Source organism: Photorhabdus aegyptia (genome assembly GCF_000612035.1).
Classification (GTDB): Bacteria; Pseudomonadota; Gammaproteobacteria; order Enterobacterales; family Enterobacteriaceae; genus Photorhabdus; species Photorhabdus akhurstii.
In genome coordinates this window covers 1-57671 of record NZ_JFGV01000020.1, presented here as the reverse complement: position 1 = coordinate 57671, position 57671 = coordinate 1, and the positions used below count along the sequence as shown (strand labels likewise).

The window sequence follows — 57671 nt, the reverse complement described above, 5'->3', positions numbered from 1 at the left end:
ATAATGCCGATATTGTGATCACCAACCTGAGCACGTAATTCACGATAAAGTGTATTAGCGATGAGACTTTTACCTGAGGCAGATGCACCAGAAATTCCTACAATTGTGCACTGATATGCTTCGTCAGCCATAATAGAGATAACCTGATTCTAGAAAAAAATGGGAACAAAGCACTTATGAGTGCTAAGTTTGGCGAGATTATAGGGAGTTAATGGTATCTGTTCCAGTGTAAACAAGATAAGTCTCATTTTTTTCGAAGCGTTTCGCATAAAAACGATGTAACAAGGGAAATCGTAACGAGGGAAATCGGACAAGCATACTTATTCCCCATACAAAATCTCCCCATGCAAAAAGCGGGCAATGAAAACATCCATCGCCCGCTATCATCAATCAAATACCCGCATTAAACGGCACGGAATGAGATTTCTGTTGGTATCTTCTCACCTTGCCAATACATCTGCGCTGAAATATTCGCGGCAATTTCGCGATAAATATCCGTGAATTCACTATCAGGATCACTGATAACCGTTGGCTGACCACGATCCAGATCTTCACGCAGTGAAATATGCAGAGGGATTTGTCCCAATAATTTACAGTGATATTTAACCGCCAATTTTTCTGCCCCACCCGTACCAAAGATAGGCTCCGAATGACCACAGTTGTTGCAAATATGCACACTCATGTTTTCGACAATCCCCAATACAGGCACCTTCACTTTCTGGAACATGACGATACCTTTCATTGCGTCAATTAAGGCAATATCCTGAGGCGTTGTTACCACCAGCGCCCCCGTTACTGGAATGTTTTGCGACAAAGTGAGCTGAATATCACCGGTCCCTGGCGGCATATCGATAACCAGATAATCAAGATCCGGCCATAATGTATCCTGTAACATCTGCATCAATGCTTTACTAGCCATTGGGCCACGCCATACCATTGCATTATCGTCTGTTACTAAATAACCAATAGAGTTAGTAGCAAGGCCATGCGTCATGATCGGCGCCATATGCTGCCCATCCGGAGAAGTCGGGCGCTCTTTGGAAGTTCCCAACATACTCGGAACAGAAGGGCCGTAGATATCTGCATCCAGAATACCGACCTTTGCCCCCTCCTGAGCCAATGCCAGCGCCAAGTTTACGGCGGTGCTGGATTTACCCACCCCGCCTTTACCTGAGCTGACAGCCAAAATATTACGGACGCCATTAATTCCCGGCAGATCATTAGCACGACGTAATGTGCTGATATCATGGATCAATTTCCATGCCACCGATTTTGCGCCAGTTACCGCCTGTAATTTTTCCGTTGTCGCTGTTTTTAATGCTTTAAAGCCGCGTTGCCAGACAAACGGCATCAGTAATTCAATGTGCAAAACACCATCAAGCATCGTACAGTGATGTAAAGCTTTCAGTGTTATCAAATCACGTTCTAGTGTCAGGTGTGTAAAAGTAGCAAGTATTTTTGTTACCTGAGATTTCAGCAGGTCAGGATTGGTCTGCTCGGGGGATTGTGAGTTCATCCCGGCTCCTTTAATGATTATCATTAGCTAAAAACCATCTCTCCATCATAACAGAACCCAATGCGTTCAGATAAGATTGGCGACAAAAACCCGCTTCCCGTTCACTGATTCGATTTTTATCCAACAAAACGCACTAAGATTGAGCCTTACCCTAGCGACAATTTTTTTAATCGGTTAACATCAAACTTCCTTTTTCACTTATTGGAAGTCAGATCCTTACTATGTCTCAAGTCGCAAAAAAATTATTGGTGACGTGCGCGTTGCCATATGCTAACGGTCCAATCCATCTCGGTCACATGCTGGAACATATCCAAGCAGATATTTGGGTCCGTTTTCAGCGAATGCGCGGCAAAGAGGTTCACTTTATCTGTGCCGATGACGCTCATGGAACGCCAATCATGCTGAAAGCTCAGCAAATGGGTACTGCTCCTGAAGAGATGATCGCCACGGTGAACCAAGAGCATCATCAGGATTTTACTGGCTTTTCGGTGAGCTACGATAACTATCACTCTACGCATAGTGAAGAGAACCAAGCGTTCTCAACGAAAATCTATCTCGAACTGAAAAAAAACGGCCATATTAAGAATCGTACTATTTCTCAGTTATACGATCCTGAGAAGAATATGTTTCTGCCGGATCGCTTTGTCAAAGGTAGCTGCCCGAAATGTAAGGCAGAAGATCAGTATGGCGATAATTGTGAAGTTTGCGGTTCGACTTACAGTCCGACTGAACTAATCAGCCCCCGTTCTGCCGTCTCCGGCGCGACGCCAGAAATGCGTGAAACAGAACACTTCTTCTTCGATCTGCCCGCATTCAGTGACATGCTGCAAGCCTGGACCCGTTCCGGCGCATTACAGGAACAAGTTGCCAACAAAATGCAGGAATGGTTTGAATCCGGTTTACAACAGTGGGATATCACCCGTGACGCCCCCTATTTCGGTTTTGAAATTCCTGATGCGCCGGGCAAATATTTCTATGTTTGGCTGGATGCCCCTATTGGGTATATGGGTTCTTTCCAAAACCTGTGTGACAAACGCGGCAATCTAAGCTTTGATGAGTTCTGGGCAAAAGATTCCACTACCGATCTATATCACTTTATCGGTAAAGACATTGTTTATTTCCATAGCCTGTTCTGGCCGGCCATGTTGGAAGGCAGCGGTTACCGTAAGCCAACCAACGTGTTCGTTCACGGCTATGTCACCGTCAACGGTGCGAAGATGTCCAAATCCCGTGGTACTTTTATTAAAGCCAGCACTTACTTGGATCATCTGGATGCAGACTGTTTGCGTTATTACTATGCAGCCAAACTCTCTGCTCGCATTGATGATATCGATCTGAATCTGGAAGATTTTGTTCAACGTGTTAACAGCGATATCGTTAATAAAGTTGTTAACCTGGCCTCCCGTAATGCAGGCTTCATTAATAAACGCTTTAACGGCAAGCTGGCGGATAAACTGGCTGATCCGGCGCTTTACCAACAGTTTATTGATGGGGCAAAGGTGATTGCAGAAGAGTTTAATAACCGCGAATTCAGCAAAGCAATCCGCGGAATCATGGCACTGGCTGATTTGGCAAACCGTTATGTAGATGAGCAAGCGCCGTGGGTGGTGGCAAAAGAAGAAGGCCGTGATGCCGAGCTTCAAGCTATCTGTTCAATGGGCATCAACCTGTTCCGCGTTTTGATGACGTTCCTGAAACCCGTTTTGCCAAATCTGGCAGAACGCGCAGAAGCTTTCTTAAATACAGAACTTACCTGGCATGGTATTGAAGAACCGCTACTGGATCACCAAGTTTCTGCCTTTAAGGCCCTGTTCAATCGCATTGATATGGATAAAGTGGACGCTATGGTCGCGGCATCTAAAGAGAGCATCAACACACCACAAAAAGTCAGCGGTCCACTGGCGGAAGATCCGATTCAGGACACGATCACCTTCGATGATTTTGCCAAAGTTGATATGCGCGTCGCCCTTATTAAACAAGCTGATTTTGTCGAAGGCTCGGATAAGTTGTTGAAACTGATGCTGGATCTAGGTGGCGAAACCCGCCAGGTATTCTCTGGTATCCGCTCCAGTTATCCTGACCCAAAAGCGCTGGAAGGCCGTTTAACCATTATGGTAGCCAATCTGGCGCCACGCAAAATGCGCTTTGGTATTTCGGAAGGGATGGTTATGGCGGCCGGACCTGGTGGAAAAGATATCTTCTTACTCAGCCCTGACAGCGGCGCCCAACCCGGTATGCAAGTGAAATAATAGTCAATTTATTTCATTAATATTTTTACCCACGGGGATCAGTAATGGTCCCCGCTTTTATTTTAATGTGAGCTAATGTGAGCTTTGACACATTCCCAAGGTTAATTGTATGATGAATACCTCACCAGAATTAGGAATTGTGTTATGTCGTTTCGTGAAGTACTGATTATTGGTTGGCAGTACCTGCGAGCATTTATTCTAATTTATTTGTGTTTGCTGGCAGGTAACGCCATTTCTTCCCTATTACCTATCATTATTCCCGGCAGTATTATCGGCATGTTGATACTGTTCGTTTTATTATCTTTCCAACTCATTCCTGTTCATTGGGCAAAACCAAGTTGTAGTCTGTTACTAAAAAATATGACCTTACTGTTTCTGCCTATTGGCGTGGGCGTGATGAATTATTACGACCAACTCAGCCAACAAATAGTTCCAATTGTTTTTTCATGCCTGATCAGTACCGCAATTGTTATGATTATCGTTGCTTACAGTTCCCATTATGTTCATCGTGAACGGCCAATTATGGGTTCCGAGTCAGAAATTAAAAGTGAACAACAGAAACAAGAGAAATAAAAATGTTAAGTCACATTTGGTGGTCGCTGCCATTAACATTAGTTGTATTCTACACCGCAAGAAAACTGTCGCTACGATTCAAAATTCCTATTCTGAACCCCTTATTGGTTTCTATCGCCATCATTATTCCGATATTGCTAATAACCCACACGTCCTATGAACACTATTTTGCCGGCAGCCGAATTTTAAATGATCTACTCCAGCCCGCCGTGGTTGCACTGGCATTTCCTTTATATGAGCAGCTACATCAGATCCGTGCCCAATGGAAGTCCATTATTAGCATCTGTTTTATCGGCACTATTGTCGCTATGGTGACAGGCACTGCTATTGCCTTGTGGATGGGCGCAACTCCTGAAATGGCCGCTTCGATATTACCTAAATCCGTCACAACACCAATAGCAATGGCAGTAGCTGATGCCATTGGCGGTATTCCGGCAATCAGCGCTGCTTGTGTTATTTTCGTCGGCGTTTTCGGTGCAATATTTGGTCATAACCTGTTCGATCTGTTACAGGTAAAAACCAAAGCATCCCGCGGCTTAGCAATGGGAACAGCATCACATGCTTTGGGTACTGCCCGCTGTACAGAAGTTAATTTCGTTGAAGGCGCGTACAGCTCATTGGCATTGATGACCTGCGGTATCATTACTTCACTAACAGCTCCCTTTATATTCCCAGTGTTGTTATACCTATTTAGCTAGTTTAGCTGTTAGGAAATTTGATATTAATCGCTTGATTACTCACTTCAATTACATAAGTCTCATTCATCTATATGACATTAATCACATTACAAATATAACCAGACAACTTAGAATGATCTTAAGTTAATTTGGAGATCACGCTATGCAAGCTCGTTTTCACCCCATCTGGGTACAGTTACCCTCTAAACTACAGGATGCTCTTTTACCTTACGCAGGAAACAATGACTTTCCTGCTATGCTTACTGCTGAGCAAGCTGAATCTATTAAGAAAGCCTGCGGTTTTGACGACAACACCTTGGCTGTCGCCCTATTGCCACTTGCAGCGGCATGCTCCCTGACACCAATCTCACATTTTAATGTTGGCGCCATTGCCCGCGGAAAAAGTGGAAATCTCTATTTTGGCGCGAATATGGAATTTGCTGGCGTACCACTACAACAAACGATTCATGCTGAACAATGTGCGATTACCCACGCTTGGTTATTAGGTGAGAAAAAACTGGCGTCTGTTACTGTGAATTACTCTCCGTGCGGCCATTGCCGCCAATTTATGAATGAACTTAATAGTGGCGCCCAATTAGAGATTCACCTGCCAAAGCAAGTACCTTCAACATTAGGTCATTATCTGCCAGATTCTTTTGGCCCAAACGATCTGGGCATCAAGACGTTGTTGATGGACCCGGTTAATCATGGTTATAAACTAGAAACCACGGATACATTAGTCCTGACTGCATTAGATGCAGCAAACCAGAGCTATGCCCCATACAGTAATTCCTACAGTGGTGCTGCTCTTTTAGGAAAAGATGGAAAAATTTATCCTGGGCGTTATGCAGAAAATGCCGCGTTTAACCCAAGCTTACCCCCATTACAAGCAGCGCTAATTCTGATGAACATTTCTGGTGGTGATTGCCTGGCTATCGACAGAGCTGTGTTGGTTGAGGAAAAAAACTGTGATTTATCCCAACGGAGTGCAACTCAATCCATACTTGCTACGCTCGGTTGCAGCAAATTTGATTACTACACTTTCTGAATCCAGTGGAAAATTCATTTTTCCCTCTATGCAGATAGAGGGTTTTCCGCTATAAAAAACAATTACCGTAACATTTTATTAGCTAACTCTGGATGTTATCTCTCATTTTTACTCATAATACCTCTAATTAAGTAACATTTACTGTACATATTTTTCCTATCTCTTAGGATCTATAGCTAACCTTGTTATCCATTTAGTTCAAAGAGTAAGATTCATGGAACTGGAACACGAAAGTAAACGTCCACTATATATTCCCTATTCTGGCCCAATGCTGTTGGAATTTCCCCTGCTGAATAAAGGCAGCGCTTTTACTGAAGAAGAACGCAGCAACTTTAATCTTTACGGTTTATTACCGGAAGCAGTCGAAACCATCGAAGAACAAGCTGAACGTGCTTATCGACAGTATCTTGATTTCAAAAATGACGCAGATAAACACATTTATCTGCGAAATATTCAGGACACTAACGAAACCCTGTTCTACCGCCTGCTGGATGCACATTTGAACGAAATGATGCCAATCATCTACACGCCAACCGTTGGCGAAGCTTGTGAGCACTTTTCCGATATTTACCGCCGTGCCCGTGGCCTGTTCATCTCATATCCAAACAAAGCACATATTGATGACATGCTGCAAAATGCGACCAAACAAAATGTAAAAGTCATTGTTGTTACCGATGGTGAACGTATCCTTGGTTTGGGCGACCAAGGCATTGGCGGCATGGGTATTCCTATCGGCAAACTCTCCTTGTATACCGCCTGCGGTGGTATCAGCCCAGCTTATACACTGCCAGTCGTGCTGGATGTCGGCACCAACAACCCGCAACGCCTGAATGACCCGTTATACATGGGCTGGCGTCACCCGCGCATCACCGGTGAAGAGTATGATGAATTTGTAGACGAATTTATTCAGGCTGTTAAACGCCGTTGGCCAAACGTGCTGCTGCAATTTGAAGATTTCGCACAAAAAAATGCCATGCCTCTTCTTAATCGTTATCGCCACGAGATTTGTTGCTTTAATGATGATATTCAGGGAACTGCTGCCGTTACGTTAGGTAGCTTAATTGCAGCCAGTCGCGCGGCGGGCCGTCAATTGAAGGATCAAACTGTTACTTTCCTCGGAGCGGGTTCCGCCGGTTGCGGCATTGCAGAACAGATCATCGCCCAGATGAAATCAGAAGGGTTAAGCGAAGAACAGGCTCGTGCCCGTATTTTCATGGTTGACCGCTTCGGTTTATTGACAGACAAACTGCCAAATCTATTGGATTTCCAGAATAAGCTGGTACAGAAAAGCGACTCATTGACTCAATGGGATGTAAACAGCGATGCCATCTCTCTGCTCGATGTTGTCCGTAATGCTAAACCGACGGTATTGATTGGTGTTTCAGGTCAGTCAGGTTTGTTTACAGAAGAGATCATCCGTGAAATGCATAAACACTGTGAACGTCCAATCGTCATGCCATTATCGAACCCAACTTCCCGCGTTGAAGCCCGTCCTGAAGATATCATCAACTGGACGGATGGCGTGGCTCTGGTTGCGACAGGTAGTCCATTCAATCCGGTAAAATACAAAGATCAGGAGTATCCAATCGCCCAATGTAACAATGCCTATATCTTCCCTGGAATTGGTCTGGGCGTCATTGCGTCAGGGGCCAAACTGGTTACTGACGGTATGTTGATGGCAGCAAGCCGGACGCTGGCGGATTGTTCACCTCTAGCCCAACAAGGTCAAGGCCCGTTACTGCCACTTATTGATGATATTCAGGAAGTATCACGCAAAATTGCTAAACAAGTCGCCAAAGAAGCACAAATACAGGGCGTTGCCACTGTTACCTCAGATGGCGCACTGGATGAAGCAATTGAGCGCAACTTCTGGAAACCTGAATATCGCGTGTACAAACGTACTTCATTCTGATTCTTATCGCTAGAAATATGCAAAAAGCCTGTTAGTAAAAGTAAATTAACAGGCTTTTTTCCTAAAGAGAAAACTTGCTTAGAAATTTCAGGTAAAGTAGCCTTTAACAAATTCAGTCATTAATGTGTATAAAAAGGCAAAAGCATGTGGAAGCGCCTGATAACTGGTCTGTTATTCATCACAGGGATGCTGATACTGACAGCTATTGCACTTGACCGCTGGATTAGCTGGAAAACAGCCCCCTATATCTTTGATGATCTTAAACGACTTCCTGAACGCGAAGTGGGTATAGTGCTTGGTACGTCTAAATATTACCTTTCTGGTGCCCCAAATCAGTACTATATGTACCGTATCCAAGGAGCCGTTAACGCTTATAACAGCGACAAAATTAAATATTTATTACTTAGTGGCGATAACGCTCAACAGAGCTACAACGAACCAGTCACCATGCGCAGAGATTTGGTAAAAGCGGGTATTCCTGCTGCAAATATCGTCTTGGATTTTGCGGGTTTCAGAACACTTGATTCGATAGTCAGAACCCGAAAGGTTTTTAACACTAATGATTTTACGATTATCACTCAACGATTTCATTGCGAACGAGCACTGTTTATCGCTATGCATATGGGAATTACCGCCCAATGTTATGCAGTTTCTACACCTAAAAATATGGTTACTGTTCGATTACGTGAAATCATTGCTCGCCTAGGCGCCCTGACTGATCTTTATATTCTGAAACGTGAACCTCGTTTCCTCGGCCCTCTGATCCCCATTCCAGCTCCGCATAAGGTACCAAAAGGCATGACTGATTACCCCGCCGTAACCCCGGAAGAATTACGGGCAACGGACAAAACCCAACTTAAGCAGACCGGGCCAACACCGCCGTCATCTCACGCCACCGCCGTTCTACCGGCCCTTGCGGGTAACGGCGTAACCACCAGCATGAAAACAGAATATTCACCGCCCAAATAGGAAGAATAAATGCAAGTAATTCCAAACGGCTAAATTGACCAAAAAACCCAAGATGATAAAACAACAGAGTGCAAATTAAGGTTTGTAGCAAGTAATTACTCATCGCCATTCGTCCAACCTGACTGAGCCAGTAATTAATTCGCCAGCATGAAATAACCGGCCAGAAACCATATATCAAAGCCATATAACCCAGTGCCTGAAATGGCGTTACCAACTCAGCAAGGATATAACCGACAATACCTGACCAAAAGTAATCCCAATTATGGATATATTGGAACACGACAGAGAATATCTGAACAGCAACGCTGAGTGGTATCAGCAATAGCGCCACATTTCGATAATGGCTTACTAAAAATTCACCTTTTAACCAACCATTACGCACTAATCCCGCACCACATAACATCATACCGATAAGCTGCCAGCCATACTGAACAAACAGCATAACCATCATCAACATGACCTGATTGAAACGCTCTTTTACTGCCAACCATCCACCAGATGTTTTCCAATATGTTTCGTATAACATATGGAATTCAGTCGGCTGCCAAGAAACACCGTCAGATTCGCCGCTGGAAAGAAAGCCGAGAAAAAACAATAACGCTAATCCGATCAGATAAAAAATAGCGCCTTTCATAAATAACCTGCTGCTGGCGCTATTTTGGCTAATCAATTGAAAACTGAAAAAACCAGCCAAACTATAAGAGAGCAAAATATCGCCATCCCAGAATAGGATGCCATGTCCCACTCCAATTAGAGCAAGTATAGTTAATCGAGGGTAATTCCAGATTTTGCCCCTTGGTAATAGTAACTCCAAAGTTGCACCAAATAAGAAGGCCAAAATACACAGGAACTTTCCCTGAACAAAGACACTAAGTACAGACCAGACAATCAAATCAGTTAAAGAAGCAGAACCATTATATGCCGGATTCAAATAAGCGGCGGATGGCAAAGCAAAACCGGAGATATTGAGCAACAATATCCCCAGTATTGCCAGACCACGAATACTATCCAGTGAGTCAATTCTCTGGCAGGCCATTCTTATATCCCGATGTAAAAATTACACATGGCGAGTCGTGCGTAAAAACTCTTGGCGGGTATTTTGACTAGATTTAAACAATCCACCCAGGGAGGTTGTTGTCGTGGTACTGGTTGCATCACGGATACCTCTCGCTTTCACGCAGTAATGGACCGCATCAATCGATACAGCAACATTATTGGTGCCAAGCAGTGTCTGTAATGCAATCAAGATCTGTTGGGTTAGACGCTCCTGTACCTGTGGCCGCTGCGAAAAAAATTGCACAATACGGTTAATCTTAGACAGCCCAATGACTTTATCTTTTGGAATATAGGCAACCGTCGCCTTGCCATCAATGGTGACAAAATGGTGTTCGCAGGTACTGGTTAGTGTGATATCACGCACTGTCACCATTTCATCCACTTTCATCTTATTTTCTATCAATGTGATTTTCGGGAAATTACTGTAGTCCAACCCGGAAAAAATCTCATCGACGTACATTTTCGCAATACGACCGGGGGTTTCTGCCAAACTGTCATCACGCAAATCGAGATTCAACAGTTTCATAATTTCCGTCATATGCTCCTCAATACGCGCTTTACGCACTTCCGGCACCAACGCCTGACCACGCAAAGGCGTTTCAAGACCACGAGCTTCCAGCGCCGAATGCACAAGTTCAGCTTCTTTACTTAAGGATGACATTATTTTCTCCAAAGACATTACTTTTCATCATCTGGCGGGTAGTAAAATGGATGTTCGAGTCATGAAGACCATAACTGAAACAATTCACTACTAACAGGTAACTATTGCACACACTGTAAATGAGCACGTGGTGATTATCCAGTGATTGCTTTTCATAATTATATGAATTTTTTACACACGCCCTTCACTGGTCGGTTTATTTTTGTTACAAACCAATAACCCAGCAATGACCAAAGTAATCAATGCGACATATAACGCAGGCTCCAATCTCCCGGTTATCGCGGTAGAAACCGCTGACAGCATCGGCCCAATAAGCTGCCCGACCGCATATCCGGTGGTTAATAACCCGGCCATATAACGGCTATGTTCTGGTGCTAATTCACGCCCATACTGAAACGCCATTTGTACCACACACATAAAACCACCGCCAACCAACAAAGAGCTTAATGCCAGACCACCGATTCCCGGAATGCTCTCAGCGATGAGAATGCCCACAGCTTGAATCCATAAAGTGATCGCAAGCCGGATTTGCGTTGTCAACATATGACGGGTCAAAATAGCGAAACCGATGCCGATAACTGCGGCGGCGCCAAATATTGGCCAGACAAACTGTGCAAATAAGCTGCCGGGGAAACGATCACTTGCCATTTGCGAAAGAAAAGTCGCAGGTAAAATATAGCCAAACCCCGCCAGGCTGTAACTCCATACCAGCCGCTTAATTGCAGGAGTCAAAGTCAGTTTTTTCACCTCGACTTGTGAACGGTGTAACTCGCCACGACGGGGCAAATGCCGACTAATATAGATACTACAAACCAGCGCCAAAATGCCATATAACAGCCACGCTTCGGAGACGCTCACTTGCCATGCTTGAATACCGATAGCAAGGATACCAGTAACTAATATCCCGACTCCCGGTCCCGCAAATATGGCAGCACCCAACGCAGGACGATTCAATTTAACCAACTGTTCATTGGCCCATGATGTCACCAATACCAATGTCCAGCCGCTCGCCCAACCAATAAAAAAACGGGCGATACTGTGCAATATCGCCCCATACAGTAGCGCAGAGAGCAGAGTAATAATCACCGCTCCCCACAATCCGGTCCAAAGCCGATATTCAATCAAACGGCGCGCCCGCATCGCATCATAGGAGCCGGCCAGATATCCCAGATAGTTAAAAGCCGCAACGATGCCTGCCCCAGTCAGACTAAACTGGCATTCTGCGATCATTAAAGGCACTTGAGGAGTGAAGGCAGTACGCCCAATTCCCATCGCGACGACCAGCGCCAAAAATCCACTCATTGCGATATGAAAAGCGAGGTAGCGGTGACTTTGTTGAGGAGAAATTGAATTGTTCATAGCCATAAAATATTATTTTTTTAATTCATTTTTCATAAGCCGTAACATAAATCAAATACAACATACACTTTTAATTAACAAAGTTCCCAGAAAAACGTAAATTATTTCTGCCCATAAATAAAAAATCAGTAAGAAATTAATTACAGTATCTGGAACGTCAGCGTATATAAATTTTCGTACTCGGCTCCACTTATTTACTTTACCTCTAATAAGTTACCTCTATTAAGATTAAATCGAGTCTTACAACACAACATTAGCTGAATTAGTCAGGCTTCCACACAATATTGTCCACACAATAATGCCAAAATGGTACTAACAAACCTGTCTATAAGAGATATGATTTATCATGTTATGTCCAAATATTAATTAAGGAGCATTTTTATGTATAAAGCATTTCAAGGTAAGACAGCCATTGTAACCGGTGGTGGAACCGGTATAGGACGGGCTATCAGTATTATGCTGGCAAAACAAGGCGCTGCTGTCGCAGTGATCTATTCACAAAGTGAACTTGAAGCGCAGGAAACAACAGAAACCATTATCAAGGATGGGGGGCAAGCTATCGCGATAAAAGCGGATGTTGCCGACGAATCGGCTGTGCAGGCAATGATAAACACCGTCGTGGAAAAATTTAGCGGGATCGACTATCTGGTAAATAACGCGGCGACAACCAGACAACTTCAATTTGAAGATCTTGATGCCATATCTAGCGATATTTGGGATACCATTATTGATGTTAATGTGAAAGGCACATTTTATTGTTGCCGATATGCGGCACCTTATCTTAAAGCAAGAACGGGGAGTGCTATTGTGAATGTCGGTAGTATCGCCGGCGAAACGGGCTTAGGTTCTTGTATCCCCTATGCCGCTTCCAAATCAGCGGTTCACGGACTGACAAAATCCTTAGCTCGGGCACTGGCTCCATCGGTCAGGGTTAACTGCGTAGCGCCAGGCGCCGTTGAAACAAGATGGTGGAAAGGGAGAGAAGAGAAAATGCATACGCTTTGCACTTATTTGCCCTTAGAAAGAATTTCAACACCAGAAGATGTTGCAGAAATAACCTTAATGTTGTTAAAAGCAGAATCGATGACAGGACAAATCATAACAGTTGACAGTGGTCAAACCTTATAATCTCTTGCCCGCTTTCTAACCTGGCTATGACAACAGCATATCCTCTGACGCCAGGTTAATCGTCATGTTCTACGTACTTATCACATGTTGCGGCATTTTGGATAACCGACACCAATATCGCCGCGTTTATGGAACATACGATCAAAATCAAATATCACTCACACCTATGATGATCTCTGCCATAATGCCATTAATAAAAAACGTTATCTGGGAGCATCACTTATGGATCACTGTCATACCTCTGGATTGATCTCTTTACAGCAGGCGTTGGAAAAACTTCTGACACAAGTTACACCACTGACTGACACAGAAACCGTCAACCTCCCGCAAGCATCAGGACGCATCACTGCAACAAATATTATTTCTCCTATCAATGTGCCCCCTTTTGCTAACTCAGCAATGGATGGTTATGCCTTACGCCATGCGGATTTAAATGGTCATAAACCACTGCCTCTGGCAGGAAAAGCACTGGCAGGCGCCCCCTTTCAAGGAGAATGGCCGATTGCAACTTGCATCCGCATTATGACTGGCGCACCGATTCCCACAAGTGCTGATGCGGTCATTATGCAGGAACACGCAGAAGTTACTGATAATGGCATCGTTTTCACTCAGCCCGCCAAACAAGGTCAGAATATCCGTCTGGCCGGCGAAGATATTACTAAAGGTGCGGTGGTACTACCGGCTGGCAGTAAATTATCCACCGCTCAGTTACCCCTGATTGCATCTTTAGGCATCACCGACGTTGAAGTGGTTCGCAAATTGAAAGTCGCCATTTTCTCGACGGGTGATGAACTACAAGCTATCGGTCAACCGCTTAAAGAAGGACAAATTTATGATACCAACCGTTTTGCCATTCGCCTGATGCTGGAGAAGCTGGATTGCGACGTTATTGATTTAGGGGTTATTGCAGACAATCCCCAAGCCTTACGCCATATTTTCGCACAAGCAGATCAAAAAGCTGATTTAGTCATCAGCAGTGGCGGCGTTTCTGTGGGTGAAGCAGACTACACCAAGCAGATACTGGATGAATTAGGCGAAATCAGTTTCTGGAAACTGGCCATTAAACCGGGTAAACCTTTCGCTTTTGGCAAACTAAAAAACTCTTGGTTCTGTGGTCTGCCCGGTAATCCAGTTTCAGCCGTTCTCACTTTCTATCAATTAGTTCAACCTCTAATCGCGCGTCTATCCGGTTTTACGGCATGGCAACCCCCTATGCGTATGCGTGCCAAGGTCACTACGCCATTGAAAAAGACACCGGGAAGAATGGATTTTCAACGGGGTATTGCTTCAGTGAATGAACAAGGTGAACTAGAAGTTCGTACGACAGGGCATCAAGGCTCTCATATATTTAGTTCATTCAGTCAGGGGAACTGTTTCATTGTTCTGGAACGTGAGCGTGGGCGGGTAGAAGTTGGTGAAAATGTTGAAATCGAATTGTTCAATCACTTACTGAAAAATGAATAATGACCATTGAACTCACAGACACAGAAATCCTACGTTATAACCGTCAGATTGTTCTACGTGGGTTTGATTTTGACGGTCAGGAAAAATTGAAATCTTCGACGATCCTGATAGTCGGTGCGGGTGGTTTAGGTTGCGCGGCATCTCAGTACCTGACCGCAGCAGGTGTCGGAACAATAACATTACTGGATTTTGATACCGTTTCTCTCTCGAACCTGCAACGGCAGATCCTACATCGGGATGAACATATCGGCATGGCTAAGGTGCATTCAGCCCAATTAACGCTCCGGGCAATAAACCCACATGTCACGATTAAAACCGTTAATGGATTACTGGAAGATCAAGCGCTAGATGAACTTATCAGCCAGAATGATGTTGTCTTGGATTGTACTGATAATGTGGCAATCCGCGAACAACTGAACCGCTTGTGCCTGGCAAGGAAAACACCTCTGGTTTCCGGCGCAGCTATTCGCATGGAAGGGCAACTAACTACATTTACTTATCAGCCAAATGCCCCCTGCTACCGTTGCCTGAGCAGACTGTTTGGCGAAAACAATTTAACATGTGTAGAAACGGGAGTGATGGCGCCATTAGTCGGTACCATCGGTACATTGCAAGCAATGGAAACCATCAAACTCCTTACTGGATACGGCAAAGTCAATAGCGGCAAGGTTTTATTGTTTGATGCAATGACGATGCAATTTCGTGATATTAAATTATCCAAAGATCCCAATTGCGAAGTGTGCAACAGTTAATCTATCTACCGATAGAAATAACAAACAATAGAAATAACAAACAATAGAAATAACACGCCCCGGTTATCTCAACCCGGGCGATTTATCTCATTAAGATTATTACTCAACAATTCCCTGACTTCTCAGATACTCATCATAAGTACCTTTGAAATCAATGACCTTATTAGATTTAATTTCCATAACTCGGCTTGCCAATGAGCTAACAAATTCCCGATCATGAGAAACAAATATCAAAGTACCTTTATACAATTCAAGCGCAAGGTTCAGGGATTCAATGGATTCCATATCCAAGTGGTTTGTTGGTTCATCCATTACCAGAATATTTGGCTGTTGCATCATCAACTTACCAAATAACATCCGTCCTTTTTCACCACCCGATAACACTTTGACTTTTTTCTTAATGTCATCCTGGCTGAACAACAAACGTCCTAATACGCTACGAACAGCCTGTTCATCGTCCCCTTCTCTCTTCCATTGGCTCATCCAGTCAAAAACCGTCAGATCGCAGTCAAAATCACTGGCATGATCCTGAGCATAGTAACCAATGCTACTATTTTCAGACCATTTAACCATGCCGCTATTTGGCTCTGTTTCACCAACCAATGTTTTCAGGAAGGTCGTTTTACCGATACCGTTAGCACCGATAACCGCTATTTTCTCGCCAACTTCCAGCAAAAGATTGAGATTCTTAAACAGAGGACCATTGTCATAGCCTTTAGTCAAACCTTCCAATTCCAAAGCATTTCGGAACAATTTCTTATCTTGCTCAAAACGGATATAGGGATTCTGACGGCTGGATGCTTTGACTTCTTCCAACTGGATTTTATCAATCTGACGAGCGCGGGAAGTCGCCTGTTTTGATTTAGAAGCATTAGCGCTAAAACGGCTGACAAAAGACTGTAATTCCGCAATCTGCGCTTTCTTCTTCGCATTATCCGCTACCAGACGCTCACGGGCCTGAGTGGCGGCAACCATATATTCATCATAATTACCGGGGAACAGACGTAATTCACCATAATCAAGATCGGCCATATGAGTACAAACTGTATTCAGGAAGTGACGATCATGGGAAATAATGATCATGGTGCTATTCCGTTCATTCAGTATTTGCTCTAACCAACGAATCGTATCGATATCCAGGTTGTTCGTCGGTTCATCCAATAACAGAACATCAGGATTAGAAAACAGTGCCTGAGCCAGCAATACACGCAATTTCCAGCCTGGCGCCACTTCGCTCATCAAACCGTAATGCTGTTCTACTGGAATACCAACGCCTAGCAACAACTCTCCGGCACGTGCTTCGGCGCTATAACCATCCATCTCGCCATACGCGACTTCCAGATCCGCAACGCGATAGCCATCCTCTTCGCTCATTTCCGCCATCGCATAGATGCGGTCACGCTCCTGCTTTACCTGCCACAGTTCCGTGTGCCCCATAATCACGGTATCCAACACCGTGTACTCTTCAAAAGCAAACTGATCCTGACGCAGTTTACCAATACGTTCATTGGGATCGGTGCTGACATTACCGGCAGTGGGTGTCAGATCACCACCCAGGATTTTCATAAAAGTGGATTTACCAGAACCATTAGCGCCAATCAGACCATAACGGTTACCGTTGCCAAACTTGACAGAAATGTTTTCAAACAGGGGCTTACTGCCAAATTGCATGGTGATGTTGTTTGTACTTAACACTGCATTCGCTCTTACATTTAGAAACAAAAAGGGAAATCGGAAAAATCAATAGCGGCGCATTATGCCACAACAAGGTTAAGAGATCGCGGGAAGTTTTGAGCGTTATTCGAGCTAATTAAAGATACATACATGGGGCTACGTTGTCATGTCAGAGAGACATAATATATGTAGCACAATGTAATTCGCATCAGCATTCAGTTATAAGAGATGAATGATGATAGAAATAATCCAAGTCCCATTTCACCATCCAATTCATCCCTATTTGATTAACTTCCTGAAAAAAACTACCCGTTCTGTTTCTATAAACCCAAGAGACAAATGAAGAGCCAGTGATTCTTCATTATTTATTTCAGCGTCTGATGCCATTTCAGTACATCCATGATCCTTAGACCAATTTTTAATATGAGTGATAAGACGAGTCGCTAAACCCTTTCTTCTTAATTCCGGGGAAATATAGATCCCTTCAAGGTAAGCAACGGGTGAGGAATTGCATCCATTGACATATTCAAAACGCAGTGAAGCCTCTGCAAAACCGCAAAAATCGCCTAAACCCGATTGGATCATAAAAGCAATCTGGTTATCAGAATTCAAAATCGAGTTCATTTCTTCACGGTGACTTTCTTCTGATGCCGTAGGCCATAATCTATTCCGCAAATACAACCATTCATTAAAATTATGGCTGTTACTCACTACAATTCGATAGAGATTATTTTCCAACTGAATATGCGACGATTGCTGATGTTTATTATCCATTTTTGACTCAAACATTTTTTTCCTATTTAACTTACATCGTACTGCAAATTCGTTCCCTAAAATAGACTCCAGAGAGAAGCCCTGGAATTTTCCCCAGGGCGCTCCTCCAACTTAAAGGCTTGCTTGCAAGATTTGGCGACTAATATCTAACGTAATATCTCTGTTTTCACCCAATTGAGTCAGACCGTGAGCTTCCAATTGTTTCACCACCCGATCAATGTCATCAACACCAAGGTTGTAATCTGACAAATGGGTCTGAATTCCTAAATCCTCGAAGAAACTGCGAGTATATGCAATAGCTTGATCAATTCGTTGTTCTTCATCTCCACTGGTAATACCCCAAACACGCTCACCATACTGCAACAATTTGACACGCTTGCTTTCCCGGCAGATTTTCAGAGTAGCAGGCAGGAGAATCGCCAATGTTCGAGCATGATCAATACCGTAAAGCGCAGTTAATTCATGACCGATGTAATGTGTGGACCAATCCTGCGGCACACCAGCACCAATCAAACCATTGAGAGCCAAAGTCGCGACCCACATTAGATTGGAGCGGATCTCGTAATTATCCGAGGTGTTCATAGCCTGGGGGCCTATTTCAATCAATATCTGCAATAGCCCCTCAGCAAACCGATCTTGCACCATGCCATTAGCAGGATAAGTCAAATATTGTTCCATAACGTGTGTGAAAGCATCAGCCACCCCATTAGCCACCTGACGTAACGGCAGAGTATAGGTTTTCGTTGGGTCCATAATGGAGAATTGAGGAAAAACAAACGGACTCATAAAATCCCGCTTAGCTTGTTTCGCTTTATTGGTAATTACCGAACTACTGTTCATCTCTGAACCTGTCGCGGGTAGCGTCAAAACGGTACCAAACGGGAGAGCACTCTGAACAAGCGATCCCCCCTCTTCCAAAATACGCCAAGGCTCTCCTGCAAAATTCACAGCCGCCGCCACAAATTTAGTGCCATCAATCACAGAACCACCGCCGACAGCGAGCAAGAAATTCACTTCACTATTGCGTATCAATTCAACCGCTTTCATCAAAGTTTCGTAAGTCGGATTAGCTTCAATACCACCAAACTCCTGGATAGTTCTATTAACCAACGCACTTCTGACTTCATCCAACGTTCCGGTTTTTTCAGCACTGTTACCGCCGTAGAGAATCAGTACCCGCGCATCCCGTGGCACCAAGCTATCAAGACGGCTAATAGTTTCTTCACCAAAAACGATTTTAGTTGGGTTGTAATACTTAAAATTTCGCACAACTACCTCACTGTATAGGCCGAATTATGTCTAGTAGCATTTAATTATCAGGACCGACACGGACGACTAACTTGCCGAAATTATGGCCTTGTAACAGGCCAATAAACGCCTGTGGAGCATTTTCCAAACCTGACACCACCTCTTCACGATATTTTATCCTGCCATCATCAAACCATGCGGATATATCACGTGAAAATTCATCAAAACGCCGAGTATAATTATCAGTAACAATGAATCCTTCCATCCGAATTCGCTTCCTCAACAGTTTATTCATCAACAAAAACAAGCGATCTGGCCCTTCTGGAAGGCTGGTGGAGTTATAACGAGAAACCATTCCGCAAACCGGAACGCGAGCAAAGTCATTCAGTAACGGTAAAACAGCGTCAAATACCTTGCCGCCCACATTTTCAAAATAAATATCAATTCCCTTCGAACAAGCCTTGCACAACTGTTCTTCAAAGTCTGGAGCATGGTGGTCAAGGCAAACATCAAATCCCAATATATCAACAGCATGGCGACACTTTTCCGCACCACCCGCTACGCCAACGACATAACAACCTTTAAGCTTACCGATCTGACCAACCGTTGCACCAACCGGACCCGTTGCCGCAGCAACAACCAATGTTTCACCAGCCTTGGGTTGACCGATATCCAACAGCCCAGTATAAGCAGTCAAGCCAGGCATACCGAACACACCTAATTGATAGGATGGGTGAACAGGCGATTGGCCTAAGTTAAGAAGGCCGCTACCATCGGAAACGGCATAATCCTGCCAACCGCTATATGCCAGTACCCAATCACCCACCTGATATCTCCGATGATTTGAAGACACGACCCGACTCACTGTTGCACCAACCATAACGCTATCAAGCTCCACCGGTGGCACATAAGATGGTTCATCACTCATTCGCCCACGCATATAAGGATCTAGCGAAAGAAAAACGCTGCGTAACAGTATTTCTTTCTCCTTTATCTCAGGAATAGGTTGCTGTTCCAGACGAAAATCAGTCAGTGTCGGGGAACCATTCGGACGTGAAACCAAGACGATACGGCGATTTATTTGTTGTGTTTGAAACATTTATCTTCTCCTTCAACATTAAAAGTCAGTATCATTGAGATACCAAAAAAGTAGACCAGTCGTCTAATCATTAGGTATAAAAAAACACTGATGAATAGTGACTTCCAACAGTGTTTTTATTCGCTATGCATTCAATAATCGCTTCGTGGTAGCCATAGCACTTTGTAACGGTGCGCTACTCTGGGTGATCTTCGCCATCAGGCTAGCCCCTAACCAAGTCTGATATAACGCTTCAGCCAGTGGAAAAGCTTCCTCAACAGAACAATTCAATCCACCCTCATGGACAATGCTTTCCACGACAGAGGCAAGGCGCATAACAATACTCTTTGTCCCATTCTCCAACACCAAGCGCATCGCTACAGATAGATCACTCACCTCAGCACCGAGCTTAACCGCCAAACACTTTTGCCCACAAACAGTACCGTCTTCTAACGGCTCCAACCAGCCTTGCCAGTACTGCATTAAGTTCTCTTTCGCTGTCCACTCCTTACGCATCATGATGTTATCCATCCTTTCGAGATGGTGCGTAAAGTAATCTTCAAGCATAGCAGCGCCAAATGCCTCTTTCGACGCGAAATAATGGTAAAACGAGCCTTTCGGCACTTTTGCCGCCTTTAAAATTTCATTAAGTCCGACGGCTGAAAAGCCTTTACATCCAATAACTTGCTGCGCAATGTCCAGGATGTGCTGACGGATATCTTGGGGATTTCTATTCGTTTGCATAGATACAACTTATACCGAATTAGACCAGTCGTCTACAATTTAAAACAATATTTTTCAGTCGGAAAAAAGATTAGGAAATTTCCTGCTAACACCACTTGCTACCAGTTTCTTACTGATTTATAACGTTATTCTGAAACACATATTACACCAGTAGCTTATCCATAGAATAATCCGTCATTAAAAATAGACTATTTTGATTTTTTACTTTTAATAAAATAGCAAGAAGCTTCCTATTGGTACTCTGAATGACAAGACGATATCGTGATGTGATTTAATTTGATGCAGAATATGTTTTCAAATCAGACACCAAGAAGAAAATAAAAAAATCAATAATGCCACACCGCAAATAAACATATTAATGATCAATGACATTACATTTATAACAATTTAATTTTTTTAGGATATTTTCATCAATAATGTAATAATCCCTGTAGTGAATATAATATTAGCTCATTATCCAAATATCTGTTAATCAATAAATCAGCAAACTTATTAGCAATAATAAAGACTTATCAAATTAGTGTGTTTATCGCCACTCAAAATAAATACAATCTGTTACTAAGTTATACTCATTCAATATTACAACACATTAACATCTTATTAATATAATGATTAATTAATGCTCAAGAAAATAATGGCATTATTATTAACTTATCATAACCCTAGCAACCTATTTTTATTTGCCATTATAGTTGTTTTATATATTATTTATTAAAAACATAGACATATTTTATCATTTATATCTACGTTTTTAAGTACAACAATATAATTAACCGATTGTTATTTTATAATAAAACACAAAGAGTAAAAAAATTGACTTTTATCTGAAAGAAAAGGTATCTTAAAAAACATCGAGGCAAAATAAAGCTTTTTATCTACACCATTTAATAGATAGTTTGTTTTTAATTTTACTCTTTTAAAAGGATAAAAATTATTAAAAGCGATAATAAAATGGTGGTAACGATAAATAAAAACACCAAAATATAAAAAGATTGAAATTCAGGAAATATAAAGAAATGGAATTCTAATAAGAAGTAAAAATAAGCTATCAAATATAGCTAAGAAGGTTCTACCCCAAGTTATTTTATATAACCATAACAGGTTGAATTAAAATCTTGGAATCTATTAATTATATTTTTAAAATCAATTACAAGAGGTAATACTATGTCAGAGATCGAAGCAATCTCCTTAAAAGCACCAATCAGCGTTATTGCAAAAGTAACTAATAAATCACCATACAAACTTAAACTTATTCAGGATTCTATCCGTCTGGATCAAGGTGAGTGGACCACTCTTCCTCCTCAAGTAATTAATAGAAGCAATGACAACACTCCTGGAAAAGCGATTTGGAGAAGTGATTCAAACAGCCTGTTAGGTGGTGTTGCAGGGCGTTGTACCTATGTATTTGTAGATAGCAAAGGCGAAATCTATAGTATCTATATTACATGGAGCAATCCTTTGATTGGCAGCAGCAGCTACTCAATCTCAACCGATTATTTAGGTGATGATTTACACTTATCCTATACAGCGGATGGCGGTAACAACCCAATAGTAGAATATATGATTGTAAGCTAATATTTAACCATTAATATTAACAACCATTCCTGTGGTAAAATATTTAAATAAATATTTATGCAACAGGAATGGTTTATTTATTTCGAGAATTAATATCTTATCTACCTTAATCAAAGGTGAATGCTGATTATTTCTCTCATTTCTGTATCATACTCTCTTTCATTAAAGTGGATCGTATCTCCATATTTTTAATTCCCTTATCAGTTCAAGTTTTATTTTCTGGTTCCTTTATTTACAGTATTACAATAATATCGATTTTTCATTATAAAATTGATTTTAATAGGTTTTTATCGATGGCGCCTGATAAGTATCAAAACGATCGAGTAAGATAGCAGGATCCTGTTCAATTATTGCCATATGACGATATTTTTCATGCAAAAATTGCTCATCCGCCATTTTATTAATCATGGCAATGAGCGGGTCATAAAAGTTATTAATATTAAGAATACCGCAAGGTTTTGTATGTAACCCAATCTGACTCCAGGTAAATACCTCGCTAAACTCTTCCAACGTACCAAAGCCACCAGGCAAAGCAACAAAACCATCAGCTAATTCAATCATTTTGTTTTTACGCTGATGCATAGTTTCAACAACGTATAATTCAGTCAGATTTTTATGTGATATTTCCCGAGTTTCCAATAATGTTGGAATAACACCAATCACTTTCCCACCCTCTGCCAAAACCGTATTAGCAACAGTTCCCATAATACCTACACTGGCGCCACCATAAATAAGCGTAAGATTACGTTTAACCAATTCCTTTGCGAAGATAATGACATTTTCTTTATAGATTTCAGATACACCCAGACTTGAACCACAATAAACAGCAATACTTTTCATTATCTCAGCTCCTGTTGCTTTATCTCCACATGAAAATCAGGATTATACGTTAATATCACAATCATACAACTCACTTATAAAACTGATATCAAGCAAAACAAAATAAGAATGGCTTTTTCATATTCAATATATTAGCATTAATCATAACTTATGCTTAATTATTATGATATGAAATCAAACATCAATCAGATTGTAATCAATACCTTCATCACTTGTAATCCCTCAATTATCAACACATCAAAATAAAATATAGATTTATATCAGGATTATATTTCAATAATAAAATTTAATTTCACTATAACCATATAATATGGTCTAATAAATGAAAAATATTTCGTTAAAATTATATTCTCTAAACCTATTGAGTTATCTACGTTTCACTGCGAAGATTATCGGTCAGATCATTTGATTTTAATTGAGGTTTTGCCCGGATGTCTTCTTCCAAGCTCCAAAAGAGTGCCTTTCCATTAATACCTGTAATACTGTTACTGCTTGCCATGACATCAATTCAGAGCGGTGCTTCTCTTGCCAAAACGCTGTTTCCGGTCATCGGCGCACCGGGTGTTACCGCACTGCGCCTAGGTCTTGGAACTATCATTCTGTTTATTATTTTTAAACCCTGGCGCCTGCGTTTTAGCCGAAAATCAATCATGCCGCTGCTGACATATGGTATTGCTCTTGGCGCAATGAATTATACATTCTATATGGCGCTGACAACTATTCCTTTAGGCATCGCCGTAGCTCTTGAATTCACTGGCCCACTGGCTGTAGCCATGTTTTCATCACGCCGACCAATAGATTTTCTCTGGGTGGCATTAGTTATCGCTGGCTTAGCTTTCCTACTACCCATTGGCAATAATAATATCGATAGTTTAGATCCTATAGGGATCATTTATGCACTCAGCGCAGGTGTTTGCTGGGCACTGTATATTATTTTCGGCCAACGCGCCGGTGCAGGTCATGGAGCAGCAACAGTGTCTGTTGGTTCATTTATCGCTGCTATGATATTTTTCCCTGTCGGTTTGATCCAAACAGGGCCAGAACTATTATTTGACATGTCCATTCTCCCTCTGGCGCTGGCAATTGCGATTCTGTCTACTGCATTCCCATATACACTGGAAATGATCGCTCTGACCCGTTTACCCGCACAGACATTTGGTACTCTGATGAGCCTTGAACCCGCACTGGGTGCGCTATCTGGTATTGTATTTCTGAATGAACATTTGACTATAACGCAATGGCTGGCACTATTCTGTATTATTTTTGCCTCCATCGGTTCTACGTCAACAATAAAAGGAAAACCTAAAATCACCGAAGTCGATTAATTATTTTCTTTAATCGAGATAAAATGGAAGCCGGAGTCATAACGTTATTCTCCGGTTTTTTTATAAATGAATTCATTCATGATTAAGTTATTCACATAAATTCATCTGATAAATTATTATATTTTTCAATATTATTATAAGAATTCTATGATAAATATTTTCCTATAAAAATTAACTATTGATTTAATAGGAACAAGCTATATGATTTAAGACTAATATTGAGTTACATTCGTCTCAGTCAATAAAAAACTCATTATTAATACCAAGGGAAAACTATTATGGATACTGCAAGATTAATCAAAACAGGGATATCCACACTACTTTATACTCGCAATGATATCGATGATGATATTAAACAGGAAACCATTGAAATTCTGAACCACATGGTTATCCAATTTATTGATCTTTCCCTGCTTACCAAACAAGCACATTGGAACATGCGTGGCAAAAATTTCATTTCCATCCATGAAATGCTGGATACCTTTCGTACCACGATTACTGAACATACGGATATTTTTGCAGAAAGAGTCGTACAACTTGGTGGAACAGCTCTCGGCACCGTACAAGAAGTTAATAGACACACGATACTGAAAAGTTACCCAACAAATATCCATGACGTGCAGGACCATCTAAAAGCATTAGCCGACCATTATGCTGTTGTCGCTAATGATATCCGCAAAGCGATGGATGAAGTTGAGGATGAAAACACCGCGGATATGTTAACCGCCGCCTCCCGTGATCTCGACAAATTCTTATGGTTTATTGAAGCAAGCGTTGAGCAGTAAAATATAAAGAGCCGTCATATTAAGAGCTCTGAGACTTACAGGCCCCTGTTAACAACGGGGGCCTGTTTACATTAACCTTTCATTACCCAAGACTCCGACACAGCAAAACATCATAAAATGCCCGCCATACGGACAAATTTCACCATATCCTTTAAAAATCAGCACAAATTGTCTATAATCCACACTTATTTTCAGAAATAACTTGAGGAAATAATAAAATGGATAACGAAGTAAAAGACAGTAATGGCACCCTGCTTAATGATGGTGATTCTGTACAGATCATTAAAGATCTAAAAGTAAAGGGCACATCAGCAACGCTAAAACGCGGCACTTTAATTAAAAATATCCGTTTAACTCATCGTGACGATGAAATCGAATGTAACGCAGATAAAATCAGAGGGTTAGTATTGAAAACCTGTTTCCTGAAAAAAGTAGGATAAATCGCCTTTTCTATCGATCTTATTTACCGGATTAGCGATAAAAAAGGGGGGAGAAGGCTGCTCAAGGGCAACCTTGTTAAGCGGTGAGCGAAGCGAACTAACAGCCCCCCTTTCTTTATGTCTATGCTTATAACTATCGTTAAGGCAATCTAATATCTTTTAATTTTTCTCATATAAAAAATTAACATTCATAAATAAAACAGGGACAATTAAAATCATCCCCAAAAAAATAAATATTTTTTTATAAAATCATTCAATCTCAATATAGCGCACTCTTCTTACAGCGTCTTAGCTCACACCGTAGGCATGCTACTGTTTTCTAATAAATACTAAAAAGTTGACTTTTTATATGCCATACTGTATAAAAAAACAGTAACATTAATGCAAGGAAATCCAATATGGAACCAATAATCATCATCCCCGGTCATTTATGCACATCTGAGTTATTTACCTACCAAATACCTAATCTTTGGAAGCATGGTTCTGTCACAATACCATCAATACTGGAAGGCAGTAGTCTTACAGAAATGGCGAAAGATATCATCCAGAAGGCACCTCCCTATTTTTCTCTTGCTGGCATGTCTATGGGAGGTTTCATTTGTCTGGAAATAATGAAATTAGCTCCGGAACGCGTAAGCCGATTAGCTTTACTGAATAGCTCTGCACGTCCAGAGACAGAAGAACAAAAAGAGATGAGAGAGAATTTACTAAATAAAACCACACTGGAAAATTTCGAAGAAATCTTGAAAGATATGGCCACCGCAGGAGTGCACAAATCTCGTCAGCACGATAAAAATCTTATAAATACTATTATTCGTATGGGGAAAGAAACTGGCTTTGACGCTTATGTTCGTCAATCCAAAGCCTTGGGTAATCGTACAGATAATCGAAATATTTTAACCCATATCAGTGTACCTACATTGGTTCTTGTCGGTGATAGTGACACTATAACTCCACCTGAACATTCAGAAGAAATGGCTGAAAAGATACCAAACGCAAAATTAATTAAATTATATTTGTGTGGACATGCCACAACACTTGAGCAGCCAGAAGAAGTGAACAAAGCGCTCATCGAGTGGTTAAATATGAATTAACCTATCTATGCGCGATGATATTATTTCAACATATCAAATAGTTAAGTTAAACGGAAGTCAGAATATGTTAACATACAATAAAGCGCTAGAGTTCTTTGGTCGGGATTTCAATTTTCCCCACACAATCAAAGGACTTCCAGAGAAATTATCCGATTTGAGAGATCTTGAAATTGGTTTTTTTAAAACAAGTGATGAGGTATCTCTTTCTTTTTGGAAGGCCGGTAAAGGAGAAACGTTAATATTCATCCCCGGTTGGTCCTCGCATGGTGCAGAATATATAAATATAATATATCTTCTCAGCAAGAAATATGAAGTTTATGTATTGGATCAGCGTAATCATGGTTTATCTCAAAAAGTAAATTATGGAAATAGAATTTCTCGTTTTTCTGCCGATCTTCATGAATTTATTGTTGCTGTCAATATAAAGAAAGCATATTTCTGTGGGTGGTCTATGGGATGTTCGGTACTATGGAGCTACATTGACCTTTTCGGACTAGAAGTAATAAAAAAAATAGCATTGATTGATGAACCTCCTTCTATTTATTGCCACACGGATTGGTCAGAGGAAGAAAGAATTAAAGCAGGAGCTTTTACAAGTTCGCCAGAAGCTTTGATAGACGTCTACAGTGGAAAAACTCCCGGGAATAAAATGTTCTTTAATTCTGATATACTTAAATATTATACAACAGAAGGAGCACCCGCATTTTTCAATTCACAAGCCTTTGCCAATGAATTTGTTCCACAAAGTATAGATGATTTGAAATCAGTACTATTTGAACATATTTTAAATGATTGGCGAGATGTTATTTCCCATAAAATAACCGTTCCTACTTTAATTTTTTCAGGTGAAAACAGCGATTGGATAGAAAGCCAGCAATGGATTTCGTCTACTGTACCAAAAGGGGAAATTATAATCTATGGTCGGGAAGAACATGGAGATCACTTCTTAGCGTTTAAAGATCCATTAAGATTTTCAAAGGATCTTTCTGCTTTCTTTTATTGAAAAACAGGAGAAAAGAATGTTTACCGGACTGAGTGCTTTTCCTTTAACACCGGTGTATGACAACAAGGTGGATGAGAAGACATTTATCTCGCTTATTGAAAATCTTGTTGAAGCTGGAGTGGATTCTATCGGCGCACTGGGATCGACGGGTAGCTACGCCTATCTTACATTGTCGGAGCGCGCGCGTGTCGCCCGACTGGCTGTTGAACATGCGAACAGTATACCGGTGATGGTCAGCATTGGAGCGCTGCGTGTAACGGATATACTCAGCCTTGCTGAAAATGCCCAACACGCGGGTGTTAGCGCAGTAATGCTGGCTCCCGTTTCTTACCAGCGTCCCACACCGGATGAAGTGTATTCGCTCTATGAAGAAGTCAGCCGTCATCTATCCGTACCGCTTTGCGTCTATGATAATCCTGCAACGACAGGTTTTGAATTTAGCGATGAACTACTGATTAACATTGCCAGTTTACCGTCTGTCAGCTCGCTCAAACTTGCTCGCTTGCCGCAGGAACTGTCTCTGGCTACACAACAGGTGAATGCGCTTCGTTCCCGCCTTCCCGACCACGTTTCGCTCGGAATCAGCGGGGACTGGCAAGCAGCGACGGGCCTCTGTGCTGAATGTGATGTCTGGTTCTCCGTCATAGGTGGACTTTTTCCGCGAACTGCACTGGCTATCACTCACGCAGCAAAGAATAATGATACAAAAACGGTACAGATGTTGTCGGCCGCCCTTGAACCTGTCTGGAGGCTCTTCAAAACCTATGGTAGCCTCAGGGTCACCGCAGCAGCCGCTGAGTTACTGGGCAAAGTAACCGCCCCTTGTCTTCCCTTTCCACTCAAGTCATTATCAGGTCAGCCCCGTGATCAATTAGGTGCCATTCTCGAAGATTTAAAAAACCTTATTTAAACCAAATGATGAAAAATATACTCGCCGGAGATTTTCTTTTCCGGCGAAGAGGCGTCTTTCTTTACACGATCGTGTTTGTAGATGATGCTACTACCTTACCTACTTTATTTAGCTCAATCTATATCACTTATAGGAGATATAGTATTCAAAAATGCGGGTAAAGACGAATAATAAAACCTAAGCTAGTTTGAGAAAAAAATAAGAAACTAACTATGTCGTTAAATGAGCACATAAATATCTACAAATTTATATAATTTTAGATAAGTTATTTAAATTAATTCAGATTATATCTTTGTTATATCAGCAAAAGACTTCTGCATTTATTGCTATTTTTTATTGCAATTTATCTCATGATAATAAAACCTTTCTTAATTAAATATTATACCCTATGGATTTCAAGTTGCATCGCGACGGCAAGGGAGCGAATCCCCGGGAGCATAGATAACTATGTAACCGGGGTGAGTGAGTGCAGCCAACAAAGAGGCAGCTTGAAAGATGACGGGTATATATCACTACGAGTTCAGGTACAGATATTGCCACAGGTTTAATCTTTACAAAGATTGATTTTTGCTTCAACGACAAAAGTATTTACGGGAGTCATTTACATATTCACTCAGAAAATCGATAAAGGCTCTAATTCGGATGCTTACAGCCTGATCACTATAATATACAGCATTGAAAGGAATCCCGACGGGTAAACGCTTTTCAACCAGTAGTTCAACAAGTTCACCACTAGCAATCTCCTTATCAATCATATAATCAGACAAACACGTGATACCGGTTCGGTAAAACCAAGACAAATATGGTTTTCCAACTCCTCAATGCATTGCGGTATGCCATATTTTTGCAGATATTCAGGCGAGGCGACGATTTTTCGGTAACTGGAAAAAAGTGGTCCAGCTCGTAGACTGGAATCGGTTAAGTTGCCTGCACGAATAGCAATATCCACTTTGCGTTCAATCAGATTGATATAAGTTTCCGAAGAAATCAGCGATAACGTTATTTCTGGGTAACGTTCGCGAAAAGGTTTAATCAACGGTATCAGTAAATGTAATACGACTGGCGTTGCAGCATCGATACGTAATAAACCACTTGGTGTGTGTTTAGATTCCATAATTTCAGTTTCAGCGGCAGCCATTTCTTGTAGAACATGCTGAACTCGGCGGAAATAACGCTCACCTTCTTCGGTTAGGCTAAGCTGGCGGGTTGTGCGATTGAGCAGACTCACACCTAGTTTCTTTTCCAGTTTTTTTATAGAACGGCTCACAGCGGAATTTGCTAATTGCAGATGTTCCGCCGCACGACTGAAACTCCCGCTTTCCACTACTGACACGAAAATTGTCAACTCTTCTGAATTTGCTTTCATCGTTGCCTTCCTTGCAAAAGAGTATTCATGTCCCCAGTTTCCGCCTCTGAAAGAACTTCCGGCTGCTCTATGGGGAAAACGGGCAGAGCCTGCAATAATCTTGGGCCATATCTTTTGCTCAGTAAGCGCCTATCATAAATCACCACATCTCCATAGCATTCATGGCTACGGATAAGTCTTCCTACTTGCTGAATCAAGCTAAAAGATGCACTTGGTAAACTCTGCACTTCAAAAGGATAACGTTTAAGTGATTTCAACCACTCGCTTTCAGTAATAATGACCGGATTATTCACCGGCGGAAATGAGATTTTTTGAATGTGAACTTGGGACAGATAATCGCCCTTTAAATCCAATCCTTCCGCAAAAGATTGCAATCCAATCAGTACACTACACTGCCCTTCATTGATACGCTGACAATGTGTTTCCACTAACCGATAACGTGGCTGATCCCCTTGCACAAGTAACATCAGGCGTAAATCTGTCACATAAGAGAGAAAGATATCCATCGCCCTCTGACTGCTAAACAAAATCAACATGCCTTTATGTTGCTGTCTCAGCAATTGCCCCCTGAAATAACTCGCCATTTCTTGCAAATGAGCGGCTTCATTATGAAGTGTCGGTTCCAATGACATTTTGGGAATAACCAGTTTGCCCTGCCGTACATGGTCAAAAGGTGATGACAATGCGACAAAACGGTCCCCGGCTTTTTCAGTTAACCCGGTCAACTCCTGAATACGAGAAAAACTATTCAGAGAACGAAGCGTTGCCGATGTCACGACCACATGAGGAATGCTACGCCAAAGCAGTTGATTAAGCTGTTCGCTGACTCTGATACCGGCACAATGAAAATAGAGGTGTGACTGATTTTTCTCATCATGGCGTCTAAGCCATTTTGATACCGGTGCACTGGATGACTCTTCCAATGCTGCCAAACGCCACAGCTTAGCCATATTTTCAAAATATCCAAGCGCACGGCTGGTATGCAAAATAGACCGATGCAATCTGACAATATCCTGTTTAGCCGTCCGCTCAGTCAAATCATTCAGTATCGCTTCTGCCAGCCCCCGTAAGCCGTCGGTCAGCTTAAATAGCTGCTGACAGCAAAGTAACAAGTTATCCGGTAACTTACCCATCTCGAACAGATACTCATCGACTTCATTCTTTTCCGGCAAAAGCGCCTGAGTGATAGTCGCAAGCTCTCTAAAGCATTCCCGTAATTTTTCACTGTGTTCATTCAGGCGATTGGCATTCGCTAAACGTGGCGGCTTTGCCGGATGGAATTGCACCAGATATTGCTCGACATGACGAACAAAAGTATCCAATTGACCATTAAGTTGAAACAGGGTGATTTCCCCCTCAACCTCTAGAGAATCTCTGGCAACATCCGGTATATGGTGTCCTTCATCGAGTACCAATAGCAAATTTTTAGCATCCGGCAGTACCGATTCACTCTCCAATGCCGCCATCACTAACGCATGGTTAGCCACCACCACATCCACATTGTCGATCTCACGGCGAGCAATAAAAAATGGGCAACGATGATAATACTGACAGTTACGCCCCAGACAATTTGCTTTATCGGTACTCACTTTCCCCCACAAAGCATCGGATAAAGCCAATTTATGGTGATCACGCAGCCCATCCCAAGCAAAGGTTGTGTAATCACTACGCAATCGACGACACAATTCCCGCTCTTCACTATTAGCAAGTTCTGTTTTGTCCTCAACCAAAAACATAAGATCAATCTGCTCGCTATCGGTTGCACAAATAGCTTCAAGATTGCGAGGGCAAACATAACGACCACGACCAAAAGCACCGGTAAATTTCAGATCGGGAATAATTTTGCGCAACAGTGGCAGGTCTTTACTGTAAATCTGATCTTGTAAAGCGACATTCGCCGTACTTACAACCAATGGCTTACTTTCAACTCTGCTGATAGCAATGCCAGGCAGCAGGTAAGAGAGGGTTTTACCAATACCGGTTGGCGCCTCAATCACCAAATGGCGCCCTTCCTGATCCGCAAGCGTTTTTGCAACTTCGGCAATCATTTGGCGCTGTGGGGTACGAGAAATAAAACCATTAATATGTTGAGGTAATGCTTTATACCACTGACTTATCTGATTTTTTATTGAGTCGGAAAGTGCCATTGAATTCTCTGCCATACAACCGGGACGCTATTGTCCCACAGAGCAGAAATGAAATCAGCTTCATATCGAAACGACAATCAGTCAAGTCGTTCATTTAACTGGTGAGTACCTTGCCAGCTATTCAGAACGCTATATACTTCTTATTTTCTACAACATACTTCCTATTTTCTACAACACCTGAGAACAATAATGAAAAAGTTCCTTATCATTTTCATCGCTATCTTTGCATTTGGTTCAATTGGCGGCGTATTCTTAGCGGGCCTTAATATGTACACCCGCTCAACCACACCGCTAGAATCACCAACCAATCAACAGCAAGAAACCACTACAGCACCAATACAACAACAATAACGGGCTGTAACACTTATATTTTATCCATTTATCTTCGTGTCAAGTGAGGGACCCCATGAATAACGCATATTTTGTCACTCCACAATGGTTAAAAGATCATCTTGATGATGAGAATATTGTCATCCTTGATGCAACCGCCCCACCGCCACCGCAACAAATTGATTGCCATAAACTTTGGCTGGATACTCATATTCCCGGCGCCCAATTTTTTGATTTAGACAAAGTTGCCAATCATCAAAGTGGATTGCCCCATATGCTGCCCGATCCGCAAACTTTTAGTCAGGCTGTTGGCGCAATGGGCATTAGTGAAAATCATTTAGTCGTGATTTATGACCAAGGCAATATGTTCTCTGCCCCTCGCGCGTGGTGGACATTTAAGATATTCGGCAGCCATAACGTCCGTATTCTTGATGGCGGTTTACAAGGCTGGCAACAGGCAGGATTGCCAACAGAATCAGGTGAAGTGAAACGCAATCCGCAAATCTTTAATGCCGATTTCGATGCTGACAAAGTGAAATCCCTGGAACAAATTCTGGATTCGCTCAATGATCAACAGATCCAAGTTGTCGATGCCAGAGCAACAGACCGTTTTCAAGCCAAAGCGCCAGAACCGCGCCCTGGCTTAAAAATGGGCCATATTCCCGGTAGTAAAAACGTTCCGTGGACCATGTTAGTAGAAAATGGTCATTTTAAATCAGCAAGTGAAATGACAGATATTTTCCATAAACAAGATGTCGATTTAACCAAACCTGTCATCGCCAGTTGTGGATCAGGTATGACCGCTGCCGTTTTGGTGCTAGGTTTAGATATCATCGGCAAGAAGGATGTTTATTTATATGATGGCTCATGGGCTGAATGGGGAGCAGACAATAATACCCTACCACTTGAGAAATAATTAAATACCATAGGGCATATCCACTCTATGCCCTTTAATTAATAACACCCAATCAAATCATTTTCGTACCGTTATATTTCAAAACCCCATTTATTAATTTCATTTCCCATTCTCATTTAATATTATTTTTTATCAATCATAGTTACATTAAATAATGAAATAAATATATTTATAAATTTAAATATTATTATTATCAACTTAAAATTCAACTCTGTTTTTTATTTAAAAATAAGATTAAGATACTATGCCAACAGGGATTATATTTAGAAGAAACACATGAGGAGATCGACACCAAGCAAGGTTAAAAACTGATTTATTTTTATTTAAATATTTATCTGCCATACGTTTTACCAAAAAGAAATAAAAATAAAATATTCTTATGCGATGGGTTATAAAAAGTTGGATATTGATACTTTTACCAGAGCATAATATTAAAATTTATATTATGAAAATGGAGATTAAAAATGACTATTTCTCTTAAAGATCAAAGAATAAATCTCGCGCTCAGCTTTATCAGTGGTGCAGGAAGTATAATAACCGAAAAACTAGAACCGACTATAGTTGCGGAAAACATTCAAACATCATTGGAAAAGAGCAAAGTAACCGCCAATAGATTCTCTGTTATTTGGGGACCCGCTGTTTTTCGTGTTGATAATGGAAAAAACACTAAAAATAATAAGGACGACCACGTTTTATTTATTGTAAAAAATCGCAAAATTCCCCATGATTATCGCATCGTTATCCGTGGATCATGGTCTGATGTTAACTGGCAGGTTGAGAACTTTGCTGTACACGAAACTGTAAATTGGTCACTTTGGGATCAAAATATCCCTGAAGAGTTTAAAGACGCTAAGATCTCTTATGGAACCCACATCGCATTAGACTATATTGTTAATCAAGTAAAAAGTAACAATATTCCTGGTTATGGAGAATCACTCATTGAAGCAATTAATAAAATTGCTGCGGAAAAAGGTATTCATAATATTACCATCACCGGCCACAGTTTGGGTGGTATTCTCGCTTCTACCCTTGGATTATATTTAAAACGCTTATACCTTAATAAAGGGAATAACAATATTCGTATTCATGTTTGCTCTTTTGCCAGCCCAAATACCGGTAATGATGTTTTTGCCTCTTACATTAAATATGTCTTTAACCACACGTCAGCAACCAGCTATAAGAGCCATTTCTTAAGGGTCCATAATCAAAAAGATGTCATTTCCCTCATCTGGAATCTGGACGGATTAGAAAAGATTCCAACTATCTATGAACCATTAATTAAATTAGATGAAAAATTAATTGACAGATTTAAAAAGATTGTTCTGCTTGTGAAAGATAAGCGTTACACCAAACTCACGCCAGATTTATCTTTTACGGCACCTATTTTAAAATTAGATCTCAATAAGCAAGTTGTTTTTCAACATATTAAAGCCTATGCCAACCAATATGGCATGAATTTAGTGGAGGTTAATGACGGTACTAAACCACCTATTGATGATCTTGTGGTTATTAATAGTAATCTATCTCAAGATATCGTCGCTTATTTCTTACGTATACCTCTGCCTGATGGTAATATTAATGCAGAATAAATTTATTATGCTTTATCTATATTTTATATAAAGTTAATGGAGCCTTATTACAAAGGTTCCATTAAAAAACAATTTAAATATAATAAAATCACCTCCCCCATATATCATTAGAATATCACTAGATTTATAATCATTCCCAATGATATTATTCACAGAGATAATCTCAACACTATTTACATATTATCATCCTTAAGAAAAACATAACCCAAAAAGATAGCAATAATATTCCAACGTAATTATTCAATACATAATTCTAGTCGTTTACTTTTAATTGCAAAATAAATAATTCATATTTTTGTCAAATTAGATAATATCAGAAAACCCATGTAATCATTTGACAGATTTGAAAGTTATTATTAACTTTAAGTTTAATTCTGTTTTTGTCCAAATAGAAGAGCAAAAGAATTAAATATTGATATTTAAACCGATACCACGCATTAACACTTATTACATGAAAAAATAAGGAGTAAAAATGTCTATTTCTCGTGAAGATCAAAAAATAAATCTTGCGCTCAGCTTTATTATTAACTCTGGAGGTATAAAAACTAGCAAACCAGAACCGGGCATTGTCTCGGAAAATATCCATAGATCATTGGAAAACAGTAAAGCAACAGCAAATAAATTCACTATCATCTGGGGGCCCGCGGTGTTTCGCGTTGATGACGTTGACGGGAAAAAAAGCGTTATAGATAAAAAGGACGATCACGTTCTATTCATTGCACAAAATCTCCATGACCCAAATGACTATCGCGTGGTTATTCGGGGATCATGGTCCGATATTAACTGGCTCAATGAAGATATTATTGTCTGTAAGACTCAAGATTGGGCACGATGGGATTCAAGATCACCTGAAAATGCCAAGATAGCCTATGGCACTGACATGGCATTAGGCTATATTCTTAATCAATTGAAAAGCAACAATCCTCCAGGTTATGGAGAATCACTCACTGATGCTATTGATAAAATTGCCCTGAAAGAAGGGATACAAAATATTACTATCACAGGACACAGTTTAGGAGGCGTACTATCTTCTACCATTGGTTTATATCTAAAGAGACGGTATCTTGATAAAAGAAGCAACAATATTCGAATTAATGTTTGTGCTTTTGCAGGCCCAACTGCTGGTAACGATGCTTTCGCATCCTACTCTGAATCTATTTTCAATGATATATCAGTAGCCGGTTACAAAAGTGATTTTCTGAGAATTCATAATAGTACAGATGTCGTTCCCTTAGCCTGGCATATAAAAGGTTTGGAGGAAGTTAAAGCTATCTATCCAGTGTTAACTGTCACAATTGATGCTCTTATTGTCTCTGTCCTTGATAAGAATTACACGCAAATTTCCCCAGATCTCCCTATTAATTCACAGATTCCAATATTACCAATAGCGTCGTTTGATGATTTACTGGTTAATATTGGCAATCAACATATTCGTGCCTATACCAAAGAGTATGGCATGAGTTTCATCACCATTGATGATAGTTCAAATATACCGACTGATTACGATATTGTTGTCGTTAATGATAGCCTATCCGAAAGTATCATTGATCTCTTCAAATTTTTAACCAAGGATAGAATTAGTATTACATAACTTTATTCCATCATGTAAAATATAAGTGGAGCCTTTATTAAAGGTTCCATTCATTGCAATAAATGACTTTCCATAAGCGACATTATACACAAAGTAATTTCATATAATCTTTCAAAGATGTAATGATATTTTCATGGAATTATTTGGCACATCACTTTTATCACCTATTTTTAATTTCGTAATAAATAATTTACATATCGCCAAATAAAATAACATTAAAAAATCCTTTGCACACATTTGACAGATTTAAAATTCATTATTAACTTTAAAATTAACTATATTTTTATTTAGACGGAAGATTAAAAAATTTAAACCTTGATGTTTGAGTCCAAACATCAGATCAATACTTATGATATGGAAGAAATAGACGGGGGTAAAAATGACGATATCTCTTGAAGAGCAAAAATTAAATCTCGCGTTAAGTCTTATTATCAATTCTGGAGAAATTTCTGACAAACCAGACAAAATAAACATCATTGAGTCTGATATTAATAAATCACTTAAAAGCAGTAAGACAACGGCAGATAAATTCTCTATCGTTTGGGGACCGGCAGTGTTCCGTATTGATGACAAATACCATGATAAAAAATATGATCACGTTGTAATGATTGTGAAAAATACCGACAATCCAAGTGATTATCGCCTTGTTATTCGAGGAACCTGGTCCCAGATTAATGCGATTGATGAAGATCTTCTTGTAGCTACAACTGTAGACTGGTCAAATTGGGATACAAATATCTCCCAAGAGTTTAAAGACGCTAAGATCTCCTATGGAACAGACTTAGCATTAAAGTCTCTTATTAATGGCAAGCCTCTTAATAAGGATTACGTATCACTAATCGATGAAATTGATAGAATTACCACAGAAGAAGGAAAAGATAAGATACTGAATATTACCGTCACGGGACACAGTTTGGGCGGTTTACTCGCTTCTACTATTGGTTTATATCTTAAAAGGCGCTACATCAACAACAACAATATACGTATTCACGTTTGCTCCTTTGCAGGCCCCACTGCCGGCAATGATATTTTCGCATCCTATTCTGACGCTTTTTTCAAAGGAACATTAAGCCCTAACTCTTATGAAAGTCATTTTCTGAGAATTCATAATAATCATGATATCGTTCCCTTGGCATGGGCTATCGAAGATTTAAAGAAAATTAAGGCTATCTATCCACATATAGCAATCGAAGTATTGGTTGATGCCGCTATTTTTTTTGTCCTCGATAAAAATTACACCCAGATCTTCCCAGATTACTCTTTTACTATAAAGATTCCAGACTCCATTCACGGCTTATTTAATAAGATAGGTTATCAACATATCGATGCATATCCCGAAGGCTATGGCATGAGTTTCATTCGAATCGAGAATGGTCCAGAGATACCGACTAGTTACGATATTGTTGTGGTTAATGATAGTCTATCCGAAAGGATTATTGATCTCTTCAAGTTTTAAACCAAGGATAAAATCGATATTACATAACTTTATCTTATTATGTATATATTTTATTTAAATGGAGCCTTTATTAAAGGCTTCATTAATTTCAATAAATTATAATTGAATAGAGCAAATAAATTATTTTTACTACCTATCACTAATTACAGTAATTCACTATCACTCACTTTGTAGATACCAATATAAATTGTTTTTCTTAGATAATATATAGCCACACCCTTCACGTTATCATTCCCAATAGTTAATATAATCTTACAAAAGCATAGCATAATTTTTATCAATTATTTCAAAGTTCATAATAGATAATTTATTTTGTTAAATAAAATAACTTTAAAAAATTATATACTCTCATTTAACAGATTTAAAGATTATTATTAACTTTTACTCTGTTATTTAGATAAAAACCCAAAATATTGATCATTGATGTTTAAGCTAACACATCAGATCAGCATTCATTATATTAAAAATTGGAAACAAAAATGACAATTTCTCTTGAAGATCAAAAAATAAATCTCGCGTTAGGCTTTATTATTAACTCGGGGAGTATAATAACGTATCAACCAGAACCGGCTATCGTTTCAGAAAATATTCAAAAATCATTAGCAAGTAGTAAAGCGACAGCCAATAGATTCTCTATTGTTTGGGGACCTGCTGTCTTTCGTGTCGGTAGTGTTGATGTTAATAAGAAAAAGAGTGTTACAGATAAAAAAGATGATCACGTTTTATTCGTTGTGAAAGATCTCAACAATCCAAACGATTATCGAATTGTTATTCGTGGATCATGGTCTGCTGTTAACTGGTTTGATGAGAACTTCAATGTAGGTACAACTGAAAACTGGTCAATTTGGGATTCAAAAGCCCCCAAAGATGCTAAAATTTCAAAAGGAACCCACATAACCTTAGACTATGTTGTCAACCAAATAAAGAGCAATAACCCACCTGGTTATGGAGAATCATTGATTGAAGCAATTGATAAAATTGCTCTGGAAGAAGGCGTACATAATATTACTCTTACAGGGCACAGTTTAGGCGGTGTGATGGCCTCTACGCTTGGTGTGTATTTAAAGAGACGTTATATTGATAAAGGAAATAATAATATTCGTATTCATGTTTCTTCCTTTGCTGCCCCAACTGCCGGTAACGATGTTTTTGCATCTTATAGTGAATCTGTTTTTAATGGAACATTACTCTCTAGCTATAAAAGTAATTTCCTCCGGGTCCACAATCGCAAAGATATTGTCACCCTCGCCTGGAGTGTAAAAGGATTAGAAGAAATTAAGGTTCTCTATCCAATATCAACTTTAATCGTTAACGGTTTTATCTCAGTCGTGAAAGATAAGAATTACACTCAACTTACGCCAGATTTAGCTTTTACTTCACCTGATTTAAAGCCTTCTCAAGGTTTAATTGAAAAACTAGTATCTCGACACCTTGATGCTTATGCCAAAGAGTATGGCATGAGTTTTACTGTAGTTAATGATCGTTCTAATCCACCGACTGATTACGACATTGTTGTGATTAACGATGGTCAGTCTCGCAATATTAGAAACTTCCTCTCATCTATCATTCAAGATGAAGATAATACCTGTTAATTTCATCGTATTGACTCTTTTTATAACTTAACCAAAATGGAACCTTGATTAAAGGTTCCATTCTCTTCCCAACGCGCCCAGATCATTCATAGTAACCATTATCACATCAATTAAAATTTCTTTGACAAAAATATTACATAATGGTAATTAAATTCATTATCATCTAACAAGACAGGAGGAATCATTAATATTTCAATTAACACCTTTTGCTACTTTTTTATAAGACAGAACATTACAAAGGGAAACTAAAATGGAACCCCAAAAACTAGAAACCAAAAGATTAATATTACATCCTTTAGAAAGTAAGGATCATATACAAATTCAAAACATCTTTCCTCAATGGGAAATTGTTCGCTATCTTACAGCAAACACCCCGTGGCCCTTACCCAGATAATGGCGCCTTAGAATATATAAATAAGATTGCGCTACCATCAATGGCAAAAGGAAATGCATGGTTTTGGACTATAAGAAGGAAGGATGATCCATCAATAATAATAGGAATGATATCGCTATATGAGCAAGAAAATAATAATAGAGGTTTCTGGCTAGATCCACAATGGCATGGAAACGGATTTATGACCGAAGCAGTCCAAGTAGTTACCGATTTTTGGTTTAATACCCTAAATCGCAACGTACTCAGAGCACCTAAATCCAGCGACAATATTGCCTCAAAGAAAATATCAATTAAAAGTGGTATGCGATTAATAAAACTAGAAAATAGAGACTTTGTTAGCGGAAGAATGCCTTCGGAAACATGGGAAATAACTCGCGACGAGTGGAATAAAAATAATCCTCCAAAAGAGTAACAGTCTTACACATTCATGGGCATGCTTTGGTCTGAGCACTGCCCAAATTCACCTTTCAAAGAGGCAGCTTGAAAGATAACGGGTATATCACACCAAAGAGATCACATGCGCTATATCAGCAGATGTTTTTAACTTTCTTATCTCCTCAAACAGCGTTGTTGCCTCTTCATATTCCTTGCGCAAATAACCAAGCCACTGTTTAATCCGGGCAACATGATATTGCCCGGTATCACCCTGCTTTTCCAACCGGATATATTTTTGCAGTAGTTGAACAACATCCTGCCAGCACATTTTTGGCTCGTTATATTTCACCACTCGGCTCAAATTAGGAACATGAAGCGCCCCTCGCCCAATCATGACAGCATCGCAGCCTGTCACACTCAGGCAATCCTGCGCACTTTGCCAATCCCAAATCTCACCATTAGCGATAACCGGAATAGCAAGACGTTGGCGAATTTCACCAATCGCTTGCCAGTTAATACGCTCCGCTTGATAACCATCCTCTTTCGTTCGCCCATGAACCGTAATTTCCGTCGCGCCCGCCTGTTGTACCGCATCAGCAATTTCGAATTGCCGATCACCACTATCCCAACCCAAGCGAACCTTAACCGTCACAGGCAAATGAGCAGGTACCGCTTCACGTATCGCTTTTGCCCCCTGATAAATCAGTTCAGGATCTTTTAGCAACGTTGCCCCGCCACCGCTGCCGTTGACCGTTTTTGACGGGCAACCGCAATTTAAATCAACCCCATAGGACCCTAATTCAATCGCTCGTGCCGCATTTTCCGCCAGCCACTGTGGATATTGACCCAAGAGCTGAATCCGTACCAATGTGCCGGAGGGTGTCCGGCTTTGGTTACGTAATTCAGGACAAAGCCGATAAAAAGATTTTACCGGCAATAGGCTATCGACAACCCGTAAAAATTCCGTAATGCACAGATCATACTCATTAATCTCACTCAGAAGGTCCCTGACCAAAGAATCCAGCACACCTTCCATCGGCGCCAGTAAAACCCGCATTAATTAACCTCTGGCGCTCGGCGATTTATGAGATCCATCATGATTGCGGTTACGCTGACGCGAAGGCGCCCCAGAACGGCGATGGCTATTTTTCTGCCGATTATCGCCACGTGCCTGACGGCCATTCTGAATAGGTTCGGCCTTGATGGTGGGATCTGGCTCATAGCCAGGAATTGCCATACGAGGAATCTCCCGTTTTAGCAAACGCTCAATATCTTTCAACAACTTGTGCTCATCAACACAGACCAGAGAAAGGGCTTGCCCTGTTGCGTCTGCCCGACCAGTACGACCGATACGATGGACATAATCTTCGGCGACATTAGGCAATTCAAAATTCACTACATAAGGCAGTTGATCAATATCCAGACCACGAGCTGCAATATCTGTCGCAACTAATACCCTGATGCGGCCCGCTTTAAAATCAGCCAACGCACGGGTTCTCGCTCCCTGACTTTTGTTACCATGAATAGCAGCAGCCGTTACACCATCTTTATTTAACTGTTCCGCCAAACGGTTTGCCCCATGCTTGGTTCGGGTAAACACCAGAACTTGCTGCCAGTTACGGCTCCCGATCAAGAAAGAAAGCAACTCACCTTTACGCTTTTTATCGACAAAGTGAACAAACTGCTCAATCTGTTCAGAAGCAGAGTTACGACGCGCAACCTCAACACTAACAGGATCATGCAGTAATTTATTGGCTAAATTTTTGATATCGTCAGAGAAAGTTGCAGAAAACAGCAAATTTTGCCGTTTCGGCGGTAATTTATTCAGCACTCGGCGGATGTCATGAATAAATCCCATATCCAGCATACGGTCAGCTTCATCCAATACCAGAATCTCTACCCGCGATAAATCAACTGCGTTCTGATGTTCAAGATCCAGTAAACGCCCCGGCGTGGCGACCAAAATATCCACACCACCACGCAATTTCATCATCTGAGGATTAATGCTAACACCGCCAAAAACAACCAGAGAGCGCAATCTGAGGTATTTACTGTAATCACGTACATTTTCGCCCACTTGAGCAGCCAATTCACGGGTTGGCGTCAGGATTAATGCTCTGACCGGTCGGCGCCCTTTCACCTGAATAGAAGAATCATTTAACCGTTGCAGCATGGGTAAGGTAAAACCTGCGGTTTTACCCGTGCCTGTTTGAGCACTCGCTAATAAATCTTTACCTGCTAATACGACAGGGATTGCCTGCTGTTGGATTGGCGTTGGCGCCGAATAACCTTGTTCTTCAATGGCACGCAAAATATCAGCACTTAAGCCAAGTGATTCAAAATTCATAAATAAGAAATGCTCCAGACTTCACCATTCCTGAACGCTATTCAGGGGCAGTTTTATGGGAAGAAAATCAGACGTGGTAAATACCACAAAGAAAAAAACACAAACTGCAATGCGCCATATCTGAATTATTATATCAGATATACTTTCTGATGGTGCAACTAAAACTACAGCTATTTAGCCGGTAATTTTCATGATCCATAACATTTTTATGCAATTTACATTGATTTACTATAAGTATAGAGTTACCCCATGATTGATATTTTGTTTAAGTCTTTTGATTATTTGCAACAGGATGCATGTCCATGTCAGTCAACAACACCCAAACCGCCAGAGGCGAACAAGCCAAACAACAGTTACTCGAAGCAGCCCTTGAAATTTTCGGTAAATCAGGACTGACCGGTGCAACGACTAGGGAAATCGCATTACGCGCTCAACAGAACATTGCGGCCATAGCCTACTATTTTGGATCTAAAGAGGGGCTTTATCAGGCAGTCGCCCAGTATATTACTGATACAATCAAGAAGGAGTTCACTCATCTTTTTAAAGAGATTGATGATTTTTTTTCATCATCAACGACAGGTGCGCCGGAAAATATATTGAGATTAATTCACGAAGGATTTCTTGGCGTTAATCGTCTGATGATTGAAAAAGAGAGTATCAATATCAGCCGGATAATGGCCAGAGAGCAACTCGCCCCAACGGATGCCTATACTCTAATCCATGAGCAAGCGCTAGCTCCCCTCCATAATAGATTAAATAAACTGATTGCCAGCTATATCGGCGCCGATGAACATCAGCTCTCTACCATGTTGCATGCCCATGCGCTCATGGGAGAAATTCTCACTTTCAGAATGGCAAGGGAAACCTTATTACGTCAAACAGGCTGGAATAATATTGGGCCAGAAGAATATAAATTGATTGATCAGATCCTGATCCAGCATATTGATTTATTACTGAATGGACTGAAAAAACAGAATTCGAATAAATAAAATAACAGGGAATATCATGTACAACAAAAAAGTCACGCTGGCAATATTAGTGGTCGCCGTTGTTCTTGGCGCTATTTTAGGAAGTTACTATTATCAAGGTAAAAATGATAAAACTCTGACTCTCTATGGCAACGTAGATATACGTACTGTTAATCTGAGTTTCCGAGTTGGCGGCAAACTCGCCAGCCTGCAAGTTGATGAAGGCGATACCATTGCAGCTAATCAAGCAATCGGCCAACTGGATAATGGGCCATTTATTAACGCTCTCAATAAAGCGAAAGCCACTCGTGATAGCGCTAAAGCACGTCTGGCTATGATGGAAGAGGGTTATCGCACCGAAGAAATCGCCCAAGTCCGTTCGGAAGTTGCACAACGTGAGGCGGCCTGGCATTTCGCCGATAGTTTCTTCAAACGCCAACAAGGTTTGTGGCAAAGCAGAGTTATTTCAGCCAACGAACTAGATGATGCCAAAACTGACCGTAATCAAGCATTAGCGGCCTTACAAGCAGCAAAAGATAAACTGAACCAGTTCGAAACCGGTTATCGTAAAGAAGAAATTGCAGAAGCCAAAGGCCAGCTTGCTCAAGCCGAAGCGGCTGTTGCTCAGGCCGAATTGGACCTACAAGATACTCAACTGACTTCCCCCTCGCCGGGGACTATCCTAACCCGCGCCATTGAACCCGGCACCATGCTGGCGGCAGGCAATACGGTGTTTACGCTTTCTCTGACTGACCCGGTTTGGGTTCGAGCTTATATCAGTGAAAGCCATCTTGGGCAGGCAACGCCTGGACGTGAAATTTTGCTCTATACCGACAGCCGTAAAGATAAACCTTATCACGGCAAAATTGGCTTTATTTCACCCACAGCCGAATTTACGCCAAAAAATGTAGAGACTCCTGATCTACGTACCGATCTAGTCTATCGATTGCGCATTATTGTCACCGACCCGGATGAAGCCCTGCGTCAAGGTATGCCAGTTACCCTGCATTTTTCTGATTCAGACAAATAAGGGGCTGTCATGAGCAGCGCTGCATATACGATAAAGTTGGCAAAAGTCGAGAAAACTTTTCCTAACTTGAGTCATCCTGCGGTATCCAGCCTAACCGCTGAGATCTACGGTGGCTCTGTCACCGGCCTTGTCGGGCCGGATGGAGCGGGAAAAACTACGCTGATACGCATGTTAGCCGGCTTACTGAAACCCGATAGTGGTTCTATTGCAATCATGGGGCTTGATCCGATAAAAGATGGCGTACAAGTGCGTTTTGAATTGGGCTATATGCCGCAGAAATTTGGTCTGTATGAAGATCTCACCGTATTAGAAAACCTGAATCTGTATGCGGATCTGCGCGGCGTTCTGGGTGATGAACGTAAGAAAACCTATGAGCAATTACTCACGTTTACCGATCTGACCCGTTTTACCGGGCGACTGGCGGGCAAGCTTTCAGGCGGTATGAAGCAAAAACTGGGGCTGGCCTGTACTCTGCTTGGCAAACCCAAAGTTCTGCTACTGGACGAACCCGGCGTTGGCGTTGACCCAATCGCCCGCCGCGAACTCTGGAGGATGGTTCACGAGCTGGCAGATGATGGCATGCTCATCCTCTGGAGCACTTCTTATCTGGATGAAGCTGAACAGTGTCGTGATGTCCTGTTACTTAATCAAGGAAAATTGCTCCACCACGGGCAGCCACAAAAATTAACCCAAAAGATGTACGGACGCTCTTTTCTACTTGATACCAAACAGGATTCCCGTAGAAAAACACTGCAACACGCTCTTACCTTGCCACAAATCACCGATGGCGTGATTCAGGGGAAATATGTTCGTCTTATTCTCAAACCTGATGTCTCCCCGCAAGAATTGCTTAACCGGCTTGAACTCCCAGATGCTGAAATCATCAAAGCCGCCCCTCGCTTTGAAGATGCTTTTATCGATTTACTTGGTGGTGGTTCTACCCGCCGTTCAGAACTGGCAGAGATCATGCCACGGATTGCAGCTAACCCGACAGAAACGGTGATTGAAGCACAGGATTTAACTAAAAAATTTGGCGATTTTGCGGCCACTGACCATGTTGATTTTCAGGTGAAACGTGGAGAAATCTTTGGTCTGCTTGGCCCGAACGGTGCCGGTAAATCCACCACATTCAAAATGATGTGCGGGCTTATGGTACCTACTAGCGGTAAGGCACTGGTATTGGGAATGGATCTTAAAACCAGCTCCGGGAAAGCTCGCCAACATTTGGGTTATATGGCGCAGAAATTTTCTCTGTACGGCAACCTGACCGTTGAACAGAACTTGAAATTCTTTTCCGGCATTTACGGTCTGCAAGGACGCAAACAGAAAGAGAAAATTGACGGCATGATCGACGCTTTCAATCTCAAATCGGTTTTACATCAAACCACCGACCAATTGCCTCTGGGATATAAACAGCGCCTTGCCCTCTCCTGCTCATTGATGCATGAGCCAGACATTCTGTTTCTGGACGAGCCGACTTCTGGCGTTGATCCGCAGATACGACGCGAATTCTGGCTACATATCAACGGCATGGTAGATAAAGGCGTCACCGTTATGGTGACTACTCACTTTATGGATGAAGCTGAATATTGTGACCGAATAGGGCTGGTATTTCGCGGTAAATTGATTGCCGCCGGAACACCGGATGATTTGAAACAATTGGTTGCTACCGATGAAAATCCTGACCCATCAATGGAACAGGCGTTTATTGATCTGGTCATTAATTATGATGAGGAGCCACAATGAATAGCCCAAAGCAACATGCTCCACAGCAAGCTGTCCGTTTCTCTTGGTGGCGACTGAAAGCCCTTTGTGTAAAAGAGACAAAACAGATCTTGCGTGATCCCACCAGCGGATTAATTTCTATTGTCATTCCATTGATTCTGTTATTTATCTTCGGCTATGGTATTAATCTCGACTCCAGCACCGTCCGTCTTGGTATTCTGGTAGAGCAACAAAGTAAAGAGGCTCGTGAGTTGATACAAGCTTTTGCCGGTTCGCCCTATATTGAACCCAAAATCAGTGATAATCGTCAGCAATTAATTAATATGATGCAATCAGGAGAAATACGTGGGCTGGTTGTCATTCCTGTTAATTTCGATACGCAACTTGCCCGTTCTGATGGTAAAGCACAAATTCAGGTCATTACTGATGGCAGTGAACCCAATACCGCAAGCTTTGTACAAAATTATGCCAAAGGCGTATGGCAGATTTGGCTACAACAAAGAGGGCAAGATCAGGGCAACGCGACTAATCCATTAATTGATATGCAGGTCCGTTATTGGTTCAATCCGGCAACAATTAGCCAGCATTTCATCATTCCCGGCGCAATCACCATTATCATCACCGTGGTTGGCGCCATCCTGACGTCATTAGTGGTTGCCCGTGAATGGGAGCGAGGTACGATGGAAGCCCTGCTTTCTACCCAAATTACCCGTACCGAATTACTGCTTTCTAAACTCTTGCCGTATCAATTACTTGGTTCATTCTCCATGCTGCTCTGTATGCTGGTGGCAGTATTCGTGCTAGATGTACCCTACCGAGGCTCGCTGTGGATATTGTCTGCGATCACTAGCCTCTACCTGGCTACTGCTCTTGGTATCGGACTCTTGATCTCTACGGTGACACGCAACCAATTTAATGCAGCAATGATAGCGTTGAATGTCGCTTTTCTACCTGCAATTATGCTCTCCGGCTTCATCTTTGAAATAAACAGCATGCCCGCCTTCATTCAGGTAGTGACCTATTTCATCCCGGCTCGTTATTTTGTCAGTAGCTTGCATACGCTCTTCCTAGCTGGAAATATCAGCACGGTATTGATGATAAATCTATTATTACTGATCGCCTCCGCTATTGTGTTTATTGGCCTGACTGCATGGAAAACCCAGCGGCGTCTGGATTAAGAAGGAGTTAGCATGTTTTATCGTCTTTACACCTTGATTATTAAAGAATTGCAGTCTCTACTCAGAGATCCGCAAACGCGGGCCATCTTGGTTATGCCGGTTATCTTCCAGATGATCTTATTTCCTCTATCAGCAACCCTTGATGTAACTAACGCGACTATTGCTATTTTTGATGAAGACAAAGGTAAAGCCTCTATTGAACTCACCCAACGGCTGGCAAAATCAAAGGCATTTCCTGACGTGATGTTGCTGGATCATTCACAAGAAATTCAACCGGTAATCGATCACCAAAAAGCCTTACTACTGGTACGCTTCCCACAAGATTTCAGTGCTAAGATTGCCAGCCATGACCCGGTTTCTCTCCAGGTATTACTGGATGGACGCAATTCTAACAGCGCTCAAATTGCAGCAGGCTATATCCAAGAAATTGTCCTTAACTATCAACAGGAACTGATCGGTAATCTGCCGAAGACCAATAATAGCGAGTTGGTGATCCGCAACTGGTATAACCCTAACTTAGATTATAAATGGTTTGTCGTCCCCTCTTTGGTGGCGCTGATTACCACGGTTGGGATATTAACGGTCACCGCGCTGTCGATTGCGCGTGAAAGGGAACAGGGAACGCTGGACCAGTTACTGGTTTCACCCATGACCACCTGGCAGATTTTCATTGGCAAAGCGGTTCCTGCGGTGATTGTCGCTACCTTTCAGGCAACTTTAGTGTTAGCTATTGGTATCTTCTGCTATCAAATTCCTTTTTCTGGTTCACTCGCGCTGTTTTACTGCGCTATGCTGATCTACAGTTTATCGCTGGTGGGATTTGGCCTGTTAATCTCCTCTCTTTGCTACACTCAGCAACAGGCGTTTATTGGTGTATTTGTCTTTATCATGCCCGCCATCTTAATTTCCGGTTATATTTCTCCGGTTGAAAATATGCCCGGATGGTTACAAGACATCACCTGGATCAATCCTATCTGGCACTTTAACGACATCACCAAGCAAATTTATCTCAAAGATGCCGATTTCACCGTTATCTGGCGGAGTCTATGGCCTCTTTTGGCTATTACTGCCACAACCGGTAATCTTGCTTATTGGTTATTTAGACGGAAGATTGCTTAAGTCAAAGAATAGAAATGAAATATATAACCTACCACCAAAATATCGGTGGTAGACAGGTTACGAACAATCAGAGTATTTTTATACAAACATTAACCAATTGAGCCGGTATCAAGGAAAACCAGACTTTAACTTATACATGACAATAATCATTTCTCAGATTTTTTATTAACTTTATAAAACAGAAATAGTGAAAATGATGATAACACTATTATCGTTAAAGGTAGAATATAAGATTCTTTATATGAAAAAAGACCGGTTATACCACCAACAAACGCGGCTATGATTTGGTGAATAAAACCAATTAATGCCATCACAGAAGAACCTGTTACAGATGTGTTATCTGAGGCAATAGATAAACTGATCGGATAGTTTATCGCTTGCCCAAGAACAACTAAGGAATAAGCACTATATAGTATAATCTCCAGAACGCCCCCCACAATACTCCCAACAAACATAACCACACCACCAATAAGAATTAAAATTATTCCTATTTTCATGAGATTAGTTCTACCGCAATATACTATGTATCGATTTAAAATTATCGCTCCAAGTAAATAAGATATACTGATTGGAATGCCTATAATACCATATTGGCTTTCAGACCAGCCAAAATTAAACTTAAAAATCAATGGGGCCATAATATTGAATGATATAATTGCACCATAGCCAATTCCACCAATGAAAACCGCACATATATAATATTTATTTTTTAACAAATTGATATAGTTATATACTGAATTTTCTTCATTTTTACTGTGATTATATTTTTCCGATGGCAACAACAGCATTGAGATTAATGATCCAAAAGCCAAAACATAAAATATAGATTTCCACCCCAGAGTAGTCAGTATAACAGAACCTATCGATTGCCCAATTCCCAAAGAAATGACAAATGCTATAGATAAGTAAGATAATGCTTTTGCCAACTCATCTCCTCTAAAATTATCACGCAAAATTGATCTGGCAATAACAGAAACTCCACCGGCTCCAACTCCCTGAAAGAATCTAATTAAAATCAAAGAATAAATATTAGTTGATAGCGTCACACCAATACTACATGCAAATAATATAATAAGAGCAAAAAACATTGACTTCTTTTTCCCAAAAATATCACATATTCCCCCCCACACCAGCATTAATGAAGCCATTCCAATTAAGTATGATGAAAGCATCCATGAAGTATGATTTATATTTAAGTGTAGGTCTGACGCGATTTCAGGTACAGCAGGGAGATATATGGTCATACCAAGTTGGGCTATAAAAATGGATATACATGGTATTAATAATAATTTTTTTTTCATTTTTATGAACCGATAATTGTTTTGTACACTTGGAAAATGATTTTAATGAGAAGATTTAATATGGGGTATGAGATTTTTATCCCCTCCCCACAATAAAATTATCTTCTTTACGCTACACTTATTAGGGAGTTTAAAGTGGCACTCTCTTGATATAAGGACTCTCTTAAGAAATCAGTAATTAAATAACAAAATCGTTTAATTAAATCACTATCCATGTCAGCTCTGAGAGTTACTCTAATTGCAGCCCGCCCTTGAGGAACGACAGGGAAAAAAACTGACGATGTAAAAAAGCCATTTTCAGCTAGAAATGCAGCCGTTTTATTTGCCAACGCAGCATCACCACATTGAATTAATCGTATTGCAGTCGAACTGCCAAATTGATCTGTAGTGATTAAACTGTCAAATAATTGTATATTTTTTTTCAATTTTTCCTGAAGCTCTTTAAGCTCAGGCTTGTAATGTATCCTAATTGAAGCTCTTCCAGCTCCTATTGCCGCTGAATTTAAGCTCTGAGACCAATTACTCGGGCCACCATAGCGATGAATGAGTTTCTTTTGATTACGGCTGCCCAACATGACTAAACCACCACTGGCTGCAAATGATTTAGCCAAAGAAGCAACGATAATGGAGTCTTCATCCAGCTCCTTAATATGTGACCTTACATATCCACAGCCTTTATCTCCTATAGCAGATAAAGCATGTGAATCATCCAAGTAGGTGAATAACCCATATCGTTCTTTTAAATACATTATTGAACTTATGTCAGCAACACCCCCCATACTATATACACCGTCTGCCACATAAACTACTTTCTTATGTATTTTACATATATCTTCAAGATAACCCATATCGTTATGTGGAGCTGTTATCACCTCGGTTTCATCAGCACATGACGGTTTTAAATGGTTCATAGAATAATGAGAATATTTGTCAAATACCATCACCGGGTTTACGTTTCCAGTGAAAACACCCGATGCAAGCAAAGGCAATATACCTGAACTTGCAGAACTACATGATAATGTACTTAAACATTCGGCATTAAATAACGCTGACAATTCCTGTTCATAATCTTCCAAGATGGAAAGTTTACACCTATTCTTCGAGTTAGGTATGCGAAGTGACCCAGTTTCTTTTATCGCGTCTATAGCACCATTTAATATATCTTTATGATAATCTAGACCAAGATATGATGTAGTACAGAAATGATGAAAATCTCGGCCATATTGGTCTGTCATATAATTTATACCAGATACCTTTACATCTAAACCTGATATCTTATTATTTTCTGCATTTTCCCAATCATTTTCTGAGATGTTAATAATTTTCTTGTAATTTATAAATTTATTATTATTCATATAATAAATCCCATTGAATTCTCTTGTGAGAATATTGTGAATCATGGCTCCGATGTAATAAATTTTCCCTTTGTAGCAATTTATATTATCATAAAAAAATCAAAAATCAATTAATCATAAATAATTCATATAAAAATACATATTAACCATTATAATTACGCCACTTATTTTATAATAACAAAAAATTATTATATTTGGAGTAATAATGCCTCAGTAAATAGCCTGAGATTTGCTTAAAGCGCCTGAGGCATAATCAAAGTTTTTGCTAAAGAAAACAAAATTATGGAGATCCTCAGGCATATCTAAAATTGCTTATACATTCCAACATAAAAAACCGAGATTGAATTTATGGGATTGTGATATCGCTATTTTTAAACAAAGCTGAGGTTAAATATGAATTACGTGGAGTTAATCCGCATTCAAGACATGCTTCATAGGCATTTCTCACCATCAACTGCTAAACCAATTTAAAAGAATCATTCGGTATAAAAAAATAACCACACCAGTTATTTAGATATTATTGATTCCATAAATACTTTTTTAACATAAGCATCAGCACAATTCATAAAAATATAATCGTGAATTTTTAGATCAATAAAGCAATATAATTCTTTGTTATTAGAAAATAAACCCAAAACTCAGTGTAGCTAAAATTACTTTAGCTACACTGGAAAATATCAATTAACGGCGATCGCCAAAAATACGCAACAACATCAAGAACATGTTGATAAAGTCTAGATACAGCGTCAGTGCGCCGACAATCGAGAATTTACGCAAATTCTCCTTGTCATTCACATCCAGATCTTCACCCATCTCTTTCAGCTTCTGAGTGTCATAAGCGGTTAAGCCCGCAAAGATAACGACACCAATGTAGGTTACCGCCCACGTCAACGCTTCACTCTTTAACCATAAGTTAATCAGAGAAGCCAAAATGATGCCGATCAGCCCCATAAACAAGAAGCTACCAAGGCCACTCAGGCTACGTTTGGTGGTATAGCCGTAAAAACTCAGCGCACCAAACATCCCCGCCGTCACGACAAAAGTGCTGGCAACGGAGCCAATAGTATAGATAACGAAAATACTGGAAAGCGTCAGGCCGGTCAGCGCCGAATAGAGCATAAATAGCCCCGTGGCTAACGAAGCTCCCATACGGTTAATCATGCCAGAGAGGACGAAAACCAACCCAAACTGGGCAATAATCAACCCATAGAAGAGTACTGAGTTTGAGAAAATATATTCAACAATATCCTGATTTTGTGACACATACCAAGCCACAAACGCGGTTAACAACAGGCCACAAGTCATCCAACCATAAACCTGGGCCATATAAGTTTGCAGGCCGGTTCCAGCTTGCTGGATTATCGAACCATTAGAGCGTGGATATCGATCCATGAAGCTTACCTTTTATAACAATATTCAAAAATCCAGGTTGTTCAGTATCAACAACCCACTCAAGTTTTATACATTATCATAGAAAATAAACAAAACAATTAACTATTCAATAATTACTCATATAGCAATCTTTTTAATCAACTCTTTTTCGAAGCGCTTCGCAGAATTTAGCAAAAACTTTCATGACCAACGCCCCGCGGCTTCCTGATCACTTTCACGAGATTCAACCCAACGTTCACCATCAGGCAAAAACTCTTTTTTCCAGAAAGGCGCCTGCGTTTTCAAATAATCCATAATAAATTCAGCCGCTTCAAAAGCCATATGACGATGAGCGCCGGTTACACCGACAAACACAATCTCATCACCCGGATAAAGCGTACCAATCCGATGGATAACACTGATTCGCTGCAACGGCCAGCGACTGCGTGCTTCGGTGACAATACGCTGTAACGTTTTTTCCGTCATTCCCGGATAATGCTCCAATCTCAGCGCCCCGACATTATCGCCCAAATTATGATTGCGAACTTTGCCGGTAAACGTGACGATAGCGCCATCTTCATCACACTGCGCAAGCCATTGATATTCATCCCCTACATTAAAATTTTCCGGCCCAACTAAAATGCGGGTGTTTTTCATTGATCATTCCCCAGCATTGATCATCCCCCAGTCACTGGCGGGAAAAAAGCCACTTCATCACCATCCTGTAATGAGTGCCCGCCATGAACGAGAGATTGGTTTACCGCTGACAACAATTTTCCATCTTCCAACGCCAAGGCCCAACGCTCTCCCTTTGATATTAACGCCTTTCTCAACCCATCAACGGTTGTGTAACGATTATCGAGATCCAGTGAATCAGTACCTACCAGCTCACGTACCTGAGCAAAAAATAGTACTTTAATCATTATTCCGCCTTAAAATAGCCTAATTTCCCACCTATCTTCTCCAGCAAACGAACTGGCCCAATGACCATATCTTTCTGTACTGCTTTACACATATCGTAAATTGTCAAAGCCGCGACCGACGCTGCTGTCAGTGCCTCCATTTCAACCCCGGTTCTCCCGGTCAGACGACAACAAGATTCAATTCTGACCCGGTTATATTCTGTCTGGGCTTCCAACTGGATTTCTACTTTAGTTAGCTGTAATGGATGACATAGCGGAATTAATTCCCATGTGCGCTTTGCCGCCTGGATACCCGCTATTCTCGCGGTGGCAAATACATCACCTTTGTGATGGCTGCCATCAATAATCATTGCCAGTGTTTCCGGCTTCATTTCAACAAAAGCTTCTGCCCGGGCCTCGCGTGATGTTTCAGCTTTAGCGGAAACATCAACCATATGCGCTTCACCGGTAGAATTGATGTGGGTTAATTGAGACATTCTCAGCTCCTGAAAAAACAACAATATCTAGACGGTAAATTAACCGCCGATGACAGAAAGATTTGGGGTGATGCCGCTATCGCCTTGATGAAGAAAATGGGTTTCCCGTTTATGTCGCAATCCACCCTGAATACGCAATTTCAGATCACCGAGTTGCTCTTCATTTGCCAACAAATCACGTAGTGGTATCCCCTGTTCACCAAACAGGCATAAATGAAGATTACCTATTGAAGAAACACGTAACCGATTACAACTTCGACAAAAATCTTTCTCATAAGGCATAATCAGACCAATTTCTCCTTGATAATCAGGATGGTTAAAAACCTGTGCCGGTCCATCACTGCGTGAACGTTGAAGCAACTGCCAACCATCAAGCAACAGACGTTCCCGGATAGTTTCCCCCGAAATGTGGTATTGACGAAACATTTCTCCGCCGTCACCGGTTTCCATCAACTCGATGAATCTCAATTGAATTGGACGATCTTTTATCCAGTTCAAGAAAGCGGGCAAGCGGATATCATTCACATTTTTCATCAACACCACGTTGACTTTCACTTTATTAAAACCCGCCGCAAATGCTGCATCAATACCGCGCATCACCTGAAAAAATTTGTCCTGTCCGGTAATCGCATGAAACTGGCGGGGATCAAGCGTGTCCATACTGACATTCACCGCAGTTAAACCCGCCTGTTTCCACTGAGCAACATCCCGTTCCATTCGATAACCGTTGGTAGTTACCGCCAGGGTTTTAATCAACTTATTCTCACGTATGACGGAAATAATATCGGTGAAATCACGGCGCATGGTCGGTTCGCCACCCGTCAAACGGATTTTCTCTGTACCCAGATCGGCAAACGCTCGGCCAACAAGACGGATTTCGGATAATGTCAAAAAGGAGTGATGTCCACGGGGTTTATAACCCTCCGGCAGGCAATAAGTACACCGAAAATTACATACATCGGTAATGGATAGCCGTAAATAGTAAAATTTACGAGCAAAAGCATCTATGAGTTGTTCCACAATAACACCTTTCCAAACATGGGAGACGCAGGCATTTCTGCCTCACATCTTGGTGACTCAATGGTCACGGCCAAAACATCATATCGCTGTGTAAAAAGTGAGTTAGACGCAGAGGCTAGGAGTTAATTTCAACATCTGTGATTTACATTTCCACTACAAATTCTAGCGCTTAACAAAGGAAAATGCGAATACCTACTTTCGTTATATAATTGAATATACAATGAATTAGCCAGTAGCAGAACAAATCACAGGCAATTTCTATTGATGATTAATTAAAACATTGCGCCCAATCATAACGCGAGTTGGTTAATCGTGTTTTATAATAAATTACGTTAAAATTATTCGGTAAATATACGTTCAGTTAGCAACAGGAATTCTATGCGAAATCGCACATTAGCCGATTTAGATCGGGTAGTTGCTTTAGGTGGAGGTCATGGCCTTGGGCGCGTTATGTCCTCTCTTTCATCACTAGGCTCCCGCCTGACAGGCATTGTCACCACGACAGATAATGGCGGCTCAACCGGCAGAATCCGGCGTTCGGAAGGCGGTATTGCCTGGGGTGATACCCGCAATTGTTTAAATCAGCTTATTACCGAACCCAGTGTCGCGTCGGCAATGTTCGAATACCGTTTCGGTGGCAATGGAGAATTGGCCGGGCACAATCTGGGTAATCTGATGCTTAAAGCGTTGGATCATCTGAGCGTCAGGCCCCTTGAGGCGATTAATTTAATCCGCAGTTTACTGAAAGTTAATGCTCATCTTATTCCAATGTCTGAGCAGCCCGTTGACCTGATGGCGATAGATGATCAAGGCAACACCATTTATGGCGAAGTTAATGTTGATCAGTTGCACTGTATTCCTCAGGAGTTGATGCTTTATCCCCCCGCGACAGCAACAAAAGAGGCATTGGATGCTATTACTCAGGCAGATCTGATTATCATCGGCCCCGGCAGCTTCTTTACCAGTTTGATGCCATTGCTTTTGCTTGAAGATCTCACCCAATCCCTGCGCCGTAGCAATGCCAATATGATTTATATCGGTAATCTTGGCAAAGAATTAAGTGCCGCCGCTGCTGAACTGACACTGAAAGATAAGCTGGAAATAATGGAAAACAAAATTGGCAGCCGGATAATTGATGCGGTAATTGTTGGCCCTTGTACAGATATCAGCGACCTTAACGGCCGAATTATCACTCAGCAAATACTCGAAGCACAGGATGTTCCCTACCGACACGACCGTGAATTACTGCATCAGGCGTTAGAGAATACCCTGCAAAACCTTGGGTGACTGTCGCGGCTCCTTTATGACGACATTTCTACAACAACTGATGCTTTCCATTCACACCGGGCGTCAGAAAAATTTACCCAAAATCGCGGTTTATTTATCATGCGGAGAAAGAGCGGTATTTTCTGCCTTACGTAGCATCCAGAGACTGGAGTTCCAATAACAGGCAATAAATCTCTGCGGGTTTATTTTCAATGCTGGCCTTTTGCGACACCCTCGCATTAGGCCAGGATTTACGAGGCAATTGTTAAAAAAAGCCTTTTTTATCTATCAGCGTGGTTTTAAAAGCGGGTAAAAAGTCCGATGTCATGCTGACATTGGAAGAGAAAACGCAACTTGAAAGATGACGGGTATATCGGTAAATCAGTAATACTGCCCTCCACTTATTTTACATTTATCTAACCAGACATGACTATTTAAAAAGACAAACAGAGAAAGATTAAACATTTCATTCAACGGACTGATTTAACACAACGAATCAAAGTTTTCAGTAGTGTGATTAATGACATTTAGTCGAAATTCACTAACCATTAACCGAAGGTTGAAAAGCAGTAATCACGTAAAATAACATCAATAGAATAAACTGACATTCAAGTATTTTTTCACTATGTACTAGAAAACTATTTATTAGTGATTTAATGAAGAAAAAAACAAAGGGGGATGATTCATAAAAACCCACAGAATTGTCAGTAAAACCATCACTGACTACCCAACTAGAAAGCTGGTTTTTTTTCTGATTCAGAATGCCTTCTTCCACTTTGGCAATATTTTCTGGGGAATATTTTTTTAGCCCTTCCAGCTCATGACGGTGAAAACGCAGGTGAGAGCCAAACTCTTCGCGAAAATGGCGGTAACAGGCCAGAATGCGCTGTTTTTTCTCCGGGGTGTAGCCTTGTTTAAAAAACAGGGTAATCGAGAGACCCAGACGAGAAACGGTCAGCCCATCGCCATTGAGGAAGGTAAA

The 57671-nt window shown here is 41.0% G+C and carries 50 protein-coding genes, 3 pseudogenes and 1 riboswitch (1 of these 54 running past the window's edge); of the genes and pseudogenes, 30 read left to right on the top strand and 23 right to left on the bottom strand.

Translation table 11 applies throughout. The features are described 5' to 3' along the window. Together udk and apbC are read right to left on the bottom strand one after the other, a co-directional pair. A protein-coding gene (gene udk / locus BA1DRAFT_RS08460; RefSeq protein WP_036777923.1) for a uridine kinase crosses the window boundary here: on the bottom strand, positions 1 to 131 show its 5' portion. Its footprint begins 511 nt before the window's first position; 131 of the gene's 642 nt are visible here — the first part of the coding sequence; it begins with the start codon at positions 129 to 131; the stop codon falls past the left edge of the window. A 272-nt stretch (positions 132 to 403) separates the two neighbouring features. Continuing rightward, positions 404 to 1516 (bottom strand): iron-sulfur cluster carrier protein ApbC, encoded by a 1113-nt coding sequence (gene apbC, locus BA1DRAFT_RS08455; protein ID WP_036777922.1) that lies wholly within the window; start codon positions 1514 to 1516, stop codon positions 404 to 406. A 221-nt stretch (positions 1517 to 1737) separates the two neighbouring features. Here apbC and metG point away from each other — a divergent pair, with 221 nt between their 5' ends. From metG to sanA, 6 genes are all read left to right on the top strand, one after another. Continuing rightward, positions 1738 to 3765, top strand: a complete 2028-nt coding sequence (metG, locus tag BA1DRAFT_RS08450; RefSeq protein ID WP_036777921.1) for a methionine--tRNA ligase — start codon at positions 1738 to 1740, stop codon at positions 3763 to 3765. A gap of 144 nt (positions 3766 to 3909) precedes the next feature. Continuing rightward, positions 3910 to 4338 carry a CidA/LrgA family protein gene (locus BA1DRAFT_RS08445; RefSeq protein WP_036777919.1) on the top strand — a complete coding sequence of 143 codons (429 nt, stop codon included), beginning with the start codon at positions 3910 to 3912 and terminating at the stop codon, positions 4336 to 4338. A 2-nt stretch (positions 4339 to 4340) separates the two neighbouring features. Next, positions 4341 to 5036 (top strand): CidB/LrgB family autolysis modulator, encoded by a 696-nt coding sequence (locus tag BA1DRAFT_RS08440; RefSeq protein WP_036777916.1) that lies wholly within the window; start codon positions 4341 to 4343, stop codon positions 5034 to 5036. 142 nt (positions 5037 to 5178) lie between these two features. Further along, positions 5179 to 6063: a cytidine deaminase gene (cdd, locus tag BA1DRAFT_RS08435; protein WP_036777915.1), complete on the top strand. Its 885-nt coding sequence runs from the start codon at positions 5179 to 5181 to the stop codon at positions 6061 to 6063. A 214-nt stretch (positions 6064 to 6277) separates the two neighbouring features. Next, positions 6278 to 7975, top strand: coding sequence for an NAD-dependent malic enzyme (locus BA1DRAFT_RS08430; protein WP_036777913.1), 1698 nt, complete (start codon positions 6278 to 6280; stop codon positions 7973 to 7975). A gap of 144 nt (positions 7976 to 8119) precedes the next feature. Beyond that, positions 8120 to 8944 (top strand): outer membrane permeability protein SanA, encoded by an 825-nt coding sequence (sanA, locus tag BA1DRAFT_RS21870; RefSeq protein ID WP_046393928.1) that lies wholly within the window; start codon positions 8120 to 8122, stop codon positions 8942 to 8944. Here the strand turns inward: sanA and yeiB are convergent. From yeiB to BA1DRAFT_RS08415, 3 genes are all read right to left on the bottom strand, one after another. Then, complete coding sequence (gene yeiB, locus BA1DRAFT_RS08425) at positions 8832 to 9980, bottom strand: DUF418 domain-containing protein YeiB (RefSeq protein WP_036777912.1); 1149 nt, start codon at positions 9978 to 9980, stop codon at positions 8832 to 8834. The genes sanA and yeiB overlap by 113 nt on opposite strands. 21 nt (positions 9981 to 10001) lie before the next feature. Beyond that, positions 10002 to 10661 carry a GTP cyclohydrolase I FolE gene (gene folE, locus BA1DRAFT_RS08420; RefSeq protein ID WP_036777911.1) on the bottom strand — a complete coding sequence of 220 codons (660 nt, stop codon included), beginning with the start codon at positions 10659 to 10661 and terminating at the stop codon, positions 10002 to 10004. Positions 10662 to 10832: 171 nt separating this feature from the next. Beyond that, positions 10833 to 12020 (bottom strand): YbfB/YjiJ family MFS transporter, encoded by a 1188-nt coding sequence (locus tag BA1DRAFT_RS08415; protein WP_036777948.1) that lies wholly within the window; start codon positions 12018 to 12020, stop codon positions 10833 to 10835. 381 nt (positions 12021 to 12401) lie between these two features. Between BA1DRAFT_RS08415 and BA1DRAFT_RS08410 the strand changes: the two genes are divergently transcribed. The 3 genes from BA1DRAFT_RS08410 (at position 12402) to moeB (ending at position 15364) form a co-directional block, all read left to right on the top strand. After that, complete coding sequence (locus BA1DRAFT_RS08410; protein WP_036777910.1) at positions 12402 to 13148, top strand: SDR family NAD(P)-dependent oxidoreductase; 747 nt, start codon at positions 12402 to 12404, stop codon at positions 13146 to 13148. 222 nt (positions 13149 to 13370) lie between these two features. Next, positions 13371 to 14612 carry a molybdopterin molybdotransferase MoeA gene (moeA, locus tag BA1DRAFT_RS08405; protein ID WP_036777908.1) on the top strand — a complete coding sequence of 414 codons (1242 nt, stop codon included), beginning with the start codon at positions 13371 to 13373 and terminating at the stop codon, positions 14610 to 14612. Continuing rightward, entirely contained in the window at positions 14612 to 15364 is a 753-nt protein-coding gene (moeB, locus tag BA1DRAFT_RS08400) for a molybdopterin-synthase adenylyltransferase MoeB (protein ID WP_036777907.1), read from the top strand. The genes moeA and moeB overlap by 1 nt, the downstream gene beginning before the upstream one ends. Positions 15365 to 15463: 99 nt before the next feature. Here the strand turns inward: moeB and BA1DRAFT_RS08395 are convergent, their stop codons facing one another. The 5 genes from BA1DRAFT_RS08395 to BA1DRAFT_RS08375 form a co-directional block, all read right to left on the bottom strand. Next, a complete protein-coding gene (locus BA1DRAFT_RS08395) occupies positions 15464 to 17059 on the bottom strand; it encodes an ABC-F family ATPase (protein WP_036777906.1) in 1596 nt (531 codons plus the stop codon). 258 nt (positions 17060 to 17317) lie between these two features. Continuing rightward, positions 17318 to 17812 (bottom strand): aminoglycoside 6'-N-acetyltransferase, encoded by a 495-nt coding sequence (gene aac(6') / locus BA1DRAFT_RS08390; RefSeq protein ID WP_082303655.1) that lies wholly within the window; start codon positions 17810 to 17812, stop codon positions 17318 to 17320. 111 nt (positions 17813 to 17923) lie between these two features. Beyond that, positions 17924 to 19081, bottom strand: coding sequence for an iron-containing alcohol dehydrogenase (locus BA1DRAFT_RS08385; protein WP_036777905.1), 1158 nt, complete (start codon positions 19079 to 19081; stop codon positions 17924 to 17926). A gap of 40 nt (positions 19082 to 19121) precedes the next feature. Continuing rightward, a complete protein-coding gene (locus tag BA1DRAFT_RS08380) occupies positions 19122 to 20159 on the bottom strand; it encodes an NADP-dependent oxidoreductase (protein WP_036777904.1) in 1038 nt (345 codons plus the stop codon). A gap of 123 nt (positions 20160 to 20282) precedes the next feature. Continuing rightward, the gene (locus BA1DRAFT_RS08375; RefSeq protein WP_036777903.1) at positions 20283 to 20882 is read right to left on the bottom strand and encodes a TetR/AcrR family transcriptional regulator; all 600 of its coding nucleotides are present in this window, start codon (positions 20880 to 20882) and stop codon (positions 20283 to 20285) included. 1164 nt (positions 20883 to 22046) lie between these two features. Here BA1DRAFT_RS08375 and BA1DRAFT_RS08370 point away from each other — a divergent pair. Then, the gene (locus tag BA1DRAFT_RS08370) at positions 22047 to 22457 is read left to right on the top strand and encodes a hypothetical protein (RefSeq protein ID WP_036777902.1); all 411 of its coding nucleotides are present in this window, start codon (positions 22047 to 22049) and stop codon (positions 22455 to 22457) included. A 276-nt stretch (positions 22458 to 22733) separates the two neighbouring features. On the opposite strand, the gene BA1DRAFT_RS08365 is transcribed toward BA1DRAFT_RS08370, so the two are convergent. Further along, positions 22734 to 23297, bottom strand: a complete 564-nt coding sequence (locus tag BA1DRAFT_RS08365) for an LOG family protein (RefSeq protein ID WP_036777901.1) — start codon at positions 23295 to 23297, stop codon at positions 22734 to 22736. A 431-nt stretch (positions 23298 to 23728) separates the two neighbouring features. Between BA1DRAFT_RS08365 and rhtA the strand changes: the two genes are divergently transcribed. The 6 genes from rhtA to BA1DRAFT_RS08335 all read left to right on the top strand — a co-directional run bounded on the left by rhtA (position 23729) and on the right by BA1DRAFT_RS08335 (position 28854). Continuing rightward, positions 23729 to 24622, top strand: coding sequence for a threonine/homoserine exporter RhtA (gene rhtA, locus BA1DRAFT_RS08360; RefSeq protein WP_036777900.1), 894 nt, complete (start codon positions 23729 to 23731; stop codon positions 24620 to 24622). 278 nt (positions 24623 to 24900) lie between these two features. Then, positions 24901 to 25407, top strand: coding sequence for a DNA starvation/stationary phase protection protein Dps (gene dps / locus BA1DRAFT_RS08355; RefSeq protein ID WP_036777899.1), 507 nt, complete (start codon positions 24901 to 24903; stop codon positions 25405 to 25407). Positions 25408 to 25625: 218 nt separating this feature from the next. After that, on the top strand, positions 25626 to 25847 hold the full coding sequence (locus BA1DRAFT_RS08350) for an alkylphosphonate utilization protein (RefSeq protein ID WP_036777898.1): 222 nt from the start codon (positions 25626 to 25628) through the stop codon (positions 25845 to 25847). 398 nt (positions 25848 to 26245) lie between these two features. Beyond that, positions 26246 to 26941: an alpha/beta fold hydrolase gene (locus BA1DRAFT_RS08345; RefSeq protein ID WP_036777897.1), complete on the top strand. Its 696-nt coding sequence runs from the start codon at positions 26246 to 26248 to the stop codon at positions 26939 to 26941. A gap of 64 nt (positions 26942 to 27005) precedes the next feature. Continuing rightward, positions 27006 to 27944 (top strand): alpha/beta fold hydrolase, encoded by a 939-nt coding sequence (locus BA1DRAFT_RS08340; protein WP_036777896.1) that lies wholly within the window; start codon positions 27006 to 27008, stop codon positions 27942 to 27944. A 16-nt stretch (positions 27945 to 27960) separates the two neighbouring features. Next, positions 27961 to 28854 (top strand): dihydrodipicolinate synthase family protein, encoded by an 894-nt coding sequence (locus BA1DRAFT_RS08335; RefSeq protein WP_036777895.1) that lies wholly within the window; start codon positions 27961 to 27963, stop codon positions 28852 to 28854. Between the two features lie 572 nt (positions 28855 to 29426). On the opposite strand, the pseudogene BA1DRAFT_RS08330 reads toward BA1DRAFT_RS08335, so the two are convergent. Together BA1DRAFT_RS08330 and dinG are read right to left on the bottom strand one after the other, a co-directional pair. Continuing rightward, positions 29427 to 30220 (bottom strand): annotated as a pseudogene (locus tag BA1DRAFT_RS08330) (LysR substrate-binding domain-containing protein). After that, a complete protein-coding gene (dinG, locus tag BA1DRAFT_RS08325; RefSeq protein WP_036777894.1) occupies positions 30217 to 32367 on the bottom strand; it encodes an ATP-dependent DNA helicase DinG in 2151 nt (716 codons plus the stop codon). Before dinG ends, BA1DRAFT_RS08330 begins: the two are co-directional and overlap by 4 nt. A gap of 189 nt (positions 32368 to 32556) precedes the next feature. Between dinG and BA1DRAFT_RS23755 the strand changes: the two genes are divergently transcribed. The 7 genes and pseudogenes from BA1DRAFT_RS23755 (at position 32557) to BA1DRAFT_RS08295 (ending at position 40647) form a co-directional block, all read left to right on the top strand. Next, positions 32557 to 32718, top strand: a complete 162-nt coding sequence (locus tag BA1DRAFT_RS23755; protein ID WP_200868776.1) for a hypothetical protein — start codon at positions 32557 to 32559, stop codon at positions 32716 to 32718. Between the two features lie 55 nt (positions 32719 to 32773). Beyond that, on the top strand, positions 32774 to 33613 hold the full coding sequence (sseA, locus tag BA1DRAFT_RS08320) for a 3-mercaptopyruvate sulfurtransferase (protein WP_036777893.1): 840 nt from the start codon (positions 32774 to 32776) through the stop codon (positions 33611 to 33613). Positions 33614 to 34077: 464 nt separating this feature from the next. Then, positions 34078 to 35202 (top strand): lipase family protein, encoded by a 1125-nt coding sequence (locus tag BA1DRAFT_RS08315; RefSeq protein ID WP_036777892.1) that lies wholly within the window; start codon positions 34078 to 34080, stop codon positions 35200 to 35202. Between the two features lie 472 nt (positions 35203 to 35674). Beyond that, on the top strand, positions 35675 to 36793 hold the full coding sequence (locus tag BA1DRAFT_RS08310; RefSeq protein WP_036777891.1) for a lipase family protein: 1119 nt from the start codon (positions 35675 to 35677) through the stop codon (positions 36791 to 36793). Between the two features lie 379 nt (positions 36794 to 37172). Continuing rightward, positions 37173 to 38249 (top strand): lipase family protein, encoded by a 1077-nt coding sequence (locus BA1DRAFT_RS08305; protein ID WP_036777890.1) that lies wholly within the window; start codon positions 37173 to 37175, stop codon positions 38247 to 38249. Positions 38250 to 38728: 479 nt separating this feature from the next. Beyond that, a complete protein-coding gene (locus BA1DRAFT_RS08300; protein WP_036777889.1) occupies positions 38729 to 39841 on the top strand; it encodes a lipase family protein in 1113 nt (370 codons plus the stop codon). Positions 39842 to 40091: 250 nt separating this feature from the next. After that, positions 40092 to 40647: pseudogene (locus tag BA1DRAFT_RS08295) on the top strand (GNAT family N-acetyltransferase). A gap of 87 nt (positions 40648 to 40734) precedes the next feature. Here the strand turns inward: BA1DRAFT_RS08295 and dusC are convergent. Together dusC and rhlE are read right to left on the bottom strand one after the other, a co-directional pair. Then, a complete protein-coding gene (gene dusC / locus BA1DRAFT_RS08290) occupies positions 40735 to 41667 on the bottom strand; it encodes a tRNA dihydrouridine(16) synthase DusC (RefSeq protein ID WP_036777888.1) in 933 nt (310 codons plus the stop codon). 3 nt (positions 41668 to 41670) lie between these two features. Next, complete coding sequence (rhlE, locus tag BA1DRAFT_RS08285) at positions 41671 to 42957, bottom strand: ATP-dependent RNA helicase RhlE (protein WP_036777887.1); 1287 nt, start codon at positions 42955 to 42957, stop codon at positions 41671 to 41673. Positions 42958 to 43259: 302 nt separating this feature from the next. Between rhlE and BA1DRAFT_RS08280 the strand changes: the two genes are divergently transcribed. From BA1DRAFT_RS08280 to BA1DRAFT_RS08260, 5 genes are read left to right on the top strand one after another with little or no spacing between them, the layout of a single operon-like run. Continuing rightward, a complete protein-coding gene (locus BA1DRAFT_RS08280) occupies positions 43260 to 43946 on the top strand; it encodes a transcriptional regulator (protein WP_036777886.1) in 687 nt (228 codons plus the stop codon). Positions 43947 to 43962: 16 nt separating this feature from the next. Continuing rightward, the gene (gene hlyD, locus BA1DRAFT_RS08275) at positions 43963 to 44955 is read left to right on the top strand and encodes a secretion protein HlyD (RefSeq protein ID WP_036777885.1); all 993 of its coding nucleotides are present in this window, start codon (positions 43963 to 43965) and stop codon (positions 44953 to 44955) included. A gap of 9 nt (positions 44956 to 44964) precedes the next feature. Next, positions 44965 to 46701 carry an ATP-binding cassette domain-containing protein gene (locus tag BA1DRAFT_RS08270; protein ID WP_036777884.1) on the top strand — a complete coding sequence of 579 codons (1737 nt, stop codon included), beginning with the start codon at positions 44965 to 44967 and terminating at the stop codon, positions 46699 to 46701. Next, positions 46698 to 47858, top strand: a complete 1161-nt coding sequence (locus tag BA1DRAFT_RS08265) for an ABC transporter permease (protein WP_036777883.1) — start codon at positions 46698 to 46700, stop codon at positions 47856 to 47858. The genes BA1DRAFT_RS08270 and BA1DRAFT_RS08265 overlap by 4 nt, the downstream gene beginning before the upstream one ends. 12 nt (positions 47859 to 47870) lie before the next feature. Next, positions 47871 to 48977, top strand: coding sequence for an ABC transporter permease (locus BA1DRAFT_RS08260; protein ID WP_036777882.1), 1107 nt, complete (start codon positions 47871 to 47873; stop codon positions 48975 to 48977). A gap of 146 nt (positions 48978 to 49123) precedes the next feature. Here BA1DRAFT_RS08260 and BA1DRAFT_RS08255 read toward each other — a convergent pair whose 3' ends face one another. From BA1DRAFT_RS08255 to moaA, 7 genes are all read right to left on the bottom strand, one after another. Further along, the gene (locus BA1DRAFT_RS08255) at positions 49124 to 50278 is read right to left on the bottom strand and encodes an MFS transporter (protein ID WP_036777881.1); all 1155 of its coding nucleotides are present in this window, start codon (positions 50276 to 50278) and stop codon (positions 49124 to 49126) included. Positions 50279 to 50385: 107 nt separating this feature from the next. Continuing rightward, on the bottom strand, positions 50386 to 51633 hold the full coding sequence (locus tag BA1DRAFT_RS08250; protein ID WP_044467100.1) for an 8-amino-7-oxononanoate synthase family protein: 1248 nt from the start codon (positions 51631 to 51633) through the stop codon (positions 50386 to 50388). A 681-nt stretch (positions 51634 to 52314) separates the two neighbouring features. Continuing rightward, positions 52315 to 53025, bottom strand: a complete 711-nt coding sequence (locus BA1DRAFT_RS08245; protein WP_036777880.1) for a Bax inhibitor-1/YccA family protein — start codon at positions 53023 to 53025, stop codon at positions 52315 to 52317. Positions 53026 to 53205: 180 nt separating this feature from the next. Beyond that, positions 53206 to 53661: a molybdopterin synthase catalytic subunit MoaE gene (gene moaE / locus BA1DRAFT_RS08240; RefSeq protein ID WP_036777879.1), complete on the bottom strand. Its 456-nt coding sequence runs from the start codon at positions 53659 to 53661 to the stop codon at positions 53206 to 53208. 20 nt (positions 53662 to 53681) lie between these two features. Beyond that, positions 53682 to 53927: a molybdopterin synthase sulfur carrier subunit gene (moaD, locus tag BA1DRAFT_RS08235; protein WP_036777878.1), complete on the bottom strand. Its 246-nt coding sequence runs from the start codon at positions 53925 to 53927 to the stop codon at positions 53682 to 53684. Then, entirely contained in the window at positions 53927 to 54403 is a 477-nt protein-coding gene (gene moaC, locus BA1DRAFT_RS08230; protein WP_036777877.1) for a cyclic pyranopterin monophosphate synthase MoaC, read from the bottom strand. The genes moaD and moaC overlap by 1 nt, the downstream gene beginning before the upstream one ends. Before the next feature lie 39 nt (positions 54404 to 54442). Next, positions 54443 to 55426: a GTP 3',8-cyclase MoaA gene (moaA, locus tag BA1DRAFT_RS08225; RefSeq protein WP_200868778.1), complete on the bottom strand. Its 984-nt coding sequence runs from the start codon at positions 55424 to 55426 to the stop codon at positions 54443 to 54445. Further along, positions 55413 to 55557: riboswitch (molybdenum cofactor riboswitch) on the bottom strand. (Overlaps the previous gene by 14 nt.) 244 nt (positions 55558 to 55801) lie before the next feature. On the opposite strand from moaA, the gene yvcK reads away from it, so the two are divergent. Both yvcK and BA1DRAFT_RS23510 read left to right on the top strand, forming a co-directional pair. After that, positions 55802 to 56710 carry a uridine diphosphate-N-acetylglucosamine-binding protein YvcK gene (yvcK, locus tag BA1DRAFT_RS08220; RefSeq protein WP_036777875.1) on the top strand — a complete coding sequence of 303 codons (909 nt, stop codon included), beginning with the start codon at positions 55802 to 55804 and terminating at the stop codon, positions 56708 to 56710. 16 nt (positions 56711 to 56726) lie between these two features. Then, positions 56727 to 56870 (top strand): hypothetical protein, encoded by a 144-nt coding sequence (locus BA1DRAFT_RS23510; protein ID WP_160169996.1) that lies wholly within the window; start codon positions 56727 to 56729, stop codon positions 56868 to 56870. A gap of 504 nt (positions 56871 to 57374) precedes the next feature. On the opposite strand, the pseudogene BA1DRAFT_RS24505 reads toward BA1DRAFT_RS23510, so the two are convergent. Next, positions 57375 to 57671 (bottom strand): annotated as a pseudogene (locus BA1DRAFT_RS24505) (type VI immunity family protein); the annotation flags it as partial.

Excerpts from the sequence above, each read along its gene's own strand:
- BA1DRAFT_RS23510 (WP_160169996.1), top strand. The coding sequence starts at position 56,727 with ATGACGACATTTCTACAACAACTGATGCTTTCCATTCACACCGGGCGT.
- folE (WP_036777911.1), bottom strand. The coding sequence starts at position 10,661 with ATGTCATCCTTAAGTAAAGAAGCTGAACTTGTGCATTCGGCGCTGGAA.
- BA1DRAFT_RS08345 (WP_036777897.1), top strand. The coding sequence starts at position 26,246 with ATGGAACCAATAATCATCATCCCCGGTCATTTATGCACATCTGAGTTA.
- rhlE (WP_036777887.1), bottom strand. The coding sequence starts at position 42,957 with ATGAATTTTGAATCACTTGGCTTAAGTGCTGATATTTTGCGTGCCATT.
- rhtA (WP_036777900.1), top strand. The coding sequence starts at position 23,729 with ATGTCTTCTTCCAAGCTCCAAAAGAGTGCCTTTCCATTAATACCTGTA.
- BA1DRAFT_RS08270 (WP_036777884.1), top strand. The coding sequence starts at position 44,965 with ATGAGCAGCGCTGCATATACGATAAAGTTGGCAAAAGTCGAGAAAACT.
- BA1DRAFT_RS23755 (WP_200868776.1), top strand. The coding sequence starts at position 32,557 with ATGAAAAAGTTCCTTATCATTTTCATCGCTATCTTTGCATTTGGTTCA.
- BA1DRAFT_RS08430 (WP_036777913.1), top strand. The coding sequence starts at position 6,278 with ATGGAACTGGAACACGAAAGTAAACGTCCACTATATATTCCCTATTCT.
- BA1DRAFT_RS08340 (WP_036777896.1), top strand. The coding sequence starts at position 27,006 with ATGTTAACATACAATAAAGCGCTAGAGTTCTTTGGTCGGGATTTCAAT.
- metG (WP_036777921.1), top strand. The coding sequence starts at position 1,738 with ATGTCTCAAGTCGCAAAAAAATTATTGGTGACGTGCGCGTTGCCATAT.
- sseA (WP_036777893.1), top strand. The coding sequence starts at position 32,774 with ATGAATAACGCATATTTTGTCACTCCACAATGGTTAAAAGATCATCTT.
- moeA (WP_036777908.1), top strand. The coding sequence starts at position 13,371 with ATGGATCACTGTCATACCTCTGGATTGATCTCTTTACAGCAGGCGTTG.
- BA1DRAFT_RS08265 (WP_036777883.1), top strand. The coding sequence starts at position 46,698 with ATGAATAGCCCAAAGCAACATGCTCCACAGCAAGCTGTCCGTTTCTCT.
- hlyD (WP_036777885.1), top strand. The coding sequence starts at position 43,963 with ATGTACAACAAAAAAGTCACGCTGGCAATATTAGTGGTCGCCGTTGTT.
- BA1DRAFT_RS08445 (WP_036777919.1), top strand. The coding sequence starts at position 3,910 with ATGTCGTTTCGTGAAGTACTGATTATTGGTTGGCAGTACCTGCGAGCA.
- apbC (WP_036777922.1), bottom strand. The coding sequence starts at position 1,516 with ATGAACTCACAATCCCCCGAGCAGACCAATCCTGACCTGCTGAAATCT.
- BA1DRAFT_RS08250 (WP_044467100.1), bottom strand. The coding sequence starts at position 51,633 with ATGAATAATAATAAATTTATAAATTACAAGAAAATTATTAACATCTCA.
- BA1DRAFT_RS08280 (WP_036777886.1), top strand. The coding sequence starts at position 43,260 with ATGTCAGTCAACAACACCCAAACCGCCAGAGGCGAACAAGCCAAACAA.
- cdd (WP_036777915.1), top strand. The coding sequence starts at position 5,179 with ATGCAAGCTCGTTTTCACCCCATCTGGGTACAGTTACCCTCTAAACTA.
- BA1DRAFT_RS08255 (WP_036777881.1), bottom strand. The coding sequence starts at position 50,278 with ATGAAAAAAAAATTATTATTAATACCATGTATATCCATTTTTATAGCC.
- BA1DRAFT_RS08410 (WP_036777910.1), top strand. The coding sequence starts at position 12,402 with ATGTATAAAGCATTTCAAGGTAAGACAGCCATTGTAACCGGTGGTGGA.
- BA1DRAFT_RS08335 (WP_036777895.1), top strand. The coding sequence starts at position 27,961 with ATGTTTACCGGACTGAGTGCTTTTCCTTTAACACCGGTGTATGACAAC.
- yvcK (WP_036777875.1), top strand. The coding sequence starts at position 55,802 with ATGCGAAATCGCACATTAGCCGATTTAGATCGGGTAGTTGCTTTAGGT.
- BA1DRAFT_RS08375 (WP_036777903.1), bottom strand. The coding sequence starts at position 20,882 with ATGCAAACGAATAGAAATCCCCAAGATATCCGTCAGCACATCCTGGAC.
- BA1DRAFT_RS08315 (WP_036777892.1), top strand. The coding sequence starts at position 34,078 with ATGACTATTTCTCTTAAAGATCAAAGAATAAATCTCGCGCTCAGCTTT.
- BA1DRAFT_RS08310 (WP_036777891.1), top strand. The coding sequence starts at position 35,675 with ATGTCTATTTCTCGTGAAGATCAAAAAATAAATCTTGCGCTCAGCTTT.
- BA1DRAFT_RS08245 (WP_036777880.1), bottom strand. The coding sequence starts at position 53,025 with ATGGATCGATATCCACGCTCTAATGGTTCGATAATCCAGCAAGCTGGA.
- dusC (WP_036777888.1), bottom strand. The coding sequence starts at position 41,667 with ATGCGGGTTTTACTGGCGCCGATGGAAGGTGTGCTGGATTCTTTGGTC.
- moaE (WP_036777879.1), bottom strand. The coding sequence starts at position 53,661 with ATGAAAAACACCCGCATTTTAGTTGGGCCGGAAAATTTTAATGTAGGG.
- BA1DRAFT_RS08365 (WP_036777901.1), bottom strand. The coding sequence starts at position 23,297 with ATGAAAAGTATTGCTGTTTATTGTGGTTCAAGTCTGGGTGTATCTGAA.
- BA1DRAFT_RS08380 (WP_036777904.1), bottom strand. The coding sequence starts at position 20,159 with ATGTTTCAAACACAACAAATAAATCGCCGTATCGTCTTGGTTTCACGT.
- BA1DRAFT_RS08305 (WP_036777890.1), top strand. The coding sequence starts at position 37,173 with ATGACGATATCTCTTGAAGAGCAAAAATTAAATCTCGCGTTAAGTCTT.
- dps (WP_036777899.1), top strand. The coding sequence starts at position 24,901 with ATGGATACTGCAAGATTAATCAAAACAGGGATATCCACACTACTTTAT.
- BA1DRAFT_RS08440 (WP_036777916.1), top strand. The coding sequence starts at position 4,341 with ATGTTAAGTCACATTTGGTGGTCGCTGCCATTAACATTAGTTGTATTC.
- moaC (WP_036777877.1), bottom strand. The coding sequence starts at position 54,403 with ATGTCTCAATTAACCCACATCAATTCTACCGGTGAAGCGCATATGGTT.
- BA1DRAFT_RS08415 (WP_036777948.1), bottom strand. The coding sequence starts at position 12,020 with ATGAACAATTCAATTTCTCCTCAACAAAGTCACCGCTACCTCGCTTTT.
- BA1DRAFT_RS08300 (WP_036777889.1), top strand. The coding sequence starts at position 38,729 with ATGACAATTTCTCTTGAAGATCAAAAAATAAATCTCGCGTTAGGCTTT.
- dinG (WP_036777894.1), bottom strand. The coding sequence starts at position 32,367 with ATGGCACTTTCCGACTCAATAAAAAATCAGATAAGTCAGTGGTATAAA.
- BA1DRAFT_RS08260 (WP_036777882.1), top strand. The coding sequence starts at position 47,871 with ATGTTTTATCGTCTTTACACCTTGATTATTAAAGAATTGCAGTCTCTA.
- moaD (WP_036777878.1), bottom strand. The coding sequence starts at position 53,927 with ATGATTAAAGTACTATTTTTTGCTCAGGTACGTGAGCTGGTAGGTACT.
- yeiB (WP_036777912.1), bottom strand. The coding sequence starts at position 9,980 with ATGGCCTGCCAGAGAATTGACTCACTGGATAGTATTCGTGGTCTGGCA.
- BA1DRAFT_RS08370 (WP_036777902.1), top strand. The coding sequence starts at position 22,047 with ATGTCAGAGATCGAAGCAATCTCCTTAAAAGCACCAATCAGCGTTATT.
- BA1DRAFT_RS08350 (WP_036777898.1), top strand. The coding sequence starts at position 25,626 with ATGGATAACGAAGTAAAAGACAGTAATGGCACCCTGCTTAATGATGGT.
- moeB (WP_036777907.1), top strand. The coding sequence starts at position 14,612 with ATGACCATTGAACTCACAGACACAGAAATCCTACGTTATAACCGTCAG.
- sanA (WP_046393928.1), top strand. The coding sequence starts at position 8,120 with ATGTGGAAGCGCCTGATAACTGGTCTGTTATTCATCACAGGGATGCTG.